Source organism: Thalassotalea sp. G20_0 (genome assembly GCF_017744175.1).
Lineage (GTDB): Bacteria > Pseudomonadota > Gammaproteobacteria > Pseudomonadales > Endozoicomonadaceae > Endozoicomonas.
The window spans coordinates 173014-216915 of sequence record NZ_JAGHQV010000004.1 but is presented as its reverse complement, the minus strand read 5'-3'; the positions used below and the strand labels follow the sequence as shown (position 1 = coordinate 216915).

39 protein-coding genes and 5 tRNA genes (1 of these 44 only partly in view) are annotated in these 43902 nt (G+C 47.8%); 22 read left to right on the top strand and 22 right to left on the bottom strand.

Annotated elements, in window-relative coordinates; all coding sequences use genetic code 11:
* Positions 1-44: 44 nt before the first annotated feature.
* The 6 genes from J7438_RS03895 to J7438_RS03870 all read right to left on the bottom strand — a co-directional run bounded on the left by J7438_RS03895 (position 45) and on the right by J7438_RS03870 (position 1601).
* A tRNA-Lys gene (locus J7438_RS03895) sits at positions 45-120 on the bottom strand.
* A 37-nt stretch (positions 121-157) separates the two neighbouring features.
* A tRNA-Asn gene (locus J7438_RS03890) sits at positions 158-233 on the bottom strand.
* A gap of 72 nt (positions 234-305) precedes the next feature.
* A tRNA-Lys gene (locus J7438_RS03885) sits at positions 306-381 on the bottom strand.
* 117 nt (positions 382-498) lie between these two features.
* A tRNA-Lys gene (locus J7438_RS03880) sits at positions 499-574 on the bottom strand.
* Between the two features lie 37 nt (positions 575-611).
* Positions 612-687: transfer RNA gene (locus J7438_RS03875), tRNA-Asn, on the bottom strand.
* A gap of 311 nt (positions 688-998) precedes the next feature.
* Positions 999-1601, bottom strand: coding sequence for a peroxiredoxin (locus J7438_RS03870; protein ID WP_101746706.1), 603 nt, complete (start codon positions 1599-1601; stop codon positions 999-1001).
* 462 nt (positions 1602-2063) lie between these two features.
* On the opposite strand from J7438_RS03870, the gene J7438_RS03865 reads away from it, so the two are divergent.
* Positions 2064-2753, top strand: coding sequence for a hypothetical protein (locus J7438_RS03865; protein WP_209275514.1), 690 nt, complete (start codon positions 2064-2066; stop codon positions 2751-2753).
* 295 nt (positions 2754-3048) lie between these two features.
* Here the strand turns inward: J7438_RS03865 and grxD are convergent, their stop codons facing one another.
* Entirely contained in the window at positions 3049-3384 is a 336-nt protein-coding gene (grxD, locus tag J7438_RS03860; protein ID WP_209275513.1) for a Grx4 family monothiol glutaredoxin, read from the bottom strand.
* Positions 3385-3562: 178 nt separating this feature from the next.
* Between grxD and J7438_RS03855 the strand changes: the two genes are divergently transcribed.
* Entirely contained in the window at positions 3563-4111 is a 549-nt protein-coding gene (locus J7438_RS03855; RefSeq protein ID WP_209275512.1) for a carboxymuconolactone decarboxylase family protein, read from the top strand.
* Positions 4112-4154: 43 nt separating this feature from the next.
* Here J7438_RS03855 and J7438_RS03850 read toward each other — a convergent pair whose 3' ends face one another.
* Positions 4155-5672 carry a hypothetical protein gene (locus tag J7438_RS03850; RefSeq protein WP_209275511.1) on the bottom strand — a complete coding sequence of 506 codons (1518 nt, stop codon included), beginning with the start codon at positions 5670-5672 and terminating at the stop codon, positions 4155-4157.
* A gap of 376 nt (positions 5673-6048) precedes the next feature.
* On the opposite strand from J7438_RS03850, the gene J7438_RS03845 reads away from it, so the two are divergent.
* A complete protein-coding gene (locus tag J7438_RS03845; RefSeq protein WP_209275510.1) occupies positions 6049-6738 on the top strand; it encodes a TVP38/TMEM64 family protein in 690 nt (229 codons plus the stop codon).
* Complete coding sequence (locus J7438_RS03840; protein ID WP_209275509.1) at positions 6731-7633, top strand: sulfurtransferase; 903 nt, start codon at positions 6731-6733, stop codon at positions 7631-7633. Before J7438_RS03845 ends, J7438_RS03840 begins: the two co-directional genes overlap by 8 nt.
* Before the next feature lie 15 nt (positions 7634-7648).
* Here J7438_RS03840 and J7438_RS03835 read toward each other — a convergent pair whose 3' ends face one another.
* Together J7438_RS03835 and J7438_RS03830 are read right to left on the bottom strand one after the other, a co-directional pair.
* Positions 7649-9583 (bottom strand): ankyrin repeat domain-containing protein, encoded by a 1935-nt coding sequence (locus J7438_RS03835; RefSeq protein WP_209275508.1) that lies wholly within the window; start codon positions 9581-9583, stop codon positions 7649-7651.
* A 239-nt stretch (positions 9584-9822) separates the two neighbouring features.
* Positions 9823-10644 (bottom strand): M48 family metallopeptidase, encoded by an 822-nt coding sequence (locus J7438_RS03830; RefSeq protein WP_209275507.1) that lies wholly within the window; start codon positions 10642-10644, stop codon positions 9823-9825.
* A gap of 301 nt (positions 10645-10945) precedes the next feature.
* On the opposite strand from J7438_RS03830, the gene J7438_RS03825 reads away from it, so the two are divergent.
* Complete coding sequence (locus J7438_RS03825) at positions 10946-13651, top strand: GAS domain-containing protein (RefSeq protein WP_209275506.1); 2706 nt, start codon at positions 10946-10948, stop codon at positions 13649-13651.
* Positions 13652-13772: 121 nt separating this feature from the next.
* Here J7438_RS03825 and metE read toward each other — a convergent pair whose 3' ends face one another.
* Positions 13773-16064: a 5-methyltetrahydropteroyltriglutamate--homocysteine S-methyltransferase gene (metE, locus tag J7438_RS03820; RefSeq protein WP_209275505.1), complete on the bottom strand. Its 2292-nt coding sequence runs from the start codon at positions 16062-16064 to the stop codon at positions 13773-13775.
* Positions 16065-16244: 180 nt separating this feature from the next.
* Between metE and J7438_RS03815 the strand changes: the two genes are divergently transcribed.
* Positions 16245-17177 carry a LysR family transcriptional regulator gene (locus J7438_RS03815; RefSeq protein WP_209275504.1) on the top strand — a complete coding sequence of 311 codons (933 nt, stop codon included), beginning with the start codon at positions 16245-16247 and terminating at the stop codon, positions 17175-17177.
* A gap of 93 nt (positions 17178-17270) precedes the next feature.
* Here J7438_RS03815 and J7438_RS03810 read toward each other — a convergent pair whose 3' ends face one another.
* Positions 17271-18254 (bottom strand): M48 family metalloprotease, encoded by a 984-nt coding sequence (locus tag J7438_RS03810; RefSeq protein WP_209275503.1) that lies wholly within the window; start codon positions 18252-18254, stop codon positions 17271-17273.
* Between the two features lie 362 nt (positions 18255-18616).
* On the opposite strand from J7438_RS03810, the gene J7438_RS03805 reads away from it, so the two are divergent.
* Positions 18617-19675, top strand: coding sequence for a hypothetical protein (locus tag J7438_RS03805; protein WP_209275502.1), 1059 nt, complete (start codon positions 18617-18619; stop codon positions 19673-19675).
* A 142-nt stretch (positions 19676-19817) separates the two neighbouring features.
* Here J7438_RS03805 and J7438_RS03800 read toward each other — a convergent pair whose 3' ends face one another.
* Complete coding sequence (locus J7438_RS03800; protein WP_209275501.1) at positions 19818-20975, bottom strand: hypothetical protein; 1158 nt, start codon at positions 20973-20975, stop codon at positions 19818-19820.
* An 80-nt stretch (positions 20976-21055) separates the two neighbouring features.
* On the opposite strand from J7438_RS03800, the gene J7438_RS03795 reads away from it, so the two are divergent.
* On the top strand, positions 21056-21415 hold the full coding sequence (locus J7438_RS03795; RefSeq protein WP_209275500.1) for a hypothetical protein: 360 nt from the start codon (positions 21056-21058) through the stop codon (positions 21413-21415).
* A gap of 224 nt (positions 21416-21639) precedes the next feature.
* Here the strand turns inward: J7438_RS03795 and argC are convergent, their stop codons facing one another.
* From argC to J7438_RS03775, 4 genes are all read right to left on the bottom strand, one after another.
* Complete coding sequence (gene argC / locus J7438_RS03790) at positions 21640-22683, bottom strand: N-acetyl-gamma-glutamyl-phosphate reductase (protein WP_209275499.1); 1044 nt, start codon at positions 22681-22683, stop codon at positions 21640-21642.
* An 89-nt stretch (positions 22684-22772) separates the two neighbouring features.
* A complete protein-coding gene (locus J7438_RS03785) occupies positions 22773-22991 on the bottom strand; it encodes a DUF3820 family protein (protein WP_209201549.1) in 219 nt (72 codons plus the stop codon).
* Between the two features lie 19 nt (positions 22992-23010).
* Positions 23011-23739, bottom strand: coding sequence for an LrgB family protein (locus J7438_RS03780; protein WP_209275498.1), 729 nt, complete (start codon positions 23737-23739; stop codon positions 23011-23013).
* Complete coding sequence (locus tag J7438_RS03775; protein WP_209201551.1) at positions 23732-24112, bottom strand: CidA/LrgA family protein; 381 nt, start codon at positions 24110-24112, stop codon at positions 23732-23734. Before J7438_RS03775 ends, J7438_RS03780 begins: the two co-directional genes overlap by 8 nt.
* 265 nt (positions 24113-24377) lie before the next feature.
* On the opposite strand from J7438_RS03775, the gene J7438_RS03770 reads away from it, so the two are divergent.
* From J7438_RS03770 to J7438_RS03735, 8 genes are all read left to right on the top strand, one after another.
* The gene (locus J7438_RS03770) at positions 24378-26135 is read left to right on the top strand and encodes a chloride channel protein (RefSeq protein WP_209275497.1); all 1758 of its coding nucleotides are present in this window, start codon (positions 24378-24380) and stop codon (positions 26133-26135) included.
* 546 nt (positions 26136-26681) lie between these two features.
* Positions 26682-27734 carry a hypothetical protein gene (locus J7438_RS03765; RefSeq protein WP_209275496.1) on the top strand — a complete coding sequence of 351 codons (1053 nt, stop codon included), beginning with the start codon at positions 26682-26684 and terminating at the stop codon, positions 27732-27734.
* 116 nt (positions 27735-27850) lie between these two features.
* On the top strand, positions 27851-28270 hold the full coding sequence (gene hemJ / locus J7438_RS03760) for a protoporphyrinogen oxidase HemJ (protein ID WP_209275495.1): 420 nt from the start codon (positions 27851-27853) through the stop codon (positions 28268-28270).
* Positions 28271-28417: 147 nt separating this feature from the next.
* Positions 28418-29236: a DUF805 domain-containing protein gene (locus tag J7438_RS03755; RefSeq protein WP_209275494.1), complete on the top strand. Its 819-nt coding sequence runs from the start codon at positions 28418-28420 to the stop codon at positions 29234-29236.
* Positions 29237-29650: 414 nt separating this feature from the next.
* Positions 29651-30841: an acetate kinase gene (locus tag J7438_RS03750; RefSeq protein WP_209275493.1), complete on the top strand. Its 1191-nt coding sequence runs from the start codon at positions 29651-29653 to the stop codon at positions 30839-30841.
* Between the two features lie 81 nt (positions 30842-30922).
* The gene (gene pta / locus J7438_RS03745) at positions 30923-33013 is read left to right on the top strand and encodes a phosphate acetyltransferase (RefSeq protein ID WP_209201557.1); all 2091 of its coding nucleotides are present in this window, start codon (positions 30923-30925) and stop codon (positions 33011-33013) included.
* A gap of 310 nt (positions 33014-33323) precedes the next feature.
* On the top strand, positions 33324-33617 hold the full coding sequence (locus J7438_RS03740; RefSeq protein ID WP_286196386.1) for a GDCCVxC domain-containing (seleno)protein: 294 nt from the start codon (positions 33324-33326) through the stop codon (positions 33615-33617).
* A gap of 227 nt (positions 33618-33844) precedes the next feature.
* Complete coding sequence (locus J7438_RS03735) at positions 33845-34141, top strand: hypothetical protein (RefSeq protein WP_209201558.1); 297 nt, start codon at positions 33845-33847, stop codon at positions 34139-34141.
* Here the strand turns inward: J7438_RS03735 and J7438_RS03730 are convergent.
* Positions 34129-35181, bottom strand: coding sequence for a DUF481 domain-containing protein (locus J7438_RS03730; protein ID WP_209275492.1), 1053 nt, complete (start codon positions 35179-35181; stop codon positions 34129-34131). The two genes, J7438_RS03735 and J7438_RS03730, sit on opposite strands and share 13 nt — an antisense overlap.
* 146 nt (positions 35182-35327) lie before the next feature.
* Between J7438_RS03730 and J7438_RS03725 the strand changes: the two genes are divergently transcribed.
* Positions 35328-35642 carry an MGMT family protein gene (locus J7438_RS03725; RefSeq protein WP_209201560.1) on the top strand — a complete coding sequence of 105 codons (315 nt, stop codon included), beginning with the start codon at positions 35328-35330 and terminating at the stop codon, positions 35640-35642.
* Entirely contained in the window at positions 35632-35865 is a 234-nt protein-coding gene (locus J7438_RS03720) for a hypothetical protein (protein WP_209201561.1), read from the top strand. Before J7438_RS03725 ends, J7438_RS03720 begins: the two co-directional genes overlap by 11 nt.
* 420 nt (positions 35866-36285) lie before the next feature.
* Here J7438_RS03720 and J7438_RS03715 read toward each other — a convergent pair whose 3' ends face one another.
* The 3 genes from J7438_RS03715 to J7438_RS03705 all read right to left on the bottom strand — a co-directional run bounded on the left by J7438_RS03715 (position 36286) and on the right by J7438_RS03705 (position 38839).
* The gene (locus J7438_RS03715) at positions 36286-37842 is read right to left on the bottom strand and encodes an AmpG family muropeptide MFS transporter (RefSeq protein WP_209275491.1); all 1557 of its coding nucleotides are present in this window, start codon (positions 37840-37842) and stop codon (positions 36286-36288) included.
* A gap of 153 nt (positions 37843-37995) precedes the next feature.
* Positions 37996-38481: a YajQ family cyclic di-GMP-binding protein gene (locus J7438_RS03710; protein ID WP_209201563.1), complete on the bottom strand. Its 486-nt coding sequence runs from the start codon at positions 38479-38481 to the stop codon at positions 37996-37998.
* 142 nt (positions 38482-38623) lie between these two features.
* Entirely contained in the window at positions 38624-38839 is a 216-nt protein-coding gene (locus J7438_RS03705) for a dodecin (protein ID WP_101748417.1), read from the bottom strand.
* A 111-nt stretch (positions 38840-38950) separates the two neighbouring features.
* Here J7438_RS03705 and J7438_RS03700 point away from each other — a divergent pair, with 111 nt between their 5' ends.
* The 4 genes from J7438_RS03700 (at position 38951) to J7438_RS03685 (ending at position 43665) form a co-directional block, all read left to right on the top strand.
* Positions 38951-39901, top strand: coding sequence for a ketopantoate reductase family protein (locus J7438_RS03700; RefSeq protein WP_209275490.1), 951 nt, complete (start codon positions 38951-38953; stop codon positions 39899-39901).
* Positions 39902-39938: 37 nt separating this feature from the next.
* On the top strand, positions 39939-40835 hold the full coding sequence (gene nadC, locus J7438_RS03695; RefSeq protein WP_209275489.1) for a carboxylating nicotinate-nucleotide diphosphorylase: 897 nt from the start codon (positions 39939-39941) through the stop codon (positions 40833-40835).
* Positions 40836-40867: 32 nt separating this feature from the next.
* Positions 40868-41887 carry a UDP-glucose 4-epimerase GalE gene (gene galE, locus J7438_RS03690; protein WP_209275488.1) on the top strand — a complete coding sequence of 340 codons (1020 nt, stop codon included), beginning with the start codon at positions 40868-40870 and terminating at the stop codon, positions 41885-41887.
* Between the two features lie 68 nt (positions 41888-41955).
* Complete coding sequence (locus J7438_RS03685) at positions 41956-43665, top strand: DNA ligase LigA-related protein (RefSeq protein WP_209275487.1); 1710 nt, start codon at positions 41956-41958, stop codon at positions 43663-43665.
* A gap of 175 nt (positions 43666-43840) precedes the next feature.
* Here the strand turns inward: J7438_RS03685 and J7438_RS27585 are convergent, their stop codons facing one another.
* A protein-coding gene (locus J7438_RS27585) for a pilin (RefSeq protein WP_286196382.1) crosses the window boundary here: on the bottom strand, positions 43841-43902 show its final stretch. It continues 430 nt past the right edge of the window; the window shows 62 of its 492 coding nt (coding positions 431-492); its start codon lies off the right edge, out of view; the stop codon is at positions 43841-43843.

The window sequence follows — 43902 nt, the reverse complement described above, 5'->3', positions numbered from 1 at the left end:
ACAGTATCTTCAATAAGAGACTTTTTATGAGTCTCAATGCTGTATGGTGGGTCGTGTAGGATTCGAACCTACGACCAATTGGTTAAAAGCCAACTGCTCTACCGACTGAGCTAACGACCCATTCTTACATCAGCCACAGGCTGACAGATAGAATAAGTGGCTCCCCGAGCTGGACTCGAACCAGCGACCCAATGATTAACAGTCATTTGCTCTACCAACTGAGCTATCAGGGAACTAATCGACAGCTTTACTGTACTGACAACAGTATCTTCAATAAGAGACTTTTTATGAGTCTCAATGCTGTATGGTGGGTCGTGTAGGATTCGAACCTACGACCAATTGGTTAAAAGCCAACTGCTCTACCGACTGAGCTAACGACCCATTCTTAACAAAGAATCTTTTAAAGAACGCAATGCTCAGACTAACTCTGACCCTTATTGATCAGGATAAAAAAACCGCCGATTTACAGGGCGGTTTATGCTTCAGCATAAAATAAAATGGTGGGTCGTGTAGGATTCGAACCTACGACCAATTGGTTAAAAGCCAACTGCTCTACCGACTGAGCTAACGACCCATTCTTACACCAGCCACAGGCTAATATACAGAGTAAGTGGCTCCCCGAGCTGGACTCGAACCAGCGACCCAATGATTAACAGTCATTTGCTCTACCAACTGAGCTATCAGGGAACTATGCTTGGCGGCAACATCTCGTCACCAACCAACGGCAGCGAATGATAAGGTTATTTTGCCGTGAGTCAAGTATTCCACTGCAAAAAACTTTTTAAAAAGACTGTATATATGGCATTTTCCAACCGTTATAAGGTTCCAGGAGCCTGTCCGAGAATAGACTGCCCTACTGCGGTGGCAGCAAATTGGTCTGAAAATCCGCTTTTGTTCGGCAAATAGCCCCGCTATTCACCTCACAAAACCGAATTTTTATCCTCAATTTTCTGTCGTCCTCGCTACGGGGTCGCCTAGACGGGCGCTATTCTCGGACACTAGAGACCATCCGCACTTTCTGACAGGTATTGGGCCACGCCGTCTGGAGAGGCTGTCATGCCCTTATCGCCCTTATTCCAGCCAGCCGGGCAAACTTCACCGTGCTGTTCGTGGAACTGCAGGGCGTCAACCAGACGAATCAGTTCATCCATGTTACGACCCAGCGGCAGGTCATTGACGATCTGTGAGCGAACCAGACCTTCCTTGTCGATCAGGAAAGCACCACGGAATGCCACACCACCTTCTGATTCAACGTCATAAGACTTACAGATGTCGTGTGTCATATCAGCAGCCAGAGTATATTTCACCTGACCGATACCACCCTGATCCACAGGCGTATTGCGCCATGCATTGTGCGTAAAGTGAGAGTCAATAGAAACACCGATCACTTCAACACCTCGCTCCTGGAAAGCACTCATACGGTGATCCAGGGCAATCAGTTCAGAAGGGCATACAAAAGTGAAGTCCAGAGGGTAGAAAAACAGCAGACCGTACTTGCCACGAATGGCTTCGGACAGGGTAAAAGCATCAACAATAGAGCCGTCACCCAGTACAGCAGGGACTGTGAAGTCAGGAGCCTTTTTGCCTACTAAAACGCCCATAAGTATTTCTCCTACGCTTTATGAAACTATCATTTAAAAAGTTATCATTTAAAAAGCTATCATTTACAAAGTTGTGCGTATTAATACGAGAGTCCAAGTAATATGTAATCTCATATTGAATCACGCATCACAAAAACTGCGCATACAATGATACACATGACCACGGTTTTCGCCTACCGAAGTAGGAACAAATGACTACTTTTTTATCACACGCCGCATATAGATAAAGGAGCAAGAAGAAAAATCCAACCCGGAGCCTGTTGACGCGTCCCCCTTTACTAAAGACTGGCCCACCCGGGCCCCACTCTGTTTCTTCCCAAAACTCCCAAAGCATTATTAAGGTAGCAAATCCTGAACGAAGACAGGGATCAGGCAGCTTTCATTTTTTCGCACAAAGAAAATGAACTAATTGGGAATTAAATTATCATAGTATGTAAAAATAACTTCTTCTGGCGTGTGTCTATGCGAAATACTGGCGTTCCTTCAAGGACGGTGCTCTTCTGGAATGTAGCACCCAATGATGGTGTCAAAAAACCTAATCCCACAAGAAAACCAGATATCGGACAAACCAGCGGAGGGCTGAAGGTTACCCTACATCCGCCATCAAACTACGTCCTGTCTGGAGAATACTCTGCATTTTCTCCCCTTGCCACGAAATCTGAACAGACAACAGCAACGTCGCAAAATGAATCAGAAAGCGATGCAGAGTGTGATCAGGAAATACAAGCAGCATTCGCTGGTATATCAATCTCAGATCACTCCAATATCGACAAACATCAACGCCCAGGCCACGAACCTGAAAAATTAAATGAAAGGGCCATTTTAAAAGCCAAAACAAAGCTATCGTGCAAGAAAAAAAATGGCCCTCCAAAACCGGTAAGGCTGCACTCTTATCCCGGTACTTCAGGGCAGCAGGTAATATCCGCAGCAACTTTACCCATAGCCTTTGTAACAACAGATGCAACAATGTTCAGCCCGGGCAATACAAATACTGAACCTTCACCCAAAAAGCTATGCAACTCAGCACCTCCGGTAAATGCTGCCATTAACTGGCAAGAGTCTCAGGATACTCTGATGGCTGAACAGTCAGACTTATTTGGTTTTCACTCCTTACCTTATGACTTTGCTCCGGGAGAGGAGCCTTTGGAGTAATTACAGCAGAAAGGAGAAACTGACAGGGACTCAATGAGTCAGGTAATGAACCAGGAGGCTGACCGAGAATAGAGCCCTGCTGCGGTGGCAGCAAATTGGTCTAAAAAGTCGGAAATTTTTAGCAAATAGAACCACTATTCACTAAAAATTTCCGACTTTTTATCCTCAATTTTCTGCCATCCTCGCTACGGGGTCGCCTAGACGGGCGCTATTCTCGGTCAGCCTCCTAGCCCGGAAGAAAGACAGCCTTCCGGTTTTATCACACCGGAAGGGAAGGATAAGAACTATTGTAAAATCAGTCTTCTGCTCCTTCAGCAGAACCAGCCGCTTCAGCAATCAACTGCTGCAGTTCGCCGCTGTTAAACATATCAATAATGATGTCACTGCCACCAATCAGCTCACCCTTAATCCACAGTTGTGGGAAGGTCGGCCAGTTAGCATATTTGGGAAGATTGGCACGAATCTCCGGGTTAGCCAGAACATCCACAAAAGCGAACTGTTCGCCACAGGCCATCAACGCCTGAACCGCCTTGGCAGAGAAACCACACTGCGGCAACTTGGGAGAACCCTTCATGTACAGCAGAATGGTATGGGATTCAACCTGTTCTTTTATTTGCTCCATTACGTCCATGAGACGACCTCTTCTTCATTGGAATCATAAAACAGGACATTTTAAAGAAAATACCTGACTGTCACCATATGTTATTACATATAGTCGAATAGAAAAAACCAACAACAGGATTGTAGACATCCAACTTTCCTGCCACCATCGGCTGACCTACTATGGAGCTGCAAGTTAGGAATCAGCCATGTATGTACCGGATAAACCCCTTCGCTCTTATCCCTGGTGGCTAATGCCTTTTTTCTGGAGCCAGAAGCGTCGCTATGGAAAAATCCTTAAGCCGGGCTTGTTATGGGCAAGAGTTCCCCGGTTATTTGCCGCTGTAGCCGCACTCTACGGCGTGCTGGATCGAAAAAAGTCACCCCTGTCACCGGAGCTGCGTTCGCTGGTTACCGTCAGAGTATCTCAGGTTAACTGGTGTGCCTTCTGTGTTGACATCAATGCCATGACCCTGGCGAAACGTGCAGGCAGCATGGATAAAGTAGAAGCACTGGATAACTGGCAACAATCAGACCTTTTCAATGCACAGGAGCGTATTGCCCTGGAATATACCGAAACTGTTACCTACAGCGACCGGCAGGTAACCCCTGAGCTGATGAAGCAGCTAAAAGAGCATTTCAATAATGACGCTGTCATTGAACTGACTGGCCTGATCGCTTTTCAGAACATGTCCAGCAAATTCAACGCTGCCCTGGATGTACCAGCAGAAGGTTTCTGCAAAATTCCGAAGAAATGAACATTTCCTGCAAGTGCTGGCACCCATAAACCCGACAGGATCATCAATCCTTAATGAGTCTTCTTGGCACCACGGGTGATTTGGCCAACTTCTTTCTGCGTTTGGGCATTTCACCGTGATTACGGATGGCACTCAACTCTGCGCTGGTGCCTGGTCTCGATGCCATGCTTTCGGCGTTGTCCGTACTTTCCAGAAGTCCAAAATATCCCGGCACGCTGATATCCGGTACGACTCTGTTCGTCAGGAAGTCCTCAAATGTTTTATTTGATGACAACGCCTGATGGTCCAGGCAGAAATTGAAATAGGCCGAGAGAGTCGATCCTGTCTCCTCAAGCGTGGGTGTGGTTGTCAGGTCAGGGGCAAGGATTGGTGAAATTAATTGCAGGGTGACAGGATCAAAGTATTTCGCGTTATGTATTTGGCTGCTGTCGCTGCAGTTAGGGTGCCTGTCCCTGTATTGCATCAGATAACCGTGTATGTCGTTAAGGTAATGCATGGCGGAAGCTGTGTCAGGGATGATCTCTGTTTCTACTGTTTTAGCGATTTGTTCGTGGCTCTTTGAATCCTCCCGCCACTGGGCACAGAGTGGAGACAGTTGCTGGTCCCGGCCTTTGAACGCCCTGCAGACCATCAGTTGCAGAACATCACTTTTATGATTGCGCCAGATGTGGGGCTTGGTTACCAGCATAAATGCAAACGCGTCAATATCATCAATGCAGTGAATACCTTGTTGCAGCATTTGCTGAACCACCTGCTCAAATCGCTCGTGACGGTCGTGCATGGGAGAGCTACCGCACAAATAATAGAGATTGGAAGACATTTCCCAGGCAAACGAAACCAGCAGGTGACTGACTCTGTCGATGGCACAGATATTTTCACAACTCAGGGCATCAAACCAGATATCCTTGACAAGTCGTAAAAATGACAGGCAATCCAGTGGCGCTAACTGAAAGTTAAGGTCATTGGAACAGATACTTATGCTGGAGCTGAAATCCACTTGTACAGCATTGTCAACAAGCAGCTCTGGCCAGCTATTGCAAATAACAGCGCCCTGTCGTTGCAATGTGCTGGGCCATCTATTGATCATAGTTACGATGCTCTGGCGATCTGGCCAGAAGGAAGAGTATTGACGATTGAGATTCTCAGCGGCGGTTTTTACACATGATTTGGTGTAGCTTTGCAGTTCCATCAACAATCGCAGTTTGCCCTGAGCCCCTGCTGTTGAACTCAACCCGTTTTCAATGCACTGTTTAATGGTACCCAGTGTATCACCGTTGTCTGACTGAAGATGACCAATGATCTCACTGTAGCTTGGGGTGATATTGCGCTGGACCAGAGCATGTTCCGACCTTGCGATTTCCTCGGCGGAATAGCCATGAATCTTCAGGTGCTGCTCTTCATGAGAAGCCAACGTCGTATTTCGCCGACAAAACGCCGTAGCTTTATGGGTATCCGGCAAGTGGGTGGCGGCGGAACTTGCCGACTGATCATCAGGGCGAGGGAAATTCCAGCCAGAGTTCACTGCACCAGAGATTGCCGGTTGCGAAGATGGGTTTGACATACCTTTCCTCTTATCTTCACAGAACGAGTGAAAGTTGGGCAAAATCCTGAATATGACCGACATTCTGACAACTGCTGAAGAATAAAGTTCACCGCCGATCACTCGAACGGCCCTGGTTTGACACAAGGCTTATGCACGAGTAACCTCTCTCGCGCTTTTAGGACTGATTAACAGCCTCCCGGAATCAATGTTTGAAGTAAACGTCGGAGTTTAAATATAAAAACCGAATACTTTATGTTCAAACTGTAAGAAACCAACAGCTGCTGATTTAACAGTAGCCAACGACCCAATTTCAACGTTCACATCTTTTGGCAGTTGGGAAACTTCAACCAGGCATGGAAGGGTTCCCGAAAGAACTGCGTTTACACCTGATTTAATGACTATTCAATCTATTACCAAACCACTGATCGTTCTGCTGATAACTGCCGCTGTTCTGGCTACCCCGCCAGCCCGTGAGTGGCTATTTGAGATGATCCGGATTCTTTCATCACTGGATATCGACAAGGTACGCACCTACATTCTCAGTTTCGGACTATGGGCCCCTCTGGTTTCAGGACTACTGATGGTTATCCAGGCAGTAGCAGCGCCGCTGCCTGCTTTTATTCTTACCTTTGCCAACGCCGCCATTTTTGGCTGGTGGCAGGGGGCACTGCTATCCTGGAGCAGCGCCATGATCGCGGCTACACTCTGTTTCTTTATCTCCCGCTGGTTTGGGCGGGAGGGGGTGGCCAGGCTGACCAGTCACTTTGCCCTTGATCAGGTAGATGACTTTTTTGCCAAACATGGTCAATACACCATACTCATTGCAAGACTTCTGCCTTTTATATCCTTTGATCTGGTCAGCTATGGAGCAGGCCTGACATCGATGAAATTGCGGTATTTTCTTGTGGCTACCGGTATAGGGCAACTGCCAGCCACACTGATTTATTCTTATGCCGGGGAAATGCTGACCGGTGGCAGCCGTCTTGCCGTGATGGCACTGTTAACACTGTTTGCCATCTCCGTACTGATTTTTTTCCTGAAGTCTGTCTATTTCCGTGAATCGAGGGCTGTTGGCAATGAATAAGAAACCAGTAGGTCAATACGTCAAAAGATGTATTTTCTTCTTCCTGCTAATGATTCTGCCCTTCAGATTCGCCTGTGCAGTACCGGAAGATTATTTTATCAGTGCAGAAACGGTTGCCAGCAATCCCGACAATTACCTGCTGATTGATGCCCGGGAATACTCTGAGTATCTCAAGGGACATATCCCGGGAGCCCGCTCAGTTCAGTGGCAATCCCTTTCTGATATGAGTGGGGCAGCCGGTAGCGAGAACTGGGCAACAGTTCTTAACAATAAGGAGCTGGAATACCAGATACAGAAGCTGGGCCTGACCCCAACAGATAATATTGTCGTTTATGCCGATGCTCAACGGGGGTGGGGTGAAGATGGCCGAGTTGCCTGGAGTTTGCACGTGGCAGGGTTAAAGAATGTCCGCATTCTTAATGGCGGGTATTCTCACTGGAAAGAAAAAGGGCTAAAAACCACCATCATCCCAACCTTCTTCAATACCAAAAGTGATTACACGATAACCCAACGGGATTCTTCAGCCACAATTCATACCAAAGCCCTTTACCGGGACTACTCACAGTTTCGCGTTATCGATTCGCGATCACCGGAAGAGTTCCACGGCAAAATGGACTTGGGTGAACAGCGCAAAGGGCATCTTCCCGGGGCAGTGAGCTTACCATTTCAGCAGATGTTCACAGCCAGTGGCACCTTGAAGTCATTTGACAACATTAGCAGAATGTTATCGGACCAGGATATTCAAAAAAACAGCCCGGTTGTCGTCTACTGTACCGCCGGTATCCGGTCCGCACATATGGTGATGGTGCTGAAGGCGGCTGGCTACACCAATGTCAGGAATTATACGCCCTCATTTTACCATTGGGCTGCGTTATCCTACACCCCGATTGAATGACAACATTGAAGGTCCTCAGACAGGTACCGAAGGTACGGAGGTTAGTAATAACTGAGCCTTCAGAAGGTTGATGATGTCTGAGTAGGATTTGACTTTTGCTTCTGCAGCGGTCAAGCCTGGTTCCTGTTGTCCCCTATGAGCTGAGGCGAGGCTTAACACTTTAATCTTTTTAGCTTTCATCAGCTCAGATTCTGCGAGTTTCAGTGGTGTCATTCCGTTCTGGGTTCTTTCGTTGATGGAAGCACCTCTGACAAGCAGGTGCTGAACTGCTTTTACATGACCTCCATGGGCTGCATAATGGAGGGGGGTCATCATGCCGATGTTATCTATCTTAACCATCGCATCCGGTATGAACGGTTGGCCATTTAATGGCAAGCCTCTCAGGCAAGCCTCCTGTTTGAAGCGCGACAGCGCCAGTGTTGCCATGGCTGACTGATAATTCTTAACCCCCTCATCTGTTGTGACACCCACTCTTCTGCCGGTGGTAGCATTGACAAAAGCACCACGGTCAATCAGTTGAACAATAACCTCTGACTTACCTGATTTAGCCGCAAGATGGAGAGGTGTTTGTCCCTCGTTGTTTTTGGCATTTACGTCAGAACCAACCAGTACCTCAATCGCGTCTTGCGGATGGCGGCTGTAGACTGCACAGTGCAGGGGCGTCCATCCCCGGTGGTCACGGGCATTAACATCGGCACGCCGGGTTATCATGGCCTGAATTTTGTCTTTTTGCCCCTCTTCAACCACCTTATAAAAGGCTGGTTTACCGGAACCTGGATAATGAAGTTTTTTAATGTCCGCATTCGGGGTATTGGCGTGCAATTGGTCAAATAAGTACCAGTCATTGATTTTAATCAATGCGCCGAGTAATCCTGCACGCATATCGTCACAGGGTGCCTCAGAGTTACATATGGCAAGGGTTAACGACCTGATTATGGGTTCAGTCAGTTTGTTTTCTTTGTTTATCCAGTTCCATAGCGTCTCACCACTGCCAATAAGTACATCGGTGGCTGCACCAGCGGTCAGCAGGAGATCAACGATCTCTGCCTGGCCGGTGTCAATAGCAATGTGAAGTGGTGTTTTTCCGTACAGTTTCTGGCAACCTTCCTTTTTACCGTTACTTACCGTCGATTTGTCGGTTCCCTCCCCCATTTCCGCTTTCATAAAAAGGTGCCTTACCATTTCAAGCCCAAACTGTTTTGACAATCGTGAGGATTGGGCATTGATATTGGCACCCCTGCCAAGCAACAACCGGATGACATCATGTTTCCCATTTTCCACCGCAAAATGGAGGGGGGTCCTGCTACCGATGTTGATATCAGCACCTTTGTTAAGCAGAACATCAATGATATTGAGGAAACCTTTTGCAGCCGCAACATGAAGTGGGCGTCTTATATCCGGGGCGTGGCCATTAATGTCGGCACCACAGTCAATAAGAGCCATTATGGCCGCTTCATGACCATTTGATACCGCAAGCTGGAGCGGCGTCTCAGAGTAATCAGATGTTGTGAGCGCATTGACGTCGGCACCATGTTTGACAAGATGCCTGATAGTCGCCTCATCACCTTTGCCAGCGGCACAGTGGAGGGCAGTTATCCCGTCTTTGGTGCTGGCATTGGCATTGGCACCGTGTTCAAGCAAACCATTGACAATATCAGAGCGACCTACGGCGGCTGCCACGTGGAGTGGCGTATTCTCAGGGTACAAACAATGAGTGATTTTACGTTTACACATTGGGCAACCGATATCGGCATGATCTGGATCATTTAACCACTTATCAATGCACGACTTATGATGGATATGGGTGCAGGGAAACATTGCTGCAATGGGACTTTTATCCAGACCCTCAAGGCAGATAGCGCACTCTTCAGTTTCTTTACCCTGTCGTTCAGAGACTAACGAGGCTGCTGGTGGTATCGGATTACAATCATTGAATGAGAAGGTATTCACAATTAAACATCCCCTGGTAATCACTCAAAATTGAACTGTCTTATTAATGGATCTGACTGATCCGTCGGCTATTAGTTCAGTTCCTCATGCAGAAAAAGCCGGGCACCTTACTTCTCAGAAGCATCGATCGGAAAATACGCGAAAATGGTTGAAAAAAATCAGTGTCTTTGACGACGAATGGATTGGCCGGGGCTCATAAGTAGCAGTATGGATCCTGCCAATCCAGTAACACTTATGGGTTAATTGCTTTTGCTAATCGCCTGCCTGTAGAGATGATCCACTTTCCTGATATTGGCATTCAGCCCGTTAATACGAGTATCGTGGGACGGGTGCGTGCTCATAAATTCCGGCACACTGCCACCACTTTGCGCTGACATCTTTTTCCACAAGCTGACAGCAGCCTCCGGGTTATATCCAGCCCTGGCCATCAGCTCTAAACCGATAAGGTCAGCCTCGGCCTCATTGGTACGACTATTAGGCAAGGTAAGCGCATAATTTACCACGGTACTGCCAACACTCATTAACTCAGGGCTGACCCCCAGTAGAATCCCCAGGGTATCCTGCCCCAACTGCACTGCATACGCCTGAGACATAGACTCCCGTCCATGTTCCCTGAGCGCATGAGCCATTTCGTGTCCCATAATGGCGGCAATTTCATCATCCGTCAGCTTCAGAGTGTCAATAATGCCGGTATAAAACATAATCTTGCCCCCGGGCATGCAGTAGGCATTCAGCTGTTTATCCGTCATCAGATTAACTTCCCACTGCCAACTTCGGGCATCCTGCCTGAACACACCAACATGGGACACCAGACGGTCAGCAATCCTGCGCAGACGTTTCACATCTGCTGGCTTGCGGTTCAGCACTTCTTTTTCCCGAGCTTGATTCAGAGCTTCCTGATAAGCCCTGGCAGACATGGCATTCACCTGGCTTTCAGAGAGCAAAGAGAACATTTTCTGCTCACGCTGAACACCAATAGTCCCTGAGTTGGTTGTTGATACCGTCTGACACCCTGCCAGAAAAATACTCAGGCTCACGACCAGAACTTTTAACCACTTCATCCCCAGTACCTGTTTCTTCAAAACGTTATTGTAACCAGACTGCCATTAAACCAAAATCACTACCGGTAAGCACGGCTATCCAGGAGGCCGTCGGACTTAAGCGTCCGTAGCGAAATAAAAATAATTAAGAATTACACTTTTATACAATTCCAGACTACTTTAATTCCTGATTGTTTCAAAGACACATGACTAACCATTTATAGGTAAAGAGATCATCAAGACACACATACTAAATATTGGCTAACTCGCCACCTAATATTCTTATTTCATCAAACAATTAAAAACCATTAAGGGTAGTAAAATGGACGGCATTCTCTCTAAAAACTATCAACAGACCTCTCCCTTGGTTGAGCTGTTAAAAAAACCTCTTCAGAAAGCGGGACCATCAAAGCCTTCTGTCATTAGTATTGCCCCAACCAGATATTTACCGGGCGCACAGGGTGAAAACCCATTTTTCAGGTCATTCACTCATCAATCTGTTGGTATGCCACACCAGGAAATCTCATACTCAACAACTCACAATGATAGCGTAGTTGACTCTCCAATACTGGCATCTATTAAAGCCTCAAATGATGCAGTCAGCACAAATCGTAAAAGAACAAACCCTGATTATTCAGCAAATAAAAGAAATGAACAATGCAACAAGGAACCATTAAATACTTCAAACGAAACCTCAGTCAAAAGATTGAGATCACATGAACAAAAAATAGTAAAACCGGACATTAAATATTCATCGCTTAAATACCATAACAGAGACAAAAAGGATAAAGAGTGCATCTCAATTGATCAAATGAATAATAATAAATCTGGAAGAATAGCTAATGCCATCGCTGAATGCAAAAGAAGAAAAAAACTGACCAAACTATATTCTGACATCAATCATGCTCTTAAAGATATAACAACTATAAGCATCAAACCAACAAAAAAAAATTTACTATTAACCTGCATCGGGATTGTAAAAAAGGAAAGTGCCCCCAACTATATCTGTCCTAATCGTAAAAACAGGATTATATTATCCTACCCAGTCAACACTAACCCAAAAACAAAGAAATTTATAAAAAATTTTAATGAGGCCAATCGTCGAAAAGAAATTCGTGAACTAATTGATGAACTTCACCAATCCATTCCGGGAGCACACCGCAAAAAAAACAGCGAATATATCACGCTCAAAAAATTCCTGTCATTTATCACCAAGAACCCAGAATTAAAAACATCAAAAATCCAGTCAAATAAAAACTTATCTCCAGTAATAAATAAGGAATTAAGGCCAAGATTAAAATCGAGAGCAAAACCAAGATTAAGACCAGAATTAAAATTAAAACCAGAATCTAGCTTAAGATCAGAAGCAAACATAGATGAAAAAATATGTTTTAATACGAAAATAGAAAAAACTGCTAAAACAGACACAAACGAAGAAGCAACCACAAGAAAAGACAAAACCAAAGAGCCAGAAATGGTTCCAGAAACAGAAACTAATCCAGAAATAGAAATTAATTCAGAAACAGAAACTGATTCAGAAACAGAAACAGAAACAGAAACAGAAACTGATTCAGAAACAGAAACTGATTCAGAAACAGATTTAGATACAGATACAAAAGCAAGCCTGACAACTAGCCAAAAAACACACTTAGATAAAAAAACAGATAAAGCAATAAATCTTAAAATAGCAGAAGTTTCAGCAACAACCCCCTTAGAAGAACCCGACAGTATAATAGAACCTGATTCACCTTATATAAAGACAGCTACTTCTGACTCTTTACATGTCATTAAAGAGCCAGCAAACAATAATAGCCAAGTTAACTCCATATTGATACAGAAAATGTTGCAAAAACCAGGGGAAACAGGAAAAACACTCGAGCATTCTGAGCAACCCTGGTTTTCAACCCCTGATTTACAGTTTCTTGAGCAGGATTTGGTATGCCATGAAAAAGAGCCGTGCAAAACCGTTGATGAATGTTCATGGCGCAGTCCGAAGGCGACTAAAGATACCCATTCTCTTGTTACCCCATCCTGCTCCGCTATTCCAAGTCCACAGGAGCAAAACGAACAGGAGCAATCCCATACCTGGATTCTATCACCACCATCTCATCCTGATATCAGCATATACAAACCACAAACCGGCACCAGTGAAGAACTGCATCCAACAGGTGACTTATCTATAATGCAAGCCGTTGCTCCGCAGGAAATTTTCCCATGGGTACCTTCTCAACAGATGCAGGATGACCACTTTTCTTCAGGATCATCCTGCACTCTACAATCACATACTGGGGAAGAACCGTCTTCAGAAGATGAAGCTACCGCCTTTGTCTTCCAACAATACAGCCCGGGAGGGAGAGGTGGTGTACCTGATGCGACGTGGGGTGTTCCAGCTTCAGAACAAGAGACAACACTCTTTGGCTTTCAACAACACAACTCTGAAGGGAGCAGGGATGTTCCCAGTGATGCCCGGGGTGCTCCAGCTTCAGGACATGAGGCAACACCCTTTGGCTTTCAACACCCCCTACCTGAAGGGAGAGAGGCTGCACTGTATGATATGACAGAAACTTCACCATCAGAGCTATTTCAGGTAGCCCCCCAAAATACCTCACTGATAACGTATTTAAAAGATCAGATTGTCAGTCTGAAGATGAGCCAGACAGACCTAGAATATCAAGACATGCAAAATAAAAACTTCTTAAATGAAGTTATAAACGAAAACCTGCAATTATCAAGAAAATCATTAAAACTTGAACAGGATCTGGAAATGCTTAAAAAAGAATTTGCACTACTCCAGAAAAAAGATCAATTATCAGAGAGCCTGGTGAAATTTGCTTTCCATGATGAACAAAAAAAGGTGGCTGACCTTGAACAAAAACTCAACTCTTTACAGGCCGAACGACAGCTGATGATTGATAAAATAGAAAAATCAGATAGAGAAAAATACCAATTAAAAGAAGCCCTGAAAAACAATCAACCCAGAACAAAAAAGACACAGCAAAATAAGATTTATAAAAGCCTGAGACTATAAAATAAAAAAATACGATACTTTTCCTATATTATTCAATTTAAACAAGGGTAAAAAGCTGGGCACTTTTTCAGATTTACTACTCATGACCCAGCTTTTTTTCTTTAGGCAGTGGTAACCTCACTTAACCGGATCTTAATATTTTCGCAGCTGCAACCATATTTCTTAAAGCGTCTTCTACCTCCGGCCAGTCTCTGGTCTTTAAGCCACAGTCCGGATTTACCCATAAACGTTGTTTGGGTATTTTTTGTGCCGCTTTAGTCATCAGCTGTTGAATCCACTGAATACTGGGCACATTTGGCGAATGAATATCATAAACTCCGGGTCCAATCTCATTCGGGTATTCAAACGCTTCAAAAGCATCCAGCAGTTCCATATCAGAGCGGGAAGTTTCTATGGTGATGACATCCGCATCCATGGCGGCAATATATTCAATAATGTCATTAAACTCGCTGTAACACATATGGGTATGGATTTGGGTTTCATCTTTAACGCCGCTGGCAGCAATGCGAAAGCTCTTCACCGCCCACTCCAGGTATGCAGGCCAGTCTGCTTTTCTCAACGGCAAGCCTTCCCGAATGGCTGGCTCATCAATCTGAATAATCCCAATACCCGCATTCTCCAGATCAACAACTTCATCTCTTAAGGCCAACGCTAACTGCAGACAGGACGTTTCCCTGCTGACATCATCTCTCGGAAATGACCAGCAAAGAATGGTTACCGGCCCGGTTAACATGCCTTTAACCGGCTGGCTGGTCTGCTCCTGGGCATAGCGGCTCCATGCAATGGTCATCGGCTCAGGGCGGCTAATGTCACCAATAATAATGGGGGGTTTTACACAGCGACTGCCATAACTCTGTACCCAGCCATTGGCAGTGAAGGCAAACCCTTCCAGCTGCTGGCCAAAGTACTCAACCATATCATTACGTTCTGCCTCGCCATGGACAAGAACATCCAAACCAAGCGACTCTTGCCTTTTAATAGTCTTGCGTATTTCCGCTTGCATCGCTTCGATATAAGACTGCTCATCCAGCTCCCCTTTGCGAAACTGTAAGCGCTTCTGTCGTATCTCCCGTGTCTGGGGAAAAGAGCCAATGGTGGTTGTAGGAAATTCAGGCTGATTCAGTTTTTCGTGCTGTAGCGTTGCCCTGACCGCATAAGGTGAGCGACGATGATCAATATCCCTGTCATCATTCAATAACGTCAACCGTTGTTCAACCGCTGAATTATGAACCCGCTGGGATTGTTGTCTGGCAGATACCGCTTTTTCGGCCTCGGAAATCAATGTCAACACCGCCGGATCCTGTGCCTGCTGCCCTCCGGATAAAACCCGACCAATCACGGATACTTCTTCACACTTCTGCCTGGCGAAGGCAAACCAGGATTTCAGCTCGTCATCAAGCTCGGTTTCCTGCTCCAGATCAACCGGAACATGCAGTAATGAGCAGCTTGGCGCTACCCACAGCCGATCACCCAGCCGCTCTTCTGCCTCCTTCAATTGCCGCACTATCTGCTGCAGGTCGGAGCGCCATATATTCCGACCATTAACAACACCCGCTGATAAAACCTTGTAGGCAGGCAGGCGATCAAGCAGTGCCGGTAACTGATCCGGATCCCGGACCAGATCAATATGCAGGCCATCCACCGGCAGATTAACGACCGTGGTCGTAGTACCATTGAGACCACCAAAGTAGCTGGCCAACAGAATTTTTACATGGCAACTTTGCAACCGGTTATATACCGATTCAAACGCCTGATGCCATTCCAGGGGAAGATCCAGAGCCAGAATGGGCTCATCAATCTGTACCCACTCCACATTCATTTCAGCCAGTCTGGCCAGAACTTTGCCATAAACCTCGACAACACTGTCAAGCAATTCCAGTCGGTCAAAAGACTCGCCCTTAACTTTACCAAGCCACAGCCAGGACAGCGGGCCAATCAGTACCGGTTTTGCCCTGAGGCCCTGTTCAATAGCCTCAGCAGTTTCATCCAGAATAGCGGTGTTAGACAGTTGGAACTTCTGGCCTTTGTGCAACTCCGGCACTATGTAATGGTAGTTAGTATCAAACCATTTAGTCATTTCACAGGCTGCTGCAGGTTCTCCGGTTGGCGCTCGACCACGGGCCATACGAAAAAGGGTATCAATATCACCAGGGTCCGCTTCCGAAAATCGCTCCGGCACCGCACCCAGCATCAAAGAGTGGCTCAGCACCTGGTCATACCAGGCAAAATCACCCGTCGGAATCAGATGAAGCCCTGATTCTTTCTGCAGCTGCCAGTGTCGCTTACGCAGGCGACGGCCTTCTTCCAAAAGCTCTGCCCTGGACAGGTCACCGCGCCAGTAACTTTCCTGAGCCTTCTTCAGCTCACGGTTAGCACCTATTCGGGGAAATCCAAGGTTATGGGTAGTGATCATGAAATAACTCCGGGCTGATCGTCAGACTTATTGTTTTCAGGATTGATCAAAGAGTAGTCATGATTCTGTTGGAGAGTTAGAATTGAATCAAACTCATTTTTCTAATAATAAAAATGAAAAAAACTAATAATGATGCTCTTGTGAACTGACTGTGAACTGACGACAGAAGAAAGGCAAATAATGACAAAGCAAAACCTGGGTCTTGAGTTACGTTACCTTAAAACATTGAAAGCCATTCACCAAAGCGGCAGCCTGGTAGAAGCCGCCAGCCGTTTACATCTCACCCAATCCGCTTTGTCCCATCAGTTGAAAGAGCTGGAGCATCGTATTGGGATGGAAGTGTTTATCCGTAAATCCCGGCCACCCCGGTTTACCACTGCCGGGTTAAATCTTCTGGAGCTGGCTGAAGAAGTGCTGCCAAGATTCAAGGCTACAGAACAACGCCTGATGAGATTGGCGGGCGGCAAAGCCGGACGGTTGCATATTGCCATTGAATGTCACAGTTGTTACCAGTGGCTAATGCCAACCATCACAGAGTACCGGCAACACTGGGCAGAAGTAGAAATGGATTTCTCCACCGCCTTTAATTTTGCCCCCTTACCAGCTCTTTCCCGGGGTGAACTTGATCTTGTGGTCACTTCTGACCCAGTGCCCATTGATGGCATCGAGTACATCCCCCTTTTTCGTTATGAGATGCTACTGGCCATTGCCAGAACACACCCATTAAAGGAACGAGAGTTTGTCACACCTCTTGACCTGCAACAGGAAGTACTGATCACCTACCCTGTTGAACAAGGTCGTCTGGCGGTCTTCTACGATTTTCTTGACCCGGCAGATATTGAGCCTGCTGATATCCGTACTGCTGAGTTAACATTGATGATGTTGCAGCTGGTTGCCAGCCAGAGAGGTGTTTCTGCACTGCCATGCTGGGCACTGGCGGAATATCTTGATAAAGAGCACGTTGCGGCAGTTCGACTTGGTAAAGAGGGGTTGTGGTCAACACTGTATGCAGCGATCAGAGCGGAACAAAAGGAGCAACCCTATATTGCCAGCTTTATTGCCTCAGCAAGAGAAACCTGTTTTGCAACCCTGAATGCGATAAAGCCAGCATAATCAGGTAACCACAGGGATCATAGTTTTAACCAGATGATCGGTCACTTCGGCAACTACAATTGAGTTACTCCCGGGAGGCTGACCAAACATCCATTAAAGTTCGTATTCCAGTCCCAGGCCAAGCCCCTCCGACTTGTTCAAATAATATGTCTGTAAAGCATTGCCATGGTGTTTCAGAGCATTCATGCGAGTCTTGCTGGTCGGGTGTACTGAAAGAAATATATTGACCACTTCTCGCAGACTTCCACTAAAAGCGATAGCCCTGTTCCAGACTCTGGAGCATTCTGAAGGATCATATCCCGCCAAGGCTGTCAGATAGATGCCTATTTCGTCAGCTTGAGTTTCACGATTCTGCAAAATTGAGTTGGCAAAGGGAATACTGGCCAGGGCCAGCTTATTCAGAAAAAGGACATCACTCAAACCCTGCCCCATGTGCTTTGCCAATACATGCCCCATTTCATGCCCCAGAAAACAGGCCATGCCAGCCTGATTTTTCACCAGAGGAAAAGAAGAATGATAAACCGCAATATTATAGCCACTGGTTGCAAAGGCATTGGGGACGCTACTATTCATGACTGTGATTGTCCAGTACTCGGCAGGGATATCAAAAACCTGCTCAGCAACAGCCTTTAAACGTTCGGCAACCGGGTCGAGAAATTCTGAGTATTTCTGTTTCAGCTCGTAGGATGTCTCTTCATGCAAAACCCGGTCCTTCAATTGTGCTAATTGGTAAAATCCCCAGCCAAGTGGCAGGTGAAGGTAATCGAAAGGAGTCTTTAAATACGTTCGGGATACCACGGAAAGAGTCCCCAGCGCAGCCCCGGTGAGGAATGCCTTGATCGTAAAATCAATAAAAAACGGGTTGGCACTGTTTGTTGTAATTGCCGATGCAAGACCAGACCAACTGACCCCGATCATTGAACCAACAATGCCACTGGCAACCGATGCAAGGCCATTAATTTCAAACTCTTCCTGCAGGCTTCTGTCAACAGCACGATGGAGTTTATTGATAACATCGTCTCGATTTAATGAATGAACGTCTTGATTCCCATGAGCACTGGAGACACAGGAAAGCAAGTAAATACATACAGTTAATGAGGTTATGGATAAGCACTTGACTCTGAAAAACACCTTCAATCCTCTAAAATGATTCGGCCTGCTATGGAGGTCTGACAAGAAAAATATAGTTTGGTTCCATCATTCTATTTAATCAGGGTTCGCCATTATCAATACCTATATGGAGCAGTTGCAGAGAGTGACTGCCCATTTAGTCAGAAATATATGATTCCTTTTGGCCAACTACCTACATCATTTTGTTCTAAAAAATTCTCTTGAATATGCACAAATAAAATTAAATTTCACCAGTCAGGGAACTTTTCACCAAATAAAACAACTAATTTATATCATTATTTGAATAAACTTCGCTAAAGGCATTCATTATGGATATTTCCACCACACCAATTACCCCCGATGCCAACATCCAACGACCTCTTGCAAAAAAGTTCCACGGACAAGCTGCAAAAAAGTTCCACGGACAAGCTGCAAAAAAGCTCCTCGGACAAGCCATGATAAATGGCCGGATAAAACCAGCAAAACCCTGTACATTCATGCTTAAAGAAGGTTCAGAGCCACAACAAGATGTAGAGCAGTCAAAGCCCAGATATATATCACCACAAGAGAGAACCGTAATTGAGTTTTCAAAATTTTGTTCAAGCGATTTTCATTCAACGGCCGACAGTAGAAGTAGCAAATTTCTGGATAAACCTTACCACGAGGATGCTGATATTGTAGTAACAGACTTTTGCACTGTAATGCGATTGTTCAGCCACACCCACGAAAGCCTTTTTCGTGAAATTACCGATACGATTGGCGTCACCTTTGATAATAAAGAAAACACCCAAACTCTGAAAGAATTAATTTATTTAGAAAAATACGATAATATCCCTAGTATTAACGCAGCACGAAATGCTATCCCCAGTAAAGTAAAAGCAGCTCCCCGTGCAGCAAACTCTGAAACAGGCCTCCTGAAATGCCAAAGTTCAGTTCAAAGAGTAACTCGCAGATTCCGGAAAGATCCCTTAGCGGAAACAACATCTCCAGTCAGAAGCCAGGGTAAATCACACTCAGAAGAAGAAGCGATCTCCCGGCCAATTAAGAAAAGAAAGGTATCTTGCCAAAAAAAATCTTCTAAAAATCACCCTAAAAGAACTAAGGCAAGATTAGATGCGGTTAAAGACACTATTAATGCCTGCCTGCAAGAGCCAACCTCAAAAAAAGATATTGAAATTACAATCGATCGTATATTTCGTCGAGGCAAACACTGGAAGAATCTGACATCTCTGAGAACCAGCCTGAGACGCTGGTTTTACGATCTTAATCCCTCTATGACCCAGGGCTTTAAAAAAGAAGAAATTAAACAGGCAGAAGAGGTTTTTGCCAAGCTTATGGGGGTCTATCCATCATCAGGAACAAAAACAAAAACAAAAACAAAAACCTAGGTCATCGTTAACCTTCGTTATTTGTCAAAAGTTGATGGCAAGTCGCTATTCCCTGGCTGCTGCGCTACTTCCATCCGCTGTTTGAACTGGTCAAGCCGTTAAGCGACAGAGAATACATACTTCCTGCAGACAGCGAGTAACGCTATGAAATTAAACAGTAATCAGAATTTTCATTATTTTCATTATGCCTGTTTCGTAATCGATAAGCTTCATTTTCGGCCTGCCAGTATTGTTGTCGATAAGGCTCATTCCCAGCCTGCCAGTTTTGTTGTCGATAAGGCTCATTTCCAGCCTGCCGGTTTTGCTGTCGATAAGGTGCATTTCCAGCCTGCCAGTTTTGCTGTTGATAAGGTTCATTTCCAGCCTGCCAGTTTTGCTGTTGATAAGGCTCATTTCCAGCCTGCCTGTTTTGCAGTCGATAAGGCTCATTTCCAGCCTGCCTGTTTTGCAGTCGATAAGGCTCATTTCCAGCCTGCCTGTTTTGCAGTCGATAAGCTTCATTTCGATATAAGTCATACTCCGCTGGCGATACGCTATAGCCACAGATCTCCTGATAATCCGCATGATCAAAGATGTGATTTTCATCAGCTTTATCAAACAGTGGGTCAATGGGCCCAAGCAAAGTAGACATAAGGTAGAAGCCTTCTGTAAAGGGAAAAGTTTCTCCCTGGTGCTCCTGCACTTCTCTCATTTCTGATTGAAAATCATCAACGACATGAACGTTTGGTTGCTCATCTGCCTCGTTCATCCACTTGACTGATGAATTTACATCAGTACAGGCAACCAGGCACACCGGACTCCTCTCAGCCTTTCTGTGTTTCAGTAATTCAAAAATTTGATCTTTAGAGCCTCCCTGATTTGGCTCACCATCATTAAATACATAGATAATACGGGGGGGAGATTGCCAAGAACGTTCAGACTCTTCTATGCTTTTTAACATAGCAGGATAAAGCGGGGTTGAAGGGAGTCTCTTAGCCATGAAAATACTGTCCAGACACCTCTTCATCTGCATCGCAACCTCTGCTGGCGTGCCGCCGGTATCAATTGGTGGGAATTCCTGAGTGAAACTTTGAATTTTTATTCCCATCACCGGAATATGGGCTAATAAATCGGCAACATGACTCAACCGATAGACCGCCTCTTCAAACCTGGACATTTTTACTCCGACCTCAGGATGTACCATGCCATCCTGGATATCCATTGACATGCTGTTATCAATAATAAAATGCAGCTCATAATTTTTCAGGGCGGCCAGTCGATAGGCCAGCCAGGTTGATCCGTTGATTGAACCACCGAGCACCTGCTGGATCGCATATTGCTGCTCAGGTGTAAATGCTCGCCGAAACTTTTCTATGGGAGAGGGAAACGAGGTGGTTATTGATGGTTGGGAGCCAAGCCCGGAAGGTTGGTCATCGGTTCCGGGGTATGGAGGCGGAGGATCCGAATATGGAGGAAGATCCGGATATAAAGAAGGAAGGTCCGGGTATAGTTGCGGGTGAACAGTGGCTGTTGATACAACACCTTGTGCCAGAGAATCAACGTTTCTTACGTGACCCGGGTTGGTATGCGGACGGTCATCGGGAGCATGTGACATATGTTGCCTATTGGGATCTTGTGAATTTAAGGAGTATCCAAAGTAATTCACTGGTGCTCGATGACCAGAACCAGTGGGTAATCGACATGCGTCTGATGAGGAAAGAGGCGGTTGTGATTGTGGATAGGTTACCTGCTGGTTATTAACAGGATTTGCTTGATGACCTTTCGTGTCCATAGCTAAAACCTCTGTATATTATTTTTTCTTTAGGCCATCAAAAATAGACAAAAAAATAAGAGAATAAAATTTCTGTTAAAGAAAATAAAAAATTTACAATTAACTTGAAATCAGACAAAACCCAATGCCCCCTCTGATTGCTAAACCAGAGAGGAGCAGCGTTTTTTTATGACTATAATGATACCGTCTCTTATCAAGGCATAGCAGCAGGGAAGTCCAGACCGGTCATTTCATCCAGTCCAAACATTATGTTCATATTCTGAACGGCCTGGCCTGCTGCCCCTTTGACCAGGTTATCAATAACAGACAATATCACCACCGTGTCCCCGCCCTGTGGACGATGGATCGCTATACGACACTGGTTACATCCACGAACCGACCGGGTTTCCGGGTGGCTACCCACCGGCATAACATCAACAAAGGGCTCATCGGCAAAGGTACTTTCATACAAGCCCTGAAGGTCAATACTATGGTCTTTGACGGTGCAATACAGCGTGGAGTGGATACCGCGAATCATTGGGGTCAAATGGGGAACGAATATCAGATCGCCGGTAAATGGCGATACACCCGTTTCTGGCATGCGCTCAATACCCTGGCGAATTTCCGGCAAATGACGATGACCGGCAACCCCATAGGCCTTGAAAGACTCGGAGGCTTCGCAGAGCAGAGTGCCCACATTGGCACCACGGCCGGCGCCGCTGACTCCCGATTTGGCATCAACAATGATATTGCCACTGACCAGCCCTGCCCTCACCAGGGGTAATAAACCCAGCTGCGTTGCCGTTGGGTAGCAGCCGGGATTGGCCACCAGCCGGGCGCTGGCAATATCGACACGGTTCATTTCTGGCAGGCCATAGACCGCTTCTGCCAATACCTCCGGGCAGGCGTGTTCAAGACCATACCACTGCTGCCACAGCGCTGAATCGCGCAAACGAAAGTCAGCCGCCAGATCAATCACCCGAACGTCGGCAGACAGTAATGTCGGCACAGACTCCATGGCAATACCATTGGGCGTAGCAAAGAACACCAGGTCACATGAGGTCAGCTGTTGGTTATCCGGACGCGAAAAGTTCAGATCAAGCTTTCCCCGTAACCCGGAAAAAAGTTCACTGACCGGCTTTCCCGCTTCAGAACGGGAGGTGATCATACGCAACTCAACATTTGGATGAACCGATAGCAACCGCAACAGCTCCGCTCCGGTATAGCCCGTTCCACCGACAATCCCCACTTTAATCATCTGCTGCTTCCGTTACGTCTGGATTATTGTTTGACCCGGCGATCTTACCAGAACTCTCCGGGATATCGTCGCTCCATTTCTGAAGGAGACTACTGAGTGTTTTTTAATGGCGTAATCAGATCATTCAACCCATTGACCTGAATCTCCAGAGTCAATGCCAGCAGTTTACCCAGCTCACCTTCCGGAAACCCTTTGCCGGCAAACCAGAGAAGATAGGGCTCTGGCAGGTCGATCAGCCTTCTGCCCTGATACTTCCCGAAAGGCATGGTCTGGTTGGCGATTTTGATCAGGTCTTCTTTTTCGAACATCCGGTTTTCTCAGGGCTAATTACAATAATAGGCGGATCAGCCATGGCACAAGAAGCGGCATATAGACAGCACACAGACACATTCCCAGGCTGGAATAGACTCCCATGGTCAGATCCAATTCAAAAGCCCGGGCCGTGCCACCTGCATGAGCGTTTACGCCCATGGCAAAGCCAATGGCCCTTGGATCAGTCACGCCAAACTTGCGACACAGTGCCGGCCCCACCAGCGATCCATAAACGCCGGAAATAATGACCACCGCCGCCACCAGGGGAATAATAGCGCCATACTGTTCGCCCATCACCAGGGCAACCGCTGTGGTTACGGCCTTGGTAGAAATGGATAACACCACGTCTCTTGAGCCGCCGGCTGCCAGAGCCATCCCCATACCCATAAACGCCGCCAGCAATCCACCGATCAGTAATGTACACAGAAGAGGTCCCGCTAACTGACGTAGAGTGTGCAGCTGTCGTGAAAGAGGAACCGCCAGTGCTACCGTAAATGGTGCCAGCAACATCTTCAGCAACTCGCTGTGCCTGGTATACAGATCGGGCTCAAGTGGAGAACAGCGAATCATCAGGAAAACCAGCAGGCTGGTGATAAACAGCGGGTGAAACCACCCTTTGCGCCCCATACGATTAAACAACTTTTCCGCCAGCAGGTAAGCGCCCAGATTGATCAACAAAATGGCAACCGGGTTGTTCATTTGCCGCTGTAGTAGTCCGTAAGAGAAACTGATCACCTCATCCATGATGATTCTCTCCGCTGCCGCTGGCAAAGCGTTTCAGCAGCCATTGCAGAAGAACAGCCGTTAACACCAGGGAAACAGGGGTCGCCACCAACATGGCCAGGGCGATAGGCAGCCATTGCTGCAAGAGCAGGTCACTCAGGAAGAAAATACCAACACAGCCCGGGATAAACAGCACGGCCAGGTAACGGATACAGAACTGGCTCACCTTATCCAGCGACTCACTGACACCGCCTGACAACTGAAGATAAATAACCAGAAGTATCAACCCCATCACAGAGCCCGGAACCGCAAGACTGAATGCGTCGCTTAATACATCACCCAGCACGGTAAAAAACAGCAAAATGACAATGCCTGACAGTGTTCCTGATGACATCGCTCGATCTCTCCTGAAGCAGCTATATGTACAAAAACTGTTCAATCATACCTGAAAAGTAAAAACACTGTTTTAACAGGTAGAGTGACGCAATGACAATCCGGTAAACTGCACACTACATACGTCAACCGACGTTGTTTAATTCCGGCATAAGCGATTACTGAAGCCCATAACCCTGAAAAAGTCATATTTTCACCCCCATGCCAGAAAACAAAATCACTCGATAACCGCTCAGCAACGGAACAACATTACCCAGGCGGCGTCTATGTTCAACAACCCCTCGATACAGAATTTAAGGCTGCGTCTGGCACAATCGGAAGCGCTGCCACAACTGACCCTGATGGCACTGATGACCGGACTGCTGGCCGGAGGCTTTCTTATCGCCTTTGAGGATTTGCTTTTTTACTTTGGCGTTGTTTCTCAGCGTGCCCTGATACCTGAACAGGTATTTACAACGCTGGCATCGGTGGAAGGTGGTTATGAAGCTCTCCCTCCCCTGGTTCGCTTCCTGTCACCTATCGGGGGAGCCATTGCCCTGATCCTGTTAATCAAGCGCTGTCCCCCCGGGCAAAGGAGCTTTGGCATTGCCCATGTGATCGAGCGCTTGACCCTGAACAGGGGCTGGTTACCCATTACCGGCACCATCACACAGTTCTTGACGGCACTGATTGCCCTGGTCAGCGGCTTCTCGGTGGGGCGTGAAGGGCCTGCGGTACATATGGGCGCAGGGGCAGGCAGCTTTCTGGGCCAGGTGCTGAAACTGCCTGCCAACACTCTGGGAGTACTGGCGGGTTGTGGTACTGCCGCAGCCATTGCCGCACTGTTCAATACGCCCATGGCCGGGGTGATCTTTGCCATGGAAGTGGTTATGAAAGAGTATTCACTGGAAAGCTTTATTCCGGTCATGGCATCCGCTGTGGTGGCTTCCGTTCTGACCCAAACGGTTTACGGCCCTAACCCGGCTTTTCAGATCCCGATCATTCCTTCTGCCGTACCCGAAGACTTGGTGGTGACGGCAATCACTGCGGTCATTATTGGCCTTCTTGCCGCAGCGTTTATTCAAATTAATATCTTTGCCATGCAAAAGCGCCAGAATAAGGTCGTATTGCCACTGTTAATCGCAGGGCTTCTAATGGGCGTAGTCGCCGTTCTGGTCCCAGCAGCCATGGGCATTGGCTATGACACTATTGAAGCCCTGCTGAATGGCGACGAGGTCAATCTGCAGTTTCTCTTTATCCTGCTGGCGGCCAAGCTGGTGATTACGCCATTGGTCATCGGTCTGGGCGTTCCCGGAGGAATGATCGGACCATCGTTGATGATAGGAGCCGCAGTCGGTGCCTGCTGTGCTATACTGGCTAAGCAGTTTCCGGGGGTTTCTACCAATATCACCTTTCATGTCATCACCGGGATGATCGCCATGATGGCGGCGATCTTTCAGGCTCCGTTGACGGCCCTGATTACCGTGCTGGAGCTGACCCACAGTTCCCAGATTATTCTGCCAGCCATGCTGGCTATCGTGATTGCCTGTCTGACCTCCAGCCAGATCTGTGGACAACAGAGTATCTTTGCCATGCAGTTCCTGGTTCGTGGACAGAGTATTCAGCTTTCCCCGATGACCCAGTTGTTGAATCGAACAGGGGTGGCGGGTTTGATGGATAGACAGCTGGTGACATTATCGTCAGAGCCTGCACCAAATGAGCTCAAGAAGATAAACGGCACAAGCAGTCATTGGGTCGTCTTGGGCGATCAACAATCAGGGCAAATTATCAGAACTAAAGACTTGCTTGAATGTCAAAAGAGAGGGGAGGATATAACCAGTCAGATAAGAGACAACGTTGTTATACAGACACTGCCCATTGATATGCAGTCTACCTTATATGAAGCTCGTGAAACCATGCTTGATAAAGGTCTCGATGTATTGCTGGTCATGGAAAAGAACGGGCGAAAAAAAGTAGAGATATGCAACGCTGTTGGTGTTATTACTCTGCAATCAATTGAGCGTTTTCTCAGTAACGCACAGTAGTTGCATTAATGACTAATGATGATGCTTGAGACATTCAGCCAGCAAGAATATTGGATAGATTCACGTCTATCTGGGGCAAATGAGCCATTTTATAAACGATTAGAAAACGAGAAGATCAATAAAAAGGTGTAACCGATGGATGCCAACCAGTTGGGAGCAACCTCAAACATTAGCGCTCTGCCAGGAACGCCAAGTCAAGATAATACCACTGAGCCTTCTGCCAGGCCGGGTTTCATGGGGCGTGCAGTCAAGGGCTTTCGTAACTCTTTCAGGCGAACCATAAAAGCGCCCGATATTTCAGCAACGACATCAACGCCTGCCTCAGCCAGAAAACGAAGTCGACCCGAACTTTATTCAGCACTCTCTATTGATGTACAGGGCATTTCGGCTGAAGCACTGATCAGGGCTAAAGTTAAAGCGTTAGCTACTGGCCAGATAACCGTTACTGATTTCATGTCATGGTATGAGCCTGAGCAAAGAACCGCCGTTTCCCCGGCAGCTCTTTACACTAATTTCGATAAAATAAAAAAACAGCTGGCGAAATTAATGCAGTTACCAGAAGCAACCAACCTCTCACAAGACAAGCTTGCGCTTTTAAACGGACAAGCAGAAGAAAAAAACGCTCAGGATTTTGAAGAACTGCTCAACATACCTAAGAAAATGCCAGACATCGACGAAAAACAAAAGGTCATTTTAGAATCAATCCATCAAATCTTTCATGAAATAAAAACCATCCATGACTGTTTACCAGAAGAAGCAGATTCGCCAATTCAACATGATTCAGGTTGGTGGCCATCATTTGATGAGCAACGTGAAGAAGACAGCCCGGAAGTACCCGGTTCTCCATGCTTCAGACTGTTGAGCAGCCCGGAGCTTACTCTTCAGTTACATGAGCATCCAAATACCTATAAAACAATCACCTCCGAACTGACACAGTTAATGGAAGAGTGCGAAACCAGAATTTTAACGGGGGGCAGAGTTCGCCCAAAAGGTTTTTCCAGGGAAGAGTGCAGGCGCTTTTTTTTCGCCTGTTGTGTCTGGGAATCGGACGACATTCAATTGATCAACCCGTTACAAAAAGTTAAACCTCAGAAACAGGCAATAACACAGCTGGCAACGCTGATATGCGACCACTTTATGGAAGAAAGCCTGAACAACAGGACATCTCACTCCTGGCTTACCACCCGTCAAGATAAATATAGAGCAGAAGCCAAACTGGCCAGAGGCCGTTGTGTCCTGGAAGAACAAAAAACTGACCCCACATTACTGCAAAACATCATCGGCAGGCCTCAGGGGCTCCGGGAGGATCTCAGGCTTCTCTGCGACAAAATCTCCGAGTTGATGATCAGCAGACCAGAGTTAATGAGCAGCAGGAAAGATATCAGAAAAAAACTGGTCAAACTCAAAACAGAATCAGAAATATTCCTGGCCGATAGAATTCGGAATAAAGACTTACTGGCAACAAATGACTTCGTCATCTCATGTTATCACGGTTTACGGGCAGCTCTTCGAGATATCCCAAACCCTCCATGGTGGTCGAAAAACTGGCCATACCTGTACGCTGATTATATGAAAGCAAGCAGTGAGGAAAAAAAGTAACGGCTATAAATCCACAGTCCCAAAAGTGCTAAATCAGGAAATTCAAAGCATGCAACTTGATTTACTTTTCTAACCTGTAAGAATGCTTACAAATTCAATAACAATCGGGTTTAACCATGCTTTGGGTAACAGCTTTTCACATTATCGCCATGACCTGCTGGTTTGCAGCTCTCTTTTACCTGCCGAGGCTGTTCGTCTATCACTCCATGAGTGAAGACCAGATCAGTAAAGATCGCTTTGTCATCATGGAAAGAAAGCTGATGCGCGGCATCGCCACCCCCTCCATGATTGCCACCCTGACTCTTGGCCTGTGGCTGTTACACTACATCCCCAGCTACATCAGTGCCCCCTGGATGCATGCAAAACTGACCCTGGTAGCTCTGACCGTGGGCTATCACCATATGTGTGCCCGCTATATGAAGCAACTGGCCAACGGCACCAGTACCCACAGCCACACATTTTTCAGAGTTTTCAATGAAATTCCTGTAGTCTTCCTTGTGGGTATTGTCATTCTGGTGGTTGTTAAGCCCTTTTAGGAGGCTGACCATCTGGAGCATAAAATCCAAGGAAACCCGCTGCTCCTTTACGATTTTTATACTCTCTGGGGTTAACCACAAAAAAGCCTCAGTCTCCACCATGCCCGCCGATAACCTGTCTCAGGACATATTTCAGGACAGGCCGCCATGGATGACTCATTCTATAAACTGGTTTTCGAAGGAGAAATACTGCCAGGCTTTAAGGAAAGAAAGGTTCGAAAAAACCTGAAAGAGCTCCTGAATGCCGACAAGGCAGAACTGAAAAGTCTATTCTCAGGAAAGCCGGTTATTATTCGCAAGAATCTGACCGCCAGTGAAATCCGTCCTTATGAAAGAGCCATGATGAAGGCAGGAGCCCATTGCCGGATTCTCTCTATGACCAATAATGAAGAACTGCCCCAAACGCCACCGGAAACCATCACGGAGAAGGAGCAGAAACAACCGGCCGAATCATCCGGGAAGTTTCAACTGCTCCCCAGAATGGGAAGAGTGCGATTTATCGCCTCCCTCTGGGTGATTGCGCTGCTGGTCGTCTGCGCCTGCTGGGTTCCGGGGCTTTTAACCCCTCTCCTGACGCCTTTCTACCCACCGTTGGAGTCACTGCACCTGACACTGGGCCTGATGACTATTGCCTGCCTCTTTATGCTGGCCATGGCAGCCAGAAGGCTTCATGATTTTGACCGCAGTGGCTGGAAGAGCCTGCTGTTAGTGGTCCCGGGCATCAACCTTCTGTTTCTGTTATGGCTGACCTTTTCTTCAGGTACTGAAAATACCAACCGGTTTGGGCCAACTCCCTATTCCGCCGGAAGAATTGCCCAGGTTTTTGGCCTGTGGATTCCATTACTGGCCCTGATTGCCGCAGGAAGCTATGGCTGGCTTTACCAGAATGAGCTGCAGCAGCTGGCTGCCAATGTTCCGGAGATGATCGATCAGCTGGTTCTTCCGGCACTGGAACAAAACCTCTGATATTATCTGACACATTGGAGAACAATTAACCACAGCCTTGTTACGATATACGCATCAATACGCAGTCCACCGACACAGGTCAATGGTTATAATATTTTCATACCGCTTCTCTACTTTATACAAGCCATGATCATCCGGGAGGTTGCCCGGGAATAGACCGTTCTGCTGCAGTGACAGCACATGAGTTCAGACATTCGTTTTTTCCGGTAAATAGCACCACTATTCACCATACAAAAACAATGTTTCCTCCTCAATGTTCTGCCATCTCCATTACGGATATTATTCCCGGGGAGTCTTTGTGTGATTGGTTCCGGCCGTGGCGTTTGACGATATTCGTGACAATACGCTTACATTAAAAGCATTACACGGGCATTTTTGGAAACTGCGCGGTCATTTTCACAGGTAATAGATTCTATGAGCAAAGACAGCGTTCTGGTTATCAACTGTGGCAGTTCTTCCCTGAAGTTCGCAGTCATCAACCCGAAAACCGAAGAGGAAAGCATCAGCGGCATTGCTGAATGCCTCGTGGGCAACGAAGCCTCCATCACCTGGAAACTGAACGGCGAGAAGCAAACCCTGAATCTTGGCGCTGCTGGCCACGAAGGTGCTATCGAAGCACTGGTGGGCATTCTCCGTGAGAACAACCTGATGGAACACATCGAAGCCATCGGTCACCGTATTGTTCACGGTGGTGAGAAGTTCACCCAATCCACCCTGATCACTGATGAAGTGATCCAGGGCATCGAAGACTGCAGCCACCTGGCACCTCTGCACAACTCTGCTCACCTGCTGGGTATCCGTGCCTGCATAAAATACTTCCCGGAGCTGCCACAGTCCGTAGTATTTGACACAGCATTCCACCAGACCATGCCAGCAGAAAGCTACCTGTACGCAGTTCCTTACAACCTGTACGAAGAGCACGGTCTGCGTCGTTATGGCATGCACGGCACCAGCTACCGTTATGTCAGCAAAACCGCTGCCGACATGCTGGGTCTGGACCTGGACAACAGTGCTATCCTGGTTGCGCACCTGGGTAACGGTGCCAGTGCCTGTGCGATCAAAAACGGTAAATCCGTTGATACCACCATGGGCCTGACGCCGCTGGAAGGGCTGGTAATGGGTACCCGTTCCGGTGATATTGACCCGAACGTATTCAGCTTCCTGAACAAGCAGTGCGGCTACTCCCTGGACGAGATCATCGACCTCCTGAACAAAAAATCCGGCATGCTGGGTCTGTCTGGATTGGACAACGATTGTCGTGTTCTTGAAAATGCCGCAGCAGAAGGTCATGAGCGTGCCCAGCTCACTCTGGACATCTTCTGCCACGTTCTGGCCAAAAAACTGGCCGGTTTTGCTGCCGAGCTGGGCCGCATTGATGCACTGGTATTCACTGGCGGTATCGGTGAGAACTCCAGCACGATTCGTAAGAATGTAATAGAGCGTCTGTCCATCTTCGGCTTTGAGGTTGATGGACAGGCCAACGAAGAGACCTTCCGTGGCAAGAGCGGTGTTATCACCAAACCCGGTTCAACCATAGCCATGGTTGTCGCGACCAATGAAGAGCTGATGATTGCCCGTGATACCGAAGCACTGATTGCTGGCTAAACTGGTTGTCTGGATGTAAGCAACAGGAGGTTTCACCTCCTGTTTTTATATCAGTATTTCATGAGAAGGATTTGTCCGGATATGCGTACATTTTTCCTGGCACCAACACGTTATGGTGTTGGCCTGACCTCCGTTACCCTGGGCCTGGTTCGAGCACTCGATAATCTCGGTCTCAGAGTCAAGTTCTTCAAGCCTATTGCCCAGTTGCATGTAGGCGACACTGGACCAGAGCGTTCCACCAAACTGGTTCAGCGCATCATGGACCATGAGCCACCTACCCCCATTGCCTCCCATCGTGCTGAAGACCTGCTTGGTGACAACAAGGGCGATGTCCTGATGGAAGAGATCGTAGCCCTGTTTGAACAGGCTTCTCAGGACTGTGACGTGATGGTGGTAGAAGGTCTGGTTCCGACCCGGGAAATGCCCTACGCCAATCGCCTGAACAGCAACATTGCCAAAACCATTAATGCTGACATCATTCTGGTGTCTGAGCCCGGTAATGACTCTCTGGCAGACCTGGCCGACAAACTGGAAATCGCTGCCGACAGCTTTGGTGGCATCAAGAACCCGAATGTTGTCGGTTATGCCCTGAATAAACTGACGCCGGAAGCGGTTGCCAGTCTGAATAAAGATGGCCATTTCCAGAGTCTGCCAGAATTTGCCCGCAAGCCATTCCAGCCACTGGGCTATATTCCGTTTGACAATAACCTGGCTTCACCAAGAACCATGGATATTGCCGAGCACCTGAAAGCAGACATCATCAATGCCGGTGAGATGGATACCCGTCGGGTGACTTCTTACACCCTGAGTGCCAGAACGCCCACCAATATGATTCATCACCTGAAGCCAGGTAATCTGGTGATTACTCCGGGCGACCGTGATGACATCATTCTGGCCACCTGTATGGCGGCCCTGAACGGTGTTCCCCTGGCAGGTCTTCTGCTGACCAGTGGTATCACGCCCTCCAAACCTGTGATGGAACTGTGCAGCAAGGCCATTGGTACAGGTCTTCCTGTCATGATGACCGGAGAAGACTCTTACACCACGGCAACCATGTTGGATCGTCGCCATAACGAACTGCCGGTTGACGACGCTGCTCGTGTTGAACTGGTCATGGACACCATCGCGGCCAACCTGAACACCGGGTGGCTTAAGCAACAATGTTCTGCCCTGGCAGAGCGCAGACTCTCCCCTCCTGCCTTCCGTTACCAGCTGGTGCAGAGAGCCCAGGGTGCCAATAAGCGTATTGTTCTGCCAGAAGGCGATGAGCCACGCACTATTCAGGCTGCCGTTATCTGTCAGGAGCGTGGTATCGCCCAATGTATCCTTCTCGGGCAGCGCAGCGTTATTGAACAGGTCGCTAAAGACAACGGCATCACCCTGCCGGATGGCCTGATCATCATGGAACCTGATAGCATCCGCGCCCGTTATGTTGACCCGATGGTCGAGCTGCGCAAGAACAAAGGCCTTACCGCCCCGATGGCGGAAGCTCAGCTGGAAGATACCGTAGTCCTCGGTACCATGATGCTGGCTCTGAACGAGGTAGATGGTCTGGTTTCTGGTGCAGTACACACCACCGCCAACACCATCCGTCCGGCATTCCAGCTGGTCAAGACGAAGAAAGATGCTGGCGGGCTGGTCTCCTCCGTCTTCTTCATGCTGCTGCCTGACCAGGTTCTGGTATACGGCGACTGTGCCGTTAATCCAAACCCGGATGCAGAACAGCTGGCCAATATCGCCATTCAGAGCGCCGACTCAGCCACTGCGTTCGGTATTGAGCCACGTATTGCGATGATCAGTTACAGCACTGGAACCTCTGGCATCGGTGCCGATGTCGAGAAGGTGCGCGAGGCAACTGAAATCGTTAAAGCCAAACGCCCTGACCTGATTATCGATGGTCCTCTGCAGTACGATGCGGCCTCCGTTGAGTCGGTAGCCCAGAGCAAGGCTCCCGGCAGTAACGTTGCGGGTCGTGCGACCGTGTTTATCTTCCCGGATCTCAACACAGGTAACACTACCTACAAAGCGGTACAGCGCAGTGCGGACGTTATCAGTGTCGGTCCAATGCTTCAGGGTCTTAACAAGCCAGTGAATGACCTTTCCCGTGGTGCACTGGTCGACGATATCGTTTACACCATTGCCCTGACTGCTATTCAGGCTGAAAACGACTAAGTTCGTTTAATTGTTCCCATAAAAAACCGGACAGAAATGTCCGGTTTTTTTATGGCTGTCAGTAAACGGTCATATTTCCCTTTTATGCTTGTATCGTAACTGGCCTGATTCATGCTGCTCTTTTTATAAAAAGTCAGATAGGGTAGTTTGAAAAGAGGTGCTTTTGTTACGTATTTGTCCGTCAAAAAACGACAGTGCACCTTGATTTAAGTATTCATTGTCAATAAACCAACACGGAGGCCGATAACTCTATCCTATGCCCAAAGAGAAAAATGCAACGAACGGCACAGGAAGTGCCAGGAGAAAGAGTATGTCCAGTAAAAACTATACCTTAAGCGCCAAAACTCTTGTATCTACGTCCATCATCACCTGCCCGGACTGTCTTCACCATGCGGTTGAAACCATGCCTCAGGATGCCTGTGTTTACCTTTACGAATGCAGAAACTGCCAGAAACTGATTACCCCACAGGAAGGCGATTGCTGTGTTTTCTGTTCACACGGAAATCAACCCTGCCCTACATCACAACGGGATAGAAAAGCCTACGCTGAAATGACGCCCCACGGTGAAGAAGTGGCTGAAAGCGTCTCTGCCTCAGGTTTATGACCCCAATAGCCCGTACTATGCCAAATTGACGATCCCGTCTTTTAACAGCCCGAGGTTTTGGAGTGTCTGCTTACTGTATGGGCAGCACCTCTTTACTTCCGGGAGCCCGCCTGGCGTAACTGTACATTGCCAAAGGCGAAAGGGTAAAAAAGCTGTCATCTGTCATCAATCAAAACGCCCTGCTGCCGCTATTAACAGAAGTAATTCTGAAAAAGTACCCGGTAGCAATGAAAGTCAGAAAAACCCTGATTTTTCCCCTTGAACATCAACACTGTGATAATTTAACCAGACATTCGCTGCTTTATCGTGCAGCCAACTGGCTGGAAACCACTATGCGGGCTTTACAGGAACAGCGTGAAGAGAAGCAACTTACTGAGCAGTCGGAGCAACAGAAACCGGCCTTCCCACTCTCAAGGCAGTACCCGTTCAGGCGCTGCCTGATAAGAACCCGGTTTTTTATGCCCATAAGAGGACGACTGCCAGTGTGCACCCATCTGCAGCGCCCCGGACCTCACCATTGGTAACCAATCCCCATTTTGATTCGGCTGTCGACATTCCGGGTCTTATCAACCGGGTCACTGTCGTAATCAACAATATGCGTCAGATTCCAGGTAATGCGATCAGTCAGTCCAATATTTAACCCCTGATTGACATTAACCAGCGTCGTAGACTGTTTTAGCCGGAAGAACGTTCTGCTGTTGGCAAAATATTCCCAGTTGTTAATGAGCCGTGTTCGGTAGTTAAAGATCCAGGTCAAGGCATAATCCCGCTGCGATTCATTGGCAATATAATCCTCCCAGAGCTGACTGATACCCCCACTGGTTTTCAGCGCCCTTTCAGCGGTTTCCCAAAAACGATAGCCCAAGGCACCGCCCACTGATGTACGTGTTCTCAGATCTTCTTCCGAGTCATATTCCTGCTCTGCCGCTCCCTGCACAAACCAGTGCTCATCCAGGTAACGGCTGTATGAGTAGCCAACCTGCCACTCGGAGCTTTCAACGCCGTCATCATCTTCCACTTCAATATCCCAGTAAAAAGCATTTTTATTCCACTGGTCATCAATATTGAGCTTGCCTTCAACACCAACCAACAACTCATCATCGTTGCCGGACTTGCTGTCCAGCGTGGCAACAAGCTTACCTCCCAGCGCCCAGGTATCAGCAATCACCGGCTTTTCAATATGGATAGCGGCAACCGGCCATACTGCTGAGAAAGAGCGCTTTCGACCACTCTCATCAATAACCGCAACGCCTGTCTGCTGGCCTTCAAACCGCCGCAATCTGGCCTTCTCTTCACCAATCAGGCTAACCCAGAATGTTTTATCCGAGTCCAGGGCCGTGACATAGCGCCAGTCCAACTCAATAGTACCTGCATACTTTGTTTGTAGACTCAGCTTGCCAGAATCCAGCTTGACAATATCGCCAGACAGCACATCACCATTGTTCATCCAGACGGTATCAGCCCATGTCATACTGATAGAAAACAGACACAATATTCCCAGCAACCCGGATAGAAGGCTCCTTTGGAGCAACATAAAAGGATTTCTCCCGGACAGATTATCCACCTGTAAAATTCATAAATACGACAGAATCCACAATTTCCTTTCCCATTCCAAACTTTTCAAATATCCTGAAATCTATTATTTATGGTCGGTCTTATGATGAAGAGTATCATGGCGATCATCATAGAAAGTATCGTGGAGAACCAACATTGACCGCCCCCTTTACTCCTTCGGAAATATGGTACCTGATCAGCAGGATTCCGAAAGGCTGTGTGGTAACCTATGGCCAACTGGCAGATATGGCAGGAGCCCCCGGTTATGCGCGTGTTGTGGGTAATATCCTGAAACAGTTGCCCGCCGGGACCGACCTTCCCTGGCACCGGGTTATTAACGGCAAAGGTCAGATTTCATTCCCTGATGGGTCGAGTCGATACAGCCAGCAAAAACAGCGTTTGGAGCAGGAGGGAGTGACCATCTCATCCGGAAAAATCAACCTGAAAGCGCATCAATGGCATGGAGAGTAAATACATGGATGGAGCGCCGGAAGATATTGCCCTGGCCGTCGAAATTATTCGCCAATTGGAAAATCTGAATTACCCTGAAGAAAATATTCTCAAGGCGATGGTTCATATCTGTCAGGATACTCTGAACAAACTGCCCAACGATGAAACCCGGGAGTTTTGGCGGCAGAGACTGATTGCCGAACTCATGGACACATCAAACGACAAGCCTGCTGAACCCCATTAACAGGATGTTGCAAAAGGCTGAAAAGCATTTTGCAACACACTCTGAATTTTTGCCGCAGGAATAGCTATCCTCTTCAGGATGCAGCCCTCACCAGGTTTTAGGAATTGTCCCTGAACAACTTCCTCTTTTTCGCCACGGAGGCACGGAGTCACAGAGGAAAAGATTTTTTCTTTTCTCCGTGCCTCCGTGACTCCGTGGCAAGGTTTTTTCTTTACTGGGCAACATCGGATGTAGAAGTTATTTCAGGACAGTTCCTTAGGAGGCTGTCCGAGAATAGCGCCCGTAGCGAGGACGGCAGAAAATTGAGGATAAAAATTCGGTTTTGTGAGGTGAATAGCGGGGCTATTTGCCGAACAAAAGCGGATTTTTAGACCAATTTGCTGTCGCCGCAGTAGGGCAGTCTATTCTCGGACAGCCTCCTTAGTTACCCGCCTGATGACGTTCCAGCAAACGTCCTACATACGACACTAGCCATAAAACCGGCAGCCCCAGCAACGCTGAACCAATAAAGAATACCGGATAATCCAGGGAATCCACAAAGGTGCCTGAATAACCGGCCAGCAGCTTGGGCAGCAACGTCATCAGGGAGCTGAAAATAGCGTACTGCATGGCCGTAAAGGCCCGGTTGGTCAGGCTGGATAAAAAGGCAATAAACGCGGCGGACGACATGCCACCACTGAGATTATCTGCCGCAATCACCAGGCTTAAATAGAGGCTGGATGGTTCAAGATTGGCCAGAAACGCAAACAGCACATTCGACAATGCCGCCAGCAATGCACCTACCCAGAGAATTCGCAACACACCGAAGCGAATAGCCAACACTCCGCCCAAAAAGCCACCGGCAATGGTCATGATCAGGCCAAAGGTTTTGGTGATGGTGGCGATTTGCTCTTTGGTATAGCCCATATCGTTGTAGAACACATTGGTTATCGTGCCCATAACAATATCAGCAATACGGTAGGTCCCTACCAATAGCAGTATATAGATAGCTACTTTGCCATAACGGTCAAAGAAGTCAGCAAAGGGTGCGACGTAAGTCTCCTTCACCATTGCTCTTGGCGCAAGATGAGCTTTCACCAGCAACCAGGCGGTAACCCCTGATGCAGCTACACTAATTGCAAATCGTCCGGCACCGGCCAGAAAAGCAGCGATGGGCGCAGACAACCCGGTATCCACCAAAAAGGTTTTCAGAGCACCAAAAGCATCAGCCAGCTGAGTAAAAGAGATGGCAAATACGGTTGCCGCCAGGGCAAAGAGCAACAGAAAACGCAGATAATCAACGGTACTGTGCGACGACTCGGAAGTACGATCAACATCCGGCTCAGCAACCATCAGCGTGGTAACAACCCCAATCAGCATAAACACGGCCATACAGCGATAGGCCCAGGCCCAGGCCAAATAGTCGTAGTTGCCTTCGTCCGTCATGGTAAACCAGCTGGCCAGTGCCAGGGTACCAGCCCCGGCCACCAGCATACCAACTCGATATCCGGCAATGTAAGCAGAGGACATCATGGCCTGCAGGTCATCATCCGCCGCTTCTATTCGATAGGCATCAATAACGATATCCTGTGTGGCCGAGGAAAAGCCAAGCATTACCGCACCACAGGCTATCCAGAACAGACCATCAGCAGGGTTATGGGCTGCCATAAACAACAGTGCGGCAATAACCGAGGCCTGGGATAACAATAACCATGACCGGCGACGCCCAAGCAGACCGTGCAAAACCGGCAATGGAATGCGGTCAACCAGCGGTGCCCAGACAAACTTGAAGGAATAACCTAACGCTGCCCAGCTGAAAAAAGTGACGGCACTGCGTTCTACCCCAGCCTCACGAAGCCAGAGGGAAAGGCTACTGAAAATCAACAGAATGGGCAGGCCTGCTGAAAAACCTAGAAAAAGAAGTGCAATCACCCGACGATTAAAAAAGCTTTTACAGGCGTCACCCCAATTCTTCGAAGAATCTGCTGCCAGCCCCATGCAATATGCTCCATCGCAAATATGAAATTTTACAGCGCCATGCTTCTTGAAATAAAAATTCTATTTTAAAAAAGAAGATATCAGCTTAACCGGGAAATAAAAAACCGTTTCCACCATCCAATGAAAACGGTTTTCTGTGTCACAAGCAGTCAATCAATCTCTGAAATTATTGTACTGCAGCGGCATGTCCAAATCGGCTTCCCGTAAAAAGGCAATCACAGTCTGCAAATCGTCCCTTTTCTTGCCGGTCACCCGAACCTGATCGCCCTGGATGGCGGCCTGAACTTTCAGCTTGGCATCCTTGATCATTTTCACGATCTTTTTGGACACATCCTTATCCAGCCCCTGCCGAACCACCACTTCCTGCTTGACCTGTTTGCCAGAACCGTAGTGGTCTTTTACTTCAAGGCATTTAACATCAATACCCCGTTTGACCATCTTGGTTTTCAGCATTTCTACCATTTGAACCAGCTGAAAGTCGGCATCGGTGGTCATAACAATCTGTTTTTCACCACTTTTCTCAAAGCTGGCAGCAACACCCCGAAAGTCAAAGCGGGTAGTCAGTTCACGATTTGCCTGGTCGACAGCGTTGGCCAGCTCATGCATATCCACTTCAGAGACAATGTCAAATGAAGGCATAGCGAATGATCTCCTTGAGAAATCGAAAGAAACAATTAACAACTATTGTATCCATGATTGTATTGGAAAGACCATGGAGAAAATCAATACACCAGCGACAAGGTTCAGGTGAATATGCAGGATCAGATTCTTTTGACGGAAACTACTGATCTTTGCCCTTAAGCCTGAAGCCAATTTTTACCGTCACCTGCCAATGGGCAATTTTGCCATCCTCGATATGGCCACGCTGTTCCACCACTTCAAACCAACCCATATGCTCCAGGGTCATGCCAGCGGCAGCGATGGCATTTTGAATAGCATCATCACTACTGACCGTTGAACTGCCTACCAGTTCAGTCATTTTATAGGTATGACTCATTGTCTATCTCCCACTCTTGTTTAGAAAAGCTGTAAAACACCAGCTGTTTGAGTATAGGCAGCAAATGGTAGACTCGGCGTATCTTCATTCGCTGATGGACTTTAGAGATTAATGGACAATGATCCCTGGTATATTTTGGGCGCAGGCAGCATCGGTTGCCTTTGGGCCGCCAGCCTTTGCCATAAGGGGGAAAGCCCCCGCCTGATCCTGAGAGAAAGCAGCTATCAGCAATTTGACCAGAAACGCATTCCACTCAAGTTGTTAACGCCAGAGCAGATCTCCCGGTTTGCTGTGGATATTGTCTCGCCTGAAACGATCCACAGCCCAATCAACCGGCTGATTGTCTGTACCAAGGCACAGGATTCATTGTCCGCACTGAACAGCGTAAAGCCACATCTGGCGGATAACTGCCGAATACTGTTGCTGCAAAATGGCATGGGGGGCCAGCAGGCCATCAGGGACGCTTTACCAACACAAGCGATTTGGGCAGGTTCCAGTACCGATGGTGCTTATCTGTCAGCCCCCTTTGAGGTACGTCACGCTGGCCAGGGTCAGACCTGGATTGGCCCCCTCAGCAGTCATCAACAATCCGGACAAGGCTTTTATGACCTTTGCAACAATTTCAGATTAAAGGTCAGCCAGTGCGATCCCATTGAGCAGAAGTTATGGGAAAAGCTGGCCATTAACAGTTGTATCAATGGCCTCACGGCATTGTTCGACTGCCGTAATGGCGAGCTGCTGGATAATGGCGAAAAGCAGGTCTGGCTGGATCAACTAATTACCGAGACCAGCGAGGTTCTGGCTGCGCTGGGGATGCCTGCCAACGCACTCAAAGAGAGCGTTTACGGTGTCTGCCAGATCACCGCCAGCAACCTATCATCAACCTGTCAGGACGCACGAAAGGGAAGAGCCACGGAACTCTCCTTTATTAACGGTTTTCTGATCCAACAGGCCAATTCCCTGGGAGTCACCGTCAACAGCCATCACCAACTGATGGACCAGTTAAATGCTACAGGCGTCAAAACAGGGCAGCCTGCAACGGCTTCTTCTTTGTGTATATAATCCTCGCCAAAGAACACCTGCAACCTCCGGAATGACCATGAAAGAATCCTATACACTGCCTGAAAACCTGAGCCCGGTTCTGCGAGACCAGCTTCAAGGTGCCGTAGAAACCAATGTTCGCAAGGCATTGGCTGAAGATATAGGCTCCGGAGACATTACGGCATCCCTGATTCCAAGAACCCAACAATCTGTCGCCAGAATTATCTGTCGAGACCATGCCATCATCTGTGGACGCCCCTGGTTTGACGAGGTCTTTCGTCAGATTGATCCCAATCTCCAACTGGAGTGGCATATTGAAGAAGGTGAACGAGTTGAGCCGAACCAGGTGCTGGTAGTTCTGAAAGGTGCTGCTCGCAGCCTTCTGACCGGCGAAAGGGCCGCCATGAATTTCCTGCAGACCCTCTCCGGCACCGCAACCCGCTGCCAGCGCTATGCTAGTCTGGTCAGTAGTACCAGCGTCAAATTGCTGGATACCCGCAAGACCCTGCCGGGCCTGCGGGTTGCCCAGAAATACGCCGTCGCTGCCGGAGGCTGCCACAACCACCGAATCGGACTCTTTGATGCCTTTTTAATTAAGGAAAATCATATTGCCGCCTGTGGTGGCATTGCCCAGGCGGTCGGCAAAGCTCACGAAATCGCCCCTGGCAAACCGGTAGAGATCGAAGTGGAAAGCATGGAAGAGTTCAATATTGCCAGAGAGGCTGGAGCCGATATCATCATGCTCGATAACTTCCCGCTGACCCAGTTAGCCGAAACCGTCCGGCTGAACCGGAAACTTCCCGGCAAAGCCCCGAAACTGGAAGCGTCCGGTGGTATTAATGATCAGACGCTGGTACCCATTGCCGAAACCGGAGTCGACTTTATCTCTATTGGCACACTAACCAAAGACTGCCAGTCTGTGGATCTGTCCATGCGGATCGTTGAGCAGCTTTAAACCACACGGAGGCAGCCTTGAGCAACAACACAATGAACAAAAAAATTCTGGTAACCGGGGGCGCTGGCTATATTGGCAGCCACACTTGCGTCGAACTCCTTAACGATGGTTATGAAATCATTGTTCTGGACAATCTCAGTAACAGCAGTGAGGAATCCCTGAAGCGGGTTCAGGAGATCACCGGCAAGACACTGGAGTTTGTGAAGGGAGATATTCGCGACCATAAACTGCTGAACTCGCTGTTCAGCAACCATGAGATATCCTCTGTTATCCATTTCGCCGGTCTGAAAGCCGTTGGTGAATCCGTCTCCATGCCCCTGGCTTACTACGATAACAATGTGCACGGAACACTGGTGTTGCTGGAAGCCATGAAACAGGCCAATGTGAAAACCCTGGTGTTCAGCTCTTCTGCCACGGTGTATGGCGACCCTGCCAGCCTCCCCATCAGCGAGGACTTCCCGACCTCGGCCACCAATCCTTATGGTCGTTCGAAGTTGATGATAGAGGAAATCCTTCAGGACCTTTATGTATCGGACAATAGCTGGCGAATTGCCTTGCTACGCTACTTCAACCCGGTTGGTGCACATCCTTCCGGTAGAATTGGTGAAGACCCGAATGATATTCCCAACAACCTGATGCCTTATATCGCTCAGGTTGCCATTGGTAAGCTGGACAAGCTCAGTGTCTTCGGTAACGACTACCCAACCCATGACGGAACCGGAGTCAGGGACTATATCCATGTAGTTGACCTTTCTATTGGCCATGTGCGTGCTATCGAAAAGTTGCAAAAAGCCGAGGGCATCCATGCCTGGAACCTGGGGGTTGGTACAGGCTACAGCGTGCTGGAAATGGTCGCCGCTTTTGAACAGGCATCACAACAGCCAGTACCTTACCAGATCGCCCCAAGACGCTCCGGTGATATTGCCGCCTGTTATGCCAATCCGGACAAAGCCCTCAGTGAACTGGGCTGGAAAGCGGAAAAAGGGCTGGAAGATATGGTGTCTGATAGCTGGCGTTGGCAGTCGGCTAATCCAAACGGTTATCACAGTTAACCAACTTTGGGGCGACTGAAAAGCTAAAAGGAAGGGTACCACCGGCCTTTTCATGCTTTAATCGAAGCATGAAAAAAATAATACCTCTCCTGTGGATAACCTTTCTTCTACCAGCGTGGGCAGAGAACTGCCCTCAGTGGGATCAAGGAGAAGCCACTGAGCAGATCAGCAGGCTTTCGGATGAAGTGGCTTACCATGATGAACTGTACTTCAACCAGAACGCCCCAATCATCAGCGATAGTGAATACGACGACTTGCTTGCCAGGCTGAAATACTGGCAAGCGTGCTTCCCTTCCATAGCATCAGAGAAACCCCTTTCCCAAACACCTGACAGTAAGTACACGATTCACCATCAGGCTCCAATGGGCAGTTTGAAAAAAGCTCAGTCTGCAGAAGAAGTAAAAAATTTTTTACCGCGAATAGCTGACAGTGGTTTTTTAGTACAGCCGAAGATTGATGGCGTTGCGGTGGAGCTGGTCTATAAAAACGGACTGTTAATCCAGGCTTCCACCCGGGGGAATGGCGAGGTTGGAGTCGATATCCTCCATCATATCCGGCAAATGCCACTGATCCCTGAAACACTGAGTAATGATGCAATAAACCAACTCATTCTTCATGGAGAGCTATTTGCGCGGCTTGATATTATTTCTCCATCAATGCTTGAGCAGTATGCCAGTGCCCGGCATCTGGTTGCTGGTCAGCTCAATCGGTCTGATCCAGAAACGGAAGCCGTAAAAGCCTTTGATTTTTTCCCATGGCGCTGGGTTAACAGCCCGTTTAATAGCGGTTTACAGTCAATAAAAGCTTTAGCAGCCATGGGCTTTCCTCTGACCCTGGAGCATACCCACAGAACGACATCCTACCCTGAAATCAAACAGCGCCTTGAGCACTACGCGTCTATCAAAAAACCCATATTTTTGATGGATGGAATTGTGATTAAGGTCGACAGCAAAACACTCAAAAAGCAGCTGGGCTGGGCAGGTAATACACCAGCCTGGGCCATGGCATGGAAGTTTCCACCAGCAACCACCACATCAAAAGTGGAGGCGATTGAATTTACCATTGGGCGAACCGGCAATATCACACCCGTGGTTCATATTGAACCTGTGACGCTTAAAAACAGAACTATCTCAACCCTTTCACTGGGGAGTATTCAGAACCTGGAGAAGAAAGAGCTTGCCGTTGGGGATCGAATCAGCATCAAACTCAAAGGGAATGCCATACCGGTCTTTGGTAAGGTGCTGTTTCGCCCTGCCAACAGAGTAAGCCCGGAACGCCCGGATACAAGCCGCTATACCCCCTTTACCTGCCTCACTATTGCACCAGGTTGTGAACAACAATTTGCCGCCCGTCTGATATGGCTAACCGGTAAGCAGGGGCTCGATATTGCAGCGATCAGCAAGCCAGCTATTCATCAATGGGTTCAAACGGGAACAATCCAGACACTGGTCGATATTCTGCAGCTGACACCCCATTCACTGCAATCGGCAGGTATTCATCCGCATGAAATTCAACAATACTTCGAATCCATTCGACGACCAAAACCCCTGGAGCAGCAGATCCGTGCGCTCAGTATTCCGGGTATCGGGAAAAGCAATGCCCGTGAGCTGGCTGGGTGTATAACGGATTTACAAGGATTGCTATCCAGGCAGCTGTCGGTTTGGTGCCCCATGATTGGCAGTAAACGGATGGAAGATTTACAGGGTTATGTGAACAGAAAGGAAGTCAGAAACTTAATTGAGTTCCTGGATGAACGTAGTATTCGGGAAACCAGGTGAAATCACAGTTAGTCATGCTTTCAGGTCCTGAGGGTCCCGGAAATATATACCGGACCAGCCGAATGTTGAGCTGTCGGTTTTTCAGGAGTTATGGTGGATTGCGTTCAGGTTATTTGGGGACGGGGGACTGTTGTTGTCAGGCGTTCCCACGCAGAGCGTGGGAACGAAGCAAGCGTTAGTTTGGAAAAGCACCACTGGTATCGCCATTATATTGCTTGTACTTCACGACGGCATCTG

Excerpts from the sequence above, each read along its gene's own strand:
- J7438_RS03870 (WP_101746706.1), bottom strand. The coding sequence starts at position 1,601 with ATGGGCGTTTTAGTAGGCAAAAAGGCTCCTGACTTCACAGTCCCTGCT.
- J7438_RS03865 (WP_209275514.1), top strand. The coding sequence starts at position 2,064 with ATGCGAAATACTGGCGTTCCTTCAAGGACGGTGCTCTTCTGGAATGTA.
- grxD (WP_209275513.1), bottom strand. The coding sequence starts at position 3,384 with ATGGACGTAATGGAGCAAATAAAAGAACAGGTTGAATCCCATACCATT.
- J7438_RS03855 (WP_209275512.1), top strand. The coding sequence starts at position 3,563 with ATGTATGTACCGGATAAACCCCTTCGCTCTTATCCCTGGTGGCTAATG.
- J7438_RS03850 (WP_209275511.1), bottom strand. The coding sequence starts at position 5,672 with ATGTCAAACCCATCTTCGCAACCGGCAATCTCTGGTGCAGTGAACTCT.
- J7438_RS03845 (WP_209275510.1), top strand. The coding sequence starts at position 6,049 with ATGACTATTCAATCTATTACCAAACCACTGATCGTTCTGCTGATAACT.
- J7438_RS03840 (WP_209275509.1), top strand. The coding sequence starts at position 6,731 with ATGAATAAGAAACCAGTAGGTCAATACGTCAAAAGATGTATTTTCTTC.
- J7438_RS03830 (WP_209275507.1), bottom strand. The coding sequence starts at position 10,644 with ATGAAGTGGTTAAAAGTTCTGGTCGTGAGCCTGAGTATTTTTCTGGCA.
- J7438_RS03825 (WP_209275506.1), top strand. The coding sequence starts at position 10,946 with ATGGACGGCATTCTCTCTAAAAACTATCAACAGACCTCTCCCTTGGTT.
- metE (WP_209275505.1), bottom strand. The coding sequence starts at position 16,064 with ATGATCACTACCCATAACCTTGGATTTCCCCGAATAGGTGCTAACCGT.
- J7438_RS03815 (WP_209275504.1), top strand. The coding sequence starts at position 16,245 with ATGACAAAGCAAAACCTGGGTCTTGAGTTACGTTACCTTAAAACATTG.
- J7438_RS03805 (WP_209275502.1), top strand. The coding sequence starts at position 18,617 with ATGGATATTTCCACCACACCAATTACCCCCGATGCCAACATCCAACGA.
- J7438_RS03795 (WP_209275500.1), top strand. The coding sequence starts at position 21,056 with ATGGTTGGGAGCCAAGCCCGGAAGGTTGGTCATCGGTTCCGGGGTATG.
- argC (WP_209275499.1), bottom strand. The coding sequence starts at position 22,683 with ATGATTAAAGTGGGGATTGTCGGTGGAACGGGCTATACCGGAGCGGAG.
- J7438_RS03785 (WP_209201549.1), bottom strand. The coding sequence starts at position 22,991 with ATGTTCGAAAAAGAAGACCTGATCAAAATCGCCAACCAGACCATGCCT.
- J7438_RS03780 (WP_209275498.1), bottom strand. The coding sequence starts at position 23,739 with ATGGATGAGGTGATCAGTTTCTCTTACGGACTACTACAGCGGCAAATG.
- J7438_RS03775 (WP_209201551.1), bottom strand. The coding sequence starts at position 24,112 with ATGTCATCAGGAACACTGTCAGGCATTGTCATTTTGCTGTTTTTTACC.
- J7438_RS03770 (WP_209275497.1), top strand. The coding sequence starts at position 24,378 with ATGTTCAACAACCCCTCGATACAGAATTTAAGGCTGCGTCTGGCACAA.
- J7438_RS03765 (WP_209275496.1), top strand. The coding sequence starts at position 26,682 with ATGCAGTTACCAGAAGCAACCAACCTCTCACAAGACAAGCTTGCGCTT.
- hemJ (WP_209275495.1), top strand. The coding sequence starts at position 27,851 with ATGCTTTGGGTAACAGCTTTTCACATTATCGCCATGACCTGCTGGTTT.
- J7438_RS03755 (WP_209275494.1), top strand. The coding sequence starts at position 28,418 with ATGGATGACTCATTCTATAAACTGGTTTTCGAAGGAGAAATACTGCCA.
- J7438_RS03750 (WP_209275493.1), top strand. The coding sequence starts at position 29,651 with ATGAGCAAAGACAGCGTTCTGGTTATCAACTGTGGCAGTTCTTCCCTG.
- pta (WP_209201557.1), top strand. The coding sequence starts at position 30,923 with ATGCGTACATTTTTCCTGGCACCAACACGTTATGGTGTTGGCCTGACC.
- J7438_RS03740 (WP_286196386.1), top strand. The coding sequence starts at position 33,324 with ATGTCCAGTAAAAACTATACCTTAAGCGCCAAAACTCTTGTATCTACG.
- J7438_RS03735 (WP_209201558.1), top strand. The coding sequence starts at position 33,845 with ATGAAAGTCAGAAAAACCCTGATTTTTCCCCTTGAACATCAACACTGT.
- J7438_RS03720 (WP_209201561.1), top strand. The coding sequence starts at position 35,632 with ATGGAGAGTAAATACATGGATGGAGCGCCGGAAGATATTGCCCTGGCC.
- J7438_RS03715 (WP_209275491.1), bottom strand. The coding sequence starts at position 37,842 with ATGGGGCTGGCAGCAGATTCTTCGAAGAATTGGGGTGACGCCTGTAAA.
- J7438_RS03710 (WP_209201563.1), bottom strand. The coding sequence starts at position 38,481 with ATGCCTTCATTTGACATTGTCTCTGAAGTGGATATGCATGAGCTGGCC.
- J7438_RS03705 (WP_101748417.1), bottom strand. The coding sequence starts at position 38,839 with ATGAGTCATACCTATAAAATGACTGAACTGGTAGGCAGTTCAACGGTC.
- J7438_RS03700 (WP_209275490.1), top strand. The coding sequence starts at position 38,951 with ATGGACAATGATCCCTGGTATATTTTGGGCGCAGGCAGCATCGGTTGC.
- nadC (WP_209275489.1), top strand. The coding sequence starts at position 39,939 with ATGAAAGAATCCTATACACTGCCTGAAAACCTGAGCCCGGTTCTGCGA.
- galE (WP_209275488.1), top strand. The coding sequence starts at position 40,868 with ATGAACAAAAAAATTCTGGTAACCGGGGGCGCTGGCTATATTGGCAGC.
- J7438_RS03685 (WP_209275487.1), top strand. The coding sequence starts at position 41,956 with ATGAAAAAAATAATACCTCTCCTGTGGATAACCTTTCTTCTACCAGCG.